The organism is Shinella zoogloeoides (genome assembly GCF_003574625.1).
GTDB classification, from domain to species: domain Bacteria; phylum Pseudomonadota; class Alphaproteobacteria; order Rhizobiales; family Rhizobiaceae; genus Shinella; species Shinella zoogloeoides_A.
In genome coordinates this window covers 166,319-208,007 of sequence record NZ_QNUJ01000011.1, presented here as the reverse complement: position 1 = coordinate 208,007, position 41,689 = coordinate 166,319, and the positions used below count along the sequence as shown (strand labels likewise).

Genomic DNA, 41,689 nt, shown 5'->3' with positions numbered 1-41,689 from the left:
ATCCGTCCGACGACGAAGACGACCTGCACGGGCGTTGAAATGTTCCGCAAGCTGCTCGACCAGGGCCAGGCCGGCGACAACATCGGTGCGCTGCTGCGCGGTGTGAACCGTGACGGCGTGGAGCGTGGCCAGATCCTGTGCAAGCCGGGTTCGGTCAAGCCGCACAAGAAGTTCAAGGCCGAAGCCTACATCCTGACGAAGGAAGAAGGCGGCCGTCATACGCCGTTCTTCACGAACTACCGTCCGCAGTTCTACTTCCGCACGACGGACGTAACGGGCATTGTTACGCTTCCGGAAGGCACGGAAATGGTCATGCCGGGCGACAACGTGACGGTTGACGTCGAGCTGATCGTTCCGATCGCGATGGAAGAAAAGCTGCGCTTCGCTATCCGCGAAGGCGGCCGTACCGTCGGCGCCGGCATCGTCGCCTCGATCGTCGAGTAAGTCTTAAGGCTTCAGGCCGCTGAAATAGGAAGGGCAGGATCGCATCCTGCCCCTCCGGTCTTTGATAATTTAGCGGACTGGCCTTTCGGCATTGTGTTTTCGTGCGCCTTCCTTTATGGGAAGCGCCAGAATCAAAAAAGCGCATTCCCCAAGAGAATCGCGCGGATAACGAACTAAGGAAAAGTCGTATGAACGGCCAGAACATCCGCATCCGCCTCAAGGCGTTTGACCACCGGATCCTTGATGCCTCCACGCGTGAAATCGTGTCGACGGCAAAGCGTACCGGCGCAAGCGTCCGCGGCCCCGTTCCTCTCCCGACCCGTATTGAAAAGTTCACGGTCAACCGTTCGCCCCACGTTGACAAGAAGAGCCGTGAACAGTTCGAGATGCGCACCCACAAGCGCCTGCTCGACATCGTAGATCCGACGCCGCAGACGGTCGATGCTCTTATGAAGCTCGATCTTGCGGCCGGTGTGGACGTAGAGATCAAGCTCTAAGTCCTGGCGCAAGCCGAATAACAAGGAAGGTACGTGGCGAAAGCCGACGTCTTCTAAAAACGGGAAACCCGACGGCCTTCGAGCCCGAGTGGAATCCTTAAACCAAGAGGCATGACGGGACGTCACGATCCCGCCAGGACTTCTAAGAGGATTGAACCATGCGTTCAGGTGTGATTGCACAGAAAGTAGGGATGACTCGCGTCTATAATGACGCAGGTGAGCACATCCCGGTAACAGTATTGCGACTGGACAACGTCCAGGTCGTTGCCCAGCGTACGCAGGACAAGAACGGCTACACGGCTGTTCAGCTCGGCGCCGGCTCTTCCAAGGTGAAGAACACGGCAAAGGCGCTGCGCGGCCAGTTCGCCGCTGCAAGCGTCGAGCCGAAGGCCAAGCTCGTCGAGTTCCGCGTTTCGGAAGACAACCTCATCGAGATCGGCGCGGAACTCACCGCCAGCCATTTCGTCGCCGGCCAGCTCGTCGACGTTACCGGCACCACGATCGGTAAGGGTTTCGCCGGTGCCATGAAGCGCCACAACTTCGGTGGTCTTCGTGCAACGCACGGCGTTTCCGTTTCGCACCGTTCGCACGGTTCGACGGGTAACAACCAGGACCCGGGCAAGGTCTGGAAGGGCAAGCGCATGGCTGGTCACATGGGCCAGACGCGCGTCACCACCCAGAACCTCGAAGTCGTCTCCACCGACGAAGAGCGCGGTCTCATCCTCGTCAAGGGCGCAGTCCCGGGCTCCAAGGGCGCCTGGATCGTCGTTCGTGACGCCGTCAAGTCCGGCACCCCGGCAGACGCTCCGCGTCCGGCCGCCGTGCGCGCCGCAGCCAAGTAAGGGAGCCTGATCATGGATCTCAAAGTCACGACCCTCGACGGGAAGGACGCCGGCAAGGTCTCCCTCTCCGACGCGATCTTCGGCCTCGAGCCGCGCGAAGACATCATTGCCCGCGTCATCCGCTGGCAGCTCGCCAAGAAGCAGCAGGGCACGCACCAGTCGCTGACCCGCGGCGAAGTCGCTCGCACCGGCTCCAAGATGTACAAGCAGAAGGGTACGGGCCGCGCTCGTCACCATTCGGCTCGCGCTCCGCAGTTCCGCGGCGGTGCCAAGGCTCACGGCCCGGTATCCCGCAGCCACGCCCATGACCTGCCCAAGCAGGTTCGCGCGCTCGGCCTGCGTCACGCCCTCTCGGCCAAGATCAAGGCTGACGACGTCATCATCATCGATGATCTCGTTGCTGCAGAAGCAAAGACGAAGGCTCTGGCCGGCGCATTCGCTTCGCTCGGCCTCACCAATGCCCTCTTCATCGGCGGCGCTGAACTTGACGGCAACTTCAAGCTCGCAGCGCGCAACATCCCGAACGTGGATGTCCTGCCGATCCAGGGTATCAATGTTTACGACATTCTGCGCCGCGGCAAGCTCGTGCTCTCCAAGGCTGCTGTAGAAGCCCTCGAGGAGCGGTTCAAATGACGGATCTTCGCCACTACGATGTGATCGTATCTCCTTCGATCACCGAAAAGTCGACGCTGGTATCCGAAAACAACCAGATCGTCTTCAACGTTGCCAAGCGTGCCTCCAAGCCTGAAATCAAGGCTGCGGTCGAAGCACTCTTCGGCGTCAAGGTCACGGCTGTGAACACGCTCGTCCGCAAGGGCAAGGTAAAGCGTTTCCGCGGCTTCGCCGGCCGGCAGGGAGATGTCAAGAAGGCTATCGTCACGCTCGCTGACGGTCAGTCCATCGACGTCTCCACCGGGCTCTAATCGGGCAGTCGGCTAAAAGGGAAACAAGAAAATGGCATTGAAACACTTCAATCCGACCACTCCGAGCCAGCGTCAGCTGGTCATCGTCGACCGGTCGGGCCTTTACAAGGGCAAGCCCGTCAAGGCTCTGACCGAAGGTCTCTCCAAGAGCGGTGGCCGTAACAACCTCGGCCGCATCACCGCCCGCTTCATCGGCGGCGGTCACAAGCGCACCTACCGTCTCATCGACTTCAAGCGTCGCAAGTTCGACGTCGAGGGCACGGTCGAGCGTCTGGAGTACGACCCGAACCGTACGGCGTTCATCGCTCTGGTGAGCTATCCCGACGGCGAGCAGGCCTACATCCTGGCCCCGCAGCGCCTGGCAGCCGGCGACAAGGTCATCGCGTCCGACAAGGCCGTTGACGTCAAGCCCGGCAACACCATGCCGCTGCAGTACATCCCGGTTGGTTCGATCGTTCACAACGTCGAAATGAAGCCGGGCAAGGGCGGCCAGATCGCCCGCTCCGCCGGCACGTTCGTCCAGCTCGTCGGCCGCGACCAGGGCATGGCGATCCTTCGCCTGAACTCGGGCGAACAGCGCCTGGTTCATGCGTCCTGCCTCGCAACGATCGGCGCCGTATCCAACCCGGACCACGGCAACATCAACGACGGCAAGGCCGGTCGCACCCGCTGGCGCGGCAAGACCCCGCATAACCGCGGTGTCGTCATGAACCCGGTCGACCACCCGCACGGCGGTGGTGAAGGCCGCACCTCCGGTGGCCGTCATCCGGTATCCCCGTGGGGCAAGCCGACCAAGGGCAAGCGTACCCGTTCGAACAAGTCCACGGACAAGTTCATCATGCGCTCGCGCCACTTGAAGAAGAAGTAAGAGAGGTAGTCAGGAATGGCTCGTTCAGTATGGAAAGGCCCGTTTGTTGACGGCTATCTTCTCAAGAAGGCTGAGAAGGTTCGTGAAGGCGGTCGCAGCGAAGTAATCAAGATCTGGAGCCGTCGCTCCACGATCCTGCCGCAGTTCGTAGGTCTCACCTTCGGTGTCTACAACGGCAGCAAGCACATCCCGGTGGCCGTCAACGAAGACATGGTCGGCCACAAGTTTGGTGAATTCGCTCCGACGCGGACCTACTACGGTCACGGCGCGGACAAGAAGGCGAAGAGGAAGTAACGATGGGTAAGGCTAAAGCCGAACGTCGGCTGAAGGATAACGAGGCGCAGGCTATCGCGCGCACGATCCGCGTCAGCCCCCAGAAGCTCAACCTGCTTGCTGCGCTCATCCGCGGCAAGAAGGTGGACCGCGCTCTCGCCGAGCTCGAGTTCTCGCGCAAGCGTAGCGCCGAGACGGTCAAGAAGACTCTCGAGTCCGCGATCGCCAACGCAGAAAACAACCACGACCTCGACGTCGACTCGCTGATCGTCGCTGAGGCCTATGTCGGCAAGTCGATTGTCATGAAGCGCTTTGCCGCTCGTGGCCGCGGCCGTGCATCGCGGATCGAGAAGCCTTTCTCGCATCTGACGATCGTCGTCCGTGAAGTCGAAGCCAAAGGGGAGGCCGCATAATGGGCCAGAAGATTAATCCGATCGGTTTCCGCCTCGGCATCAACCGTACCTGGGACAGCCGTTGGTTCGCCGACAACGCCGAATACGGCCAGCTGCTCCACGAAGACCTGAAGATCCGCAAGTTCGTACAGGACGAGCTGAAGCAGGCCGGTATCGCCAAGGTCGTCATCGAGCGCCCGCACAAGAAGTGCCGCGTCACGATCCACTCGGCTCGTCCGGGTCTGATCATTGGCAAGAAGGGCGCGGACATCGAGAAGCTCCGCAAGAAGCTTTCCGAGATGACGAATTCCGAAACGCACCTCAACATCGTTGAAGTGCGCAAGCCGGAAGTCGACGCAACGCTGGTCGCTCAGTCGATCGCCCAGCAGCTCGAGCGCCGCGTGGCCTTCCGCCGTGCGATGAAGCGCGCCGTTCAGTCGGCCATGCGTCTTGGCGCCGAAGGCATCAAGATCACCTGCGCCGGCCGTCTCGGCGGTGCGGAAATCGCCCGTACGGAATGGTACCGCGAAGGTCGCGTTCCGCTTCACACGCTGCGTGCAGACATCGACTACGGTACGGCTGAAGCCGAAACCGCATTCGGCATCTGCGGCATCAAGGTCTGGATCTTCAAGGGCGAAATCCTTGAGCACGATCCGATGGCCTCTGAGCGTCGCGCCAGCGAAAGTGACAGCCAGGGTCCCGCAAGCCGTGAACGCGGCGACCGCGGCGACCGTCGTCGTGAAAACGCGTAACAGTCGCGTTTGGCAGCCAATATCGGAGAAGTAAAAAAATGTTGCAGCCAAAGCGTACCAAGTACCGCAAGCAGTTCAAGGGCCGCATCAAGGGTGTCGCCAAGGGCGGCTCCGAGCTCGCTTTCGGCGAGTTCGGCTTGAAGGCTCAGGAACCGAACCGCGTGAACGCTCGCGAGATCGAAGCGGCCCGCCGCGCGATCACCCGTTACATGAAGCGTGCCGGCCGTGTGTGGATCCGCGTGTTCCCCGACACCCCGGTTACCGCAAAGCCCACGGAAGTCCGCATGGGTAAGGGTAAGGGTTCGGTCGAATACTGGGCAGCCAAGGTCAAGCCCGGCCGTATGATGTTCGAGATCGACGGCGTTTCCGAGGAAATCGCGCGTGAAGCGCTTCGCCTCGGCTCGGCCAAGCTCTCGGTCAAGACGCGCTTCGTACAGCGCATTGCAGAGTAAGGAGCGAGAGCGATGAAAGCCGCAGACGTCCGGGCGCTCAGCGCCGACCAGCTCAACGACGAGCTTGCCAAGCTGAAGAAAGAGCAGTTCAACCTGCGCTTCCAGAAGGCCACCGGCCAGCTTGAAAAGACCTCGCGTATCAACGAAGTCCGTAAGGACATCGCGCGCGTCAAGACCATTGCCCGCCAGAAGGCGGCAGAAGCCAAGGCCTAAGGACCAGAAAAATATGCCGAAACGCATTCTGCAGGGCACCGTAGTCAGCGACAAGAACGACAAGACCGTTGTCGTCCGCGTCGAGCGCCGTTTTGCCCACCCGCTGCTTCAGAAGACCGTTCGCCGGTCGAAGAAGTACAAGGCGCATGACGAGACCAACCAGTACAAGGTCGGCGATGTCGTTTCCATCCAGGAATGTGCACCGATCTCCAAGGACAAGCGCTGGACCGTCGTATCGGCCCAGGCTTAAATCATCGGATTTTGCGCCAGGCCCTTGCGTCTGGCGCGGAAATCTGTATGAAGCAGCGCAAGGACGCTCGGAATCGCGAGCGTTCTTTTGCTTTGAGCGCACGGAAGGTCCGTCGGTTCGCCGAAGGGAAACCACCCTGGCAACACACCATCCCGCGCGAAAACATGAATTTCCATAAGCTGGAACAGGGGGCTAACACCCAACCGGTCCGGTAAAACAAGAAGGCGACCTGACATGATTCAGATGCAGACTAACCTCGACGTCGCGGATAATTCCGGCGCACGTCGTGTCATGTGCATCAAGGTGCTGGGCGGCTCCAAGCGCAAGTACGCTTCGGTCGGCGACATTATCGTCGTCTCGATCAAGGAAGCCATCCCGCGCGGCCGCGTGAAGAAGGGTGACGTGATGAAGGCGGTCGTCGTACGCACCGCCAAGGACATCCGTCGCGCCGACGGCAGCGTCATCCGTTTCGACAGCAACGCCGCTGTCCTGATCGACAACAAGAAAGAGCCGATCGGCACCCGTATCTTCGGACCGGTTCCGCGCGAACTTCGCGCCAAGAACCACATGAAGATCATCTCGCTGGCTCCCGAAGTACTCTAAGGAGCGATGGCTATGCAAAAGATTCGTAAAGGCGACAAGGTCGTCGTACTCACCGGCAAGGACAAGGGCCGTACCGGTGAAGTCGTTCAGGTCATGCCGAAGGAAGACCGTGCGGTCGTCAAGGGTATCAACCTGGTGAAGCGTCACCAGCGCCAGACCCAGACCCAGGAAGCCGGCATCATCACCAAGGAAGCTTCGATCCATCTGTCGAACATCGCGATCGCCGACCCCAAGGACGGCAAGCCGACCCGCGTCGGTTTCAAGGTCGAGGGCGACAAGAAGGTTCGTGTAGCAAAGCGTTCGGGAGTGTCGATCGATGGCTGACACCAAGTATGAGCCGCGCCTCAAGAAGGAATACGTCGAGCGTATCCGCAAGGCGCTTCAGGAGCAGTTCTCCTTCGCCAACGAGATGCAGATTCCGCGTCTCGACAAGATCGTCATCAACATGGGCGTAGGCGAAGCCACGGCGGACTCCAAGAAGCCCACCGTTGCAGCTGCCGACCTCGCAGCGATCTCCGGCCAGAAGCCGGTCATCACGCGCGCCCGCAACTCCATCGCGGGCTTCAAGGTCCGTGAAGGCATGCCGATCGGCGCGAAGGTCACCCTGCGCGGCGCCCGCATGTACGAATTTCTGGATCGCCTCGTGAACATCGCGCTGCCCCGCGTACGCGACTTCCGTGGTCTGAACCCGAAGTCCTTCGATGGCCGTGGCAACTTCGCCATGGGCGTCAAGGAGCACATTGTGTTCCCTGAGATCAACTACGACAAGGTTGATCAGATGTGGGGCATGGACATCATCGTTTGCACGACGGCAAAGACGGACGACGAAGCACGGGCTCTTCTGAAAGAGTTCAACTTCCCGTTCCGCGCCTGACCCGTAACGACAAGCGTAAAGAAGGATAACTGTTATGGCTAAAACCAGCGCAGTAGAAAAGAATAACCGTCGCCGCAAGCTTGTCGCCAGCCAGGCTTCCAAGCGCGCCGCTCTCAAGGCGGTCATCATGAACCAGTCTCTTCCGATCGAAGAGCGCTTCAAGGCAACCCTGAAGCTTGCCGAAATGCCGCGCAATGGCTCCAAGACCCGCATTCGCAACCGTTGCGAAGTCACGGGCCGTCCGCGCGCTTTCTATCGCAAACTCAAGATGTCGCGTATTGCGCTTCGCGAACTGGGCAATCTCGGCAAGGTGCCGGGCATCGTCAAGTCGAGCTGGTAAGGAGACGGGTACATGGCAATGACTGATCCCCTGGGTGATATGCTCACCCGTATCCGCAACGGCGCCGCACGCCGCAAGTCGAGCGTTTCCACGCCGGCTTCCAAGCTGCGCGCTCGCGTTCTGGATGTTCTTCAGGCTGAAGGCTACATCCGCGGATACTCCGAAGTCGAATTCGGCAACGGCAAGGCCGAGCTGAACATCGAACTCAAGTACTACGAAGGCGCATCGGTGATCCGCAAGATCGACCGCGTCTCCAAGCCGGGCCGCCGGGTCTATGTCTCGGTAAAGTCCATTCCGCAGGTCGCGAACGGCCTCGGCATCACCATCCTTTCGACCCCGAAGGGCGTGATGGCCGATCACCAGGCACGCGAACAGAACGTTGGTGGCGAGATTCTTTGCTCTGTCTTCTAAGACAGGGCAGGGATCTCCATAACGAACAGACAGGATAAAACAATGTCTCGTATCGGTAAGAAGCCCGTTCCGGTTCCCGCTGGTGTCACCGCGACCGTCGACGGTCAGAAGGTTACCGCCAAGGGCCCGAAGGGCGAACTGTTCTTCGTCGCCAATGACGAAGTTTCGGTCAAGCTCGAAGACAACGCCGTTGTCGTTCAGCCGGTCAACCAGTCCAAGGATGCGCGTTCGAAGTGGGGCATGTCCCGCACGATGATCGAAGGCATCTTCAAGGGCGTGAAGGACGGTTACGAGCGCAAGCTCGAAATCAACGGCGTCGGCTACCGCGCGTCCATGCAGGGCAAGAACCTGCAGCTGGCCCTCGGTTTCAGCCACGACGTCGTCTACCAGACGCCGGAAGGCATCACGATCGCTGTTCCGAAGCCGACCGAAATCATCGTCACCGGCATCAGCAAGCAGCAGGTCGGCCAGGTCGCTGCGGAAATCCGCGAATACCGTGGCCCCGAGCCCTACAAGGGCAAGGGCGTCAAGTATGCGGAAGAACGCATCGTCCGCAAGGAAGGCAAGAAGAAGTAAGGATCACGCGAAATGGCTAGCACTAAAGAAGCTCTCGTGCGCCGCGCCAACCGCGTGCGCCGTTCCATCAAGGCGGTCGCCAACGGCCGTCCGCGCCTGTCGGTTCATCGCTCGTCGAAGAACATCTACGTACAGGTCATCGACGACGTGGCCGGCAAGACCCTTGCCGCTGCTTCGACGCTCGACACCGATCTGCGCTCGTCGCTGAAGACGGGCGCCGACACGGCAGCAGCCGCTGCCGTCGGCAAGCTCATTGCCGAGCGCGCAGTCAAGGCCGGCGTCAAGGACGTCGTCTTCGACCGTGGCGCCTTCCTCTATCACGGCCGCGTCAAGGCTCTTGCCGACGCAGCCCGTGAAGGTGGTCTGAACTTCTGATCCTCGGTCGGGCGCTCCGGCGCCCGCCGACCAGCTCAGGGTATTGGTCGCTTCCATTCCTGAAATGGAGGCGACTTTCGTCAATCTGCCGATTGCACCCGGAAAAGAAAAAGGAAAAGGACAATGGCACAGGAAAAGCGCGGTCGCGATGACCGCCAGAACCGCGAAGAGCGCGACAGCGAGTTTGTCGATAAGCTCGTCGCGATCAACCGCGTCGCGAAGGTCGTCAAGGGCGGCCGTCGTTTCGGTTTTGCAGCTCTCGTCGTCGTCGGCGACCAGAAGGGCCGCGTCGGCTTCGGCCATGGCAAGGCTCGTGAAGTTCCGGAAGCGATCCGGAAGGCCACCGAAGCCGCCAAGCGCGACCTCATCTTCGTCCCGCTGCGCTCGGGCCGCACGCTGCACCACGACGTGCACGGCCGCCACGGCGCCGGCAAGGTTCTGCTTCGTTCGGCCAAGGCCGGTACCGGTATCATCGCCGGTGGTCCGATGCGCGCCGTCTTCGAAACGCTCGGCGTTCATGACGTCGTCGCCAAGTCGACCGGTTCCTCGAACCCGTACAACATGATCCGTGCGACGTTCGACGCTCTCAAGAGCCAGATGCACCCGAAGGACATCGCAGCTCAGCGCGGCATGAAGTACGCCACGCTGCAGGCTCGTCGTCAGTCGGCTGGCGTTGCTGCTGAAGAATAAGGAGCACTGATCCATGGCTAAGAAAGAAACCGCCAAGAAGACGGTGACTGTCGAGCAGATCGGCAGCCCCATCCGCCGTCCGGCCGTACAGCGCGCAACGCTCGTCGGCCTGGGCCTCAACAAGATGCACCGGGTTCGCACGCTGGAAGACACCCCGTCTGTCCGCGGCATGATCCGTGCCGTCCAGCACCTCGTTCGCGTCGTCGACGAGAAGTGAGGGAGTAGAGATCATGAAGCTTAACGAAATCAAGGACAACGAAGGTTCTTCGAAGGGCCGCAAGCGCCTCGGTCGCGGTATCGGCTCCGGCAAGGGCAAGACCGGTGGTCGCGGTGTCAAGGGTCAGAAGGCTCGTTCGGGCGTCGCCATCAACGGCTTCGAAGGCGGTCAGATGCCCATCTACCGTCGCCTGCCGAAGCGCGGCTTCAACAACATCTTCGCATCCGACTTCGTCATCGTTTCCCTGGACCGCGTCCAGAAGGCAATCGATGCCGGCAAGCTCGATGCCAAGGCGACCGTTGACGCAGCCGCTCTCAAGGCTGCCGGCGTCATCCGCCGCGAAAAGGACGGCGTGCGCATCCTCGCCGACGGCGAACTGAAGGCCAAGGTCGCCTTCGAGGTCGCCGGCGCCTCCAAGCCTGCGGTCGAGAAGATCGAAAAGGCCGGCGGCTCGGTGAAGCTGCTGGCCGCAGCAGCGGAAGCCGCGGAATAATTCGACAAAATAGTCGCCCGGTGTGCTTCACACCGGGCGATTTTGCTCCCATATGTGAGCCTCACAACGACCGTCGGGATTCTCGTCCCCATCGTTATCCGGAATAAAAGCCAGGGTGAGGCCGGGATTGCTTGACAATCCGCGTTTCAACCGGTTTAGGCTCCATCCGCCCGCTTCGCCGCAACGGCGCAGGCAGGCACGACGAATTTCAGCATTGGCGATCGGTCCGGGGAGGGCCGGGCGCGAATGCCAACGGATCAGCCAATCCGGACCTGGCCGGGCGTTACCGCCGCCGGATCGGCTTCGCGGAGAAATGCATGGCTTCGGCAGCGGAACAACTTGCCTCTAACCTCAACTTCTCGACTTTCGCCAAGGCGGAAGACCTGAAGAAGCGCCTCTGGTTCACGCTGGGCGCGCTGATCGTCTATCGGCTCGGCACCCATATTCCCCTGCCGGGCCTCAACGCCGAAGCCTTCGCACAGGCCTTCCGCGGCCAGTCGGGCGGCATTCTCGGCCTCTTCAACATGTTCTCCGGCGGCGCCGTCGAGCGCATGGCGATCTTCGCGCTCGGCATCATGCCGTACATTTCCGCGTCGATCATCGTGCAGCTGATGACTTCGGTCGTTCCCTCGCTGGAGCAGCTGAAGAAGGAAGGCGAGCAGGGCCGCAAAATCATCAACCAGTACACCCGCTACGGCACGGTGCTGCTCGGCACGCTGCAGGCCTACGGCATCGCGGTGGGCCTTGAGAGCGGGGCAGGGCTGGTCAACGATCCGGGCTGGTTCTTCCGCATATCCACCGTCATCTCGCTGCTCGGCGGCACCATGTTCCTGATGTGGCTCGGTGAGCAGATCACCTCGCGCGGCATCGGCAACGGCATCTCGCTGATCATCTTCGCCGGCATCGTGGCGGCCCTGCCGCGCGCCCTCGGCAACACGCTGGAACTCGGCCGTACCGGCCAGCTTTCCATCGGCGTCGTGCTTGCGGTCGTCGTCATGGCGGTCTGCGTCATCGCGCTCATCGTCTTCGTCGAGCGCGCCCAGCGTCGCCTGCTGATCCAGTATCCGAAGCGCCAGGTCGGCAACCGCATGTTCCAGGGCGATACCTCGCACCTGCCGCTGAAGCTGAACACCTCGGGCGTCATCCCGGCGATCTTCGCCTCCTCGCTGCTGCTGCTGCCGGCAACGGTCGCGGGCTTCTCGAATACGGCTGCGATGCCGAACTGGGCGACGACGATCATCGCCTCGCTCGGCCACGGCAAGCCGCTCTACATGGTGCTCTACGCCGCCATGATCGCCTTCTTCGCCTTCTTCTACACGGCCATCGTCTTCAATCCGAAGGACACGGCCGACAATCTGAAGAAGCACGGCGGCTTCATTCCGGGCATCCGTCCGGGCGAGCGCACCGCCGAATATATCGACTACGTGCTGACCCGCATCACGGTCGTCGGCGCCATTTACCTGATGTTCGTCTGTATCCTTCCCGAAATCCTGATCGCGCAGACCGGGGTGCCATTCTACCTTGGTGGTACGTCGCTTTTGATTGTTGTCAGCGTGACCCTGGATACTGTAGCACAGATACAGGGCCACCTGATCGCCCAGCAGTATGAGGGGCTGATCAAGAAGTCGAAGCTGCGTGGAGGAAAGAGGGGACGATGAGACTGATTTTTCTGGGACCGCCCGGCGCTGGCAAGGGGACTCAAGCCAAGCTCCTGACGGAAAGGCACGGCATTCCGCAGCTTTCCACGGGTGACATGCTGCGCGCGGCCGTCGCCGCCGGAACGGATGTCGGCAAGCGTGCCAAGGCCGTCATGGATGCCGGCCAGCTCGTCTCCGACGCGATCGTCAACGAGATCGTTTCCGACCGCATCGATTCGCCGGACTGTGCCAAGGGCTTCATCCTCGACGGTTACCCGCGCACGGTTCCCCAGGCGGAAGCCCTCGACGGGATCCTCGCCGGCAAGGGCATCGCGCTCGACGCGGTCATCGAGCTGAAGGTGGACGAGGATGCGCTGGTCAAGCGCATGGAGAATCGCGTAGCCGAAACCATTGCCGCCGGCGGCACGGTTCGCTCCGACGACAATCCGGAAGCCTTCAAGCGTCGCCTCACGGAATACCGTGAGAAGACCGCGCCGCTGTCGAACTACTATGCTTCGACGGGCAAGCTTCAGACGGTCGACGGCATGGCCGATGTCGACAAGGTGACCGCGCAGATCGCGGGAATCCTCGAGAACGCCTGATATCAGGTTAAAAAGGACGGCCGGGGAGTTGACTTTTTCGGCCGATTCCCCTTAAGACAGCGCCAACTCGCGACATACCATTGCGATCGGCGCGGATTTCGAAGAACGAAGTCCGGGTACGGTCGTTTTCGACATGTCCCGAACATCAGATTGAGCAGCGGCTTTCGTGGCCGTATCGAATGAAGAAGACCACTTGCCGGATGGCAACTGGAAGCAAGGAGAACAGGCGTGGCACGTATCGCTGGCGTCAACATCCCGACCGCGAAGCGCGTCGTAATCGCGCTCCGTTACATTCACGGGATCGGCCCGAAGTTTGCACAGGAAATCATCGAGAAGGTCGGCATCCCGGCTGATCGTCGCGTGCATCAGCTCACGGACGCAGAAATCCTGCAGATCCGTGAAGCCATCGACCGCGACTACCAGGTCGAAGGCGACCTGCGTCGCGAAACCTCGATGAACATCAAGCGTCTCATGGACCTCGGTTGCTACCGTGGCCTGCGTCACCGTCGTAGCCTCCCGGTTCGCGGCCAGCGCACGCACACCAACGCCCGTACCCGCAAGGGTCCGGCCAAGGCCATCGCAGGCAAGAAGAAGTAATTTCCCGGAAACGGGGAACGGGAGGCTGGCGCTTCGCGCCGGCCTCTTTTGAGTTTCGAGCGGGGTCTTGTCCTTTGTGAGGATCCCGGTCGGTGGAGCTGCTGGTGCTACGGCAGTGACGATATCGCCGCAGACCTGAGCCTTCGGGCATGTCTGCAAATACTGTTCAGGGCAGGGTTTCGACCCCGTCCGGTGGAGCCGCTGGAATTACGGCGGTGTCGAGATCAACGAAAGGACTATCCATGGCCAAGGAAGCCGCACGCGTCCGCCGTCGCGAACGCAAGAACATCACCTCGGGTGTTGCTCACGTCAATTCTTCGTTCAACAACACGATGATCACCATCACCGACGCACAGGGCAACGCGATTGCCTGGTCGTCCGCCGGTGCAAAGGGCTTCAAGGGTTCGCGCAAGTCGACCCCGTTCGCAGCCCAGATCGCTGCCGAAGACTGCGCCAAGAAGGCCCAGGAACACGGCATGAAGTCGCTGGAAGTCGAAGTCTGCGGTCCGGGTTCCGGCCGTGAATCGGCTCTGCGCGCCCTCCAGGCTGCCGGCTTCATGATCACGTCCATCCGCGACGTGACCCCGATCCCGCACAACGGTTGCCGTCCGCGCAAGAAGCGCCGCGTCTGATCATCGACTTCAAACAACCGCGGAGGCCATCCGGCTTCCGCGGTACTTCAGGGCTCGGCCGTCACGATTGGATGGTGGCGGCGAACGGAAGGCAAAACACATGATCCAGAAAAACTGGCAGGAACTGATCAAGCCGAACAAGGTGGAATTCACCTCCTCCGGCCGCACCAAGGCAAGCCTTGTTGCCGAGCCGCTGGAGCGTGGCTTCGGCCTGACGCTCGGCAACGCGCTGCGTCGCGTGCTCCTGTCGTCGCTGCGCGGTGCGGCTGTTACCGCCGTGCAGATCGACGGCGTCCTGCACGAGTTCTCCTCCATCCCGGGCGTTCGGGAAGATGTGACGGACATCGTGCTCAACATCAAGGAAATCGCCATCAAGATGGATGGCGACGATTCCAAGCGCATGGTCGTGCGCAAGCAGGGCCCGGGCGTCGTAACGGCTGGTGACATCCAGACGGTCGGCGACATCGAGATCCTGAACCCCGACCACGTCATCTGCACCCTCGACGAGGGCGCGGAAATCCGCATGGAGTTCACGGTCAACAACGGCAAGGGCTACGTCCCGGCCGACCGCAACCGCTCCGAAGACGCACCGATCGGCCTCATCCCGGTCGACAGCCTCTACTCGCCGGTCAAGAAAGTGTCCTACAAGGTGGAAAACACCCGTGAAGGCCAGGTTCTCGACTACGACAAGCTGACGATGACCATCGAGACCGACGGTTCCGTCACGGGCGAAGATGCGATCGCGTTCGCGGCCCGCATTCTTCAGGACCAGCTCTCGGTCTTCGTCAACTTCGACGAACCGCAGAAGGAAGCCGAGGAAGAATCGGTCACGGAACTGGCGTTCAACCCGGCGCTCCTCAAGAAGGTCGACGAACTGGAACTTTCCGTCCGTTCGGCGAACTGCCTGAAGAACGACAACATCGTCTATATCGGCGATCTCATTCAGAAGACCGAAGCCGAAATGCTTCGCACTCCGAATTTTGGTCGCAAGTCGCTCAACGAGATCAAGGAAGTTCTCGCTTCCATGGGCCTGCACCTCGGCATGGAAGTGCCCGCATGGCCGCCGGAAAACATCGAAGATCTCGCCAAGCGCTACGAAGACCAGTACTAAGGCCGCACGCGCCCCTCGGGGCGCGCAAAGCTGGCCTTAGCATCTATGAACTGCGCATGTCCCTTTGTCCCGCAAGGCGGGACGGACATGCGCCACCATCAAACGGCAGGCGACTGCCTGCATGTGAAGGAGAATCGAGATGCGCCACCAGAATTCGGGTCGCAAACTCAACCGTACCGCAAGCCACCGCAAGGCGATGTTCGCCAACATGGCTGCCTCGCTCATCCAGCATGAGCAGATCGTAACGACGCTGCCGAAGGCGAAGGAAATCCGCCCGATCGTCGAGAAGCTCGTCACCCTCGGCAAGCGCGGCGACCTGCACGCTCGCCGTCAGGCGATCTCGCAGATCCGCGACGTTGCCGTCGTTTCGAAGCTCTTCGACGCGATCGCAAGCCGCTATGCCAACCGTAACGGTGGCTACCTGCGCATCATGAAGGCCGGCTTCCGCCACGGCGACAACGCCCCGCTCGCCGTCATCGAGTTCGTCGACCGCGACGTCGATGCCAAGGGCGCTGCCGACAAGGCCCGCGTAGCCGCTGAAGAAGCTGCTGCCGAAGCTGCCTGATCCCTTCGGGATACGAAAACAGGAAAGGCCGGAAGAGCGATCTTCCGGCCTTTTGCTGTTATGCCCTGTTGAATTGCGGCCGTCCGCCCGTCCCGCGCTTCCAGCGATTGAAGGGCGTTCGCACGAGGCGCCAGGCAAGCAGCAGCGCGACGAGGCCGATATAGGTCCACGGCTCCAGACCCACGACCTTGACGGACATGGCGAAGTGCAGCGCGCCTGCGGCGGCGATGACATAGACGAGCCGGTGCAGCTTCACCCAGCGCGGACCCAGCCGGCGGATCGACCAGTTGTTGGAGGTCAGCGCCAGCGGGATCAGGAACACGAAGGCCGCCATGCCGATGGTGATGAAGGGCCGCTTGGCGATATCGATCAGGATCGCCTGGAAATTCAGGTACTGGTCGAGCACCATATAGGTCAGGAAGTGCATCAGCACATACCAGAAGGCGAGCAGCCCGAGGGCGCGCCGATAGCGGATCCAGTTGATGCCGGCAAGGTCGCGCAGCGGCGTGATCGCGAGCGTGGCGACGAGGAAGCGCAGCGCCCAGAGCCCCAGCAGGTGTTCGAATTCCTTCACCGGATTGCCCGGAAGCCCGCCCGTCGCGCCGAGCCAGAAGCCGTAGGCCGCAGGCGCAAGCCCGGCGGCATAGAGCAGCCAGATCGATGCGGCATGGTACTTGCGGGGCAGGGCGGGCAGCAGAGCCATCAGTAATTGGCCCTGAGGTCCATGCCGGCATAGAGGCTCGCCACCTCGTCCGCATAGCCGTTGAAGGGCAGGGTCGGGCGCCTGTTGGCGCCGAAGAAGCCGCCTTCGCCGATGCGGTTCTCGCTCGCCTGGCTCCAGCGCGGGTGATCGACCTCCGGATTGACGTTGGCGTAGAAGCCGTATTCCTCGGGTGCGGAAATATTCCAGGTCGAGGGCGGCTGCTTGTCGGTGAGGGTGATCTTCACGATCGACTTGATGCCCTTGAAGCCGTATTTCCACGGCACGACGAGGCGGACCGGCGCGCCGTTCTGGTTCGGCAGCGTCTTGCCGTAGACACCGACGGAGAGGATCGCCAGCGGATGGCGCGCCTCGTCGAGCCTCAGGCCCTCGACATAGGGCCAGGGCAGGGACTGGAAGAAACCGGACTGACCGGGCATCTCCTTCGGCCGGACGACCGTTTCGAAGGCGACGTATTTCGCATCGCCGAGCGGCTCGACCTTGTCGAGGAGTGCTGCGAGCGGAAAACCGACCCAGGGGATCACCATCGACCAGGCTTCCACGCAGCGCATGCGATAGACCCGGTCCTCGAGCGGCATGGCCAGCAGCTCCTCCAGCCCGAATTCCTTCGGCTTGCCGACGAGGCCACCGACCTTGATGGTCCAGGGCGTCGGCTTGAATTTCTCCGAATTCGCCTGCGGGTCGCCCTTGCCCATGCCGAATTCATAGAAATTGTTGTAGCTGGTCACGTCCTTTTCCGGCGTCAGCTTCTCATCGACGGTATAGGCGCTCTTCGACGCCTTCAGCGCTTCGGCGAAGGCGGGCGTTCCGGCGGCTGCCAGCATGCCGCCGGCGGCAGCGGCGAGAAAAGAGCGCCGGTTGAAGAAACAGCTTTCCGGCGTGATCTCGGAGGCATTGATGCGGGGCGGGCGATAGAGGGTCATGGCGGCTCGATCCATTCGGTTGCTTGCCTGATACCTACGTAAAGAACTCCCATGTTGTTTCAACGGCGGGGAAGATTTGCGGCAACCACTTTTTCGTGCACGCCGCGTGAGCGCCGGCGCATGAAAAGACCTGCGCGGTTTGCCTTTTTTCCTGCGAAATCCTATCTGATCGTGACGTGGAAACGAAGGAGACTCGTCCATGCTGAAAGCCCGCATCCTGCTTGCCGCCCCCGTTGTCATGGCGCTGGCGCTGGTGACACCCGCAACGGCCCAGGAGCGAACCGTGCCCCAGTCGCGCACGGAGATGCAGCTCTCCTTCGCGCCGCTCGTCAAGCAGGTCGAGAATGCCGTCGTCAACGTCTATGCCGAGCGCGTCGTCGAGCGCCGCTCGATCTTCGAGGGCGACCCCTTCTTCGAGGAATTCTTCGGCCAGCGCATGCCGAACCGCAGCGAGAAACAGTCCTCGCTCGGCTCGGGCGTCATCGTCGGCGCCAAGGGCTTCGTGGTGACCAACAACCACGTCATCGAGGGCGCGAGCGACATCAAGGTCGCGCTTGCCGACGGTCGCGAATTCGAGAGCACCGTCGTGCTCAAGGACGAGCGCGTCGACCTCGCCGTGCTGAAGATCAAGTCGGATGCCGATTTCGCCACCCTGCCGCTCGGCGACAGCGATGCTGTCCAGGTCGGCGATCTGGTGCTGGCCATCGGCAACCCCTTCGGCGTCGGCCAGACGGTGACGAGCGGCATCGTCTCGGCGCTTGCCCGCAACCAGGTGCGCTCGGGCGATTTCGGCTTCTTCATCCAGACGGACGCCGCGATCAATCCCGGCAATTCCGGCGGCGGCCTCATCAACATGAACGGCGAGCTGATTGGCATTAACACCGCCATCTTCTCGCGCGGCGGCGGTTCGAACGGCGTCGGCTTCGCCATTCCCGCCAATCTCGTGAAGACCTTCGTCGCCAGCGCGGAGAACGGCAACGCCACCTTCGATCGCCCCTTCATCGGCGCGACTTTCGATCCGGTGACCTCGGAAGTTGCCGACGCCCTCGGTCTCGACCGCGCCCGCGGCGCGCTCATTTCGCAGGTCCAGACCGGCAGCCCGGCGGAAAAGGCCGGCATGAAGGCCGGACAGGTCGTCACCGCCGTCAACGGCATCCCGGTCGAGCATCCCGATGCGCTGGGCTATCGTCTCACCACCGTCGGCATCGGCGGCACGGCGCGCATCACCGTCATCGCCGACGGCAAGGAGCAGGAGCTGACGCTTTCCCTCGACCGCGCGCCCGAGACGACGCCGCGTGACGAGCGGCTGATCGAGGGCCGCAATCCCTTCTCCGGCGCGGTCGTCGCGAACCTCTCGCCGCGCGTCGCCGAGGAGCTGCGCATGCCGACCAACAAGACGACCACCGGCGTGGTGATCACCGAGATCAACCGCGGCTCGCCCGCCGCCCGCATCGGCCTCCAGCCGCGCGACATCGTCATCGAGCTGAACGGCACGCCCGTCACCACCACCGAGAAGCTCGCCGCGCTCGTCGGCGAGGATCCGTCCATCTGGCGCGTCGAGATCGAGCGCGACGGCCAGCGCATCCGCCAGTTCTTCCGATGAGCGACCTCTTCGCCCCGCGTGAACCGGAGGAAATGGCGGCAAAACGGCCTCTGGCCGATCGCCTGCGCCCCCGCACGCTGGGCGAGGTCTCCGGTCAGGAGCACCTGACCGGTCCGGACGGCGTCCTCTCGCGCATGATCGAGGCGGGTTCGCTCGGCTCGATGATCTTCTGGGGCCCGCCGGGCACCGGCAAGACCACGGTGGCGCGGCTGCTCTCCGGCGAGACGGGCCTTGCCTTCGAGCAGATCTCGGCGATCTTCTCCGGCGTCGCCGATCTCAAGAAGGTCTTCGAGGCCGCGCGCCTGCGCCGCATGGGCGGCCGCCAGACCCTGCTTTTCGTCGACGAGATCCATCGCTTCAACCGCGCCCAGCAGGACAGCTTCCTGCCGGTCATGGAGGACGGCACCATCGTGCTCGTCGGCGCGACGACGGAAAACCCGTCCTTCGAGCTCAACGCCGCTCTTCTCTCGCGCGCCCGCGTTCTGACCTTCAAGCCGCATGACGAGCAAAGCCTTGAGGAGCTGCTGAAGCGCGCCGAGGTCATCGAGGAAAAGCCGCTGCCGCTCGACGAGGAGGCGCGCGCCTCGCTGCTGCGCATGGCGGACGGCGACGGGCGGGCGGTGCTGACGCTGGCGGAGGAAGTGTGGCGGGCGGCGCGCTCCGGCGAGACCTTCGGCCAGGACGATCTCTTCCGCATCGTCCAGCGCCGCGCGCCGGTCTACGACAAGTCGCAGGACGGCCACTACAATCTCATCTCCGCCCTGCACAAGGCCGTGCGCGGCTCGGACCCCGATGCGGCGCTCTACTATCTCACCCGCATGCTGGATGCCGGCGAGGACCCGCTGTTCCTCTGCCGCCGCATGGTGCGCATGGCGGTGGAGGATATCGGTCTTGCCGATCCGCAGGCGCTCGTCGTCTGCAATGCGGCGAAGGACGCCTACGATTTCCTCGGCTCGCCGGAAGGTGAGCTGGCGCTGGCGCAGGCCTGCGTCTATCTCGCCGCCGCCCCGAAATCCAACGCCGTCTATACCGCCTACAAGTCCGCCATGCGCGCGGCGAAGGAAAACGGTTCACTGCTGCCGCCCAAGCACATCCTCAACGCCCCGACCAAGCTGATGAAGGGCGAGGGCTATGGCGAGGGCTACCGCTACGATCATGACGAGCCGGAGGCCTTTTCCGGCCAGGATTATTTCCCGGAGAAGATGGGCCGCCGCACCTTCTACGATCCACCGGAGCGCGGCTTCGAGCGGGAGCTGCGCAAGCGGCTGGAATGGTGGGCGAAGCTGCGCCGGGAGAAGGCCGGGAACGGCTAGGCGGCGCCGAAGCGGGGCGCCGGCTTCTGCGGCGCCTGCGGCACCAGCTTGATCGAGGATTCCGCCTTGCCGGGAAGGCCCTCCATGTCCACCACCACATGCCAGTGGCCGCTTTGCGGAATCTTCAGCCGGATCGGCGATTGCTTTGCAACGCCGCCGAGGAACTTGTGCTGGCGGGCATTCCTGAAGAGATCGAAATTGGCATGGCTCATCAGGCGCACATTGGCGACGGCCGAAAGCGTGATCTCGATCACCGTGCCGCTGCGCTGCATGTCGAGGTCGTAATGCGTATAGGAAAAGCTGTGCGCCATGGGTCGCCCGGATATCTGGGATAGCGCTGATATGATGGCATGCGCCGGTTAACGTTCCCTTCTCGCAGGCGATGCGGCTCCCTAGGCAATAGTGACGCATATTCAAACGGTTGTCCTGGAAAGCGGATTCAAGTCCGCAGCGACTTGATTCAAAGTCGCAGGCGCGTTGGATGAGCATGCCGATGTCAAAGAGCCGTCATTGCGAAAGCGACTCTACCGCGGTGGCCGAGGCCGGAGAGATTGGCGGGCGAAATCTCCGCAAAGGGCGAAGCCCGGATGCGGAGAGGTGCATCCGGGCTTCGCCGCGCCCGTGAGGCCGTCTGCCGGCGGGGCCCGGCCGATCGACCCATATCGGCGGCTCGCTCGGTGGCAGACGCGGACGCGTTTTGCGCGGAGGGCAGGAGCCATCCGGTAGGAGAAATGTCGCATGGGCTGGATTGGCGCGCTGTTTCCCGCGGAACAGCTCAGAGCCTTTCCGTCCAGGCCTTCACCGTCTTCGCCATCGTGGCAAGGTGGTCGGCGGCGGAGAAGCCGGAAATGCTCTTGCGGGGCTTGAGGTCATGGTCGCCGTCCTCGAGCCACAGGAAGCGGATGCGCTCCGGCAGGCCATAGGCCGGAACCTCCTCGCTCGTGCCGAAGGGATCGCGCGTTCCCTGGCAGATCAGCGCCGGCACGCGAAGCGTCGTCAGATGCGCGGTGCGAAGCTGCGTCGGCTTTTCCGGCGGGTGGAAGGGATAGCCGAGGCAGAGGAGGCCGGCGATGCGCCCTTCGGCGTAAAGCCCGTCCGCCACCATGCTGGCGACGCGCCCGCCCATCGACTTGCCGCCGATGACGAGCTTGCCCGTAGCGCCGAGCTCGGCGACGGCGGCGCAAAATTCCGGGTTCAGGGTCTCGGCCTTCGGCGGCGGCCTGCGGCTGCCCTCCGTGCGCCGCGCCACCATGTAGGAGAATTCGAAGCGGGCGACGCGCAGGCCTTCGGCCGCCAGCGCCGTCGCCGCAGCATTCATCGCCGGCGAATCCATCGGCGCGCCGCTGCCATGGGCAAGCAGCAGGGTGGCGAGCGCATCCTGCGGGCCGGTGAAGAGGAAGGGCAGGCTCATGCGGCCATCTTACTTCGCGTGGTCCCTGACGTCGCCGGGCGCGATCGGGTCGCTGGCCGGAAAGGTCTCCTCCAGCGCTTCTTCCAGATAGTCGTCCTGCTCGGCCTTGAGGCTCTTTTCCTTCTGGCGGGCCTGTTCCTTTTTCAGCGAGGCCTTGGGGCTGTCCTTTTCCGTCGCCATGGTCGTCTCCTTCGGTCGTGTTTCTCAGGATAGCGTGTTTTGCGGCGGGGGCGAAGGGTTAGAGCAATCCAGCAAAAGTGCGCAGCGGTTTTGCGTCCGGAATTGCGTAGAAACAAACGGATAGAGCGTTTTCGCGATTCGAAGAAAAGCGAAAGTGCTCTAGCTCTCCGGCAGCGAAAGCTCGGCGATGACCGGCAGGTGGTTCGAGCCGAAGGCCGGGCCGATGCGATGCGCCCGCACGGAAATATCCGGCGACACGACGATATGGTCGATCGAGGCGCCGATATAGGCGAGGGCGACGAGCTTCATGCTGAAGCGCGTCACCGGCTGCAGCCAGCCGCCCGCGGTGGAGGCAAGGCCGGCCTGCCGCAGGAAGCCGCGGAAGAACGGCGACCAGGTGGGCGTGTTCCAGTCGCCGGCGACGATGACCGGGCCCTTTTCGAGATCGCCCTTTACCGCATCGGCGGCGGCGGAAAGATAGGCGTTGCGGTCGCGCCACTGCCAGGGCCGGCGCGGCGTTTCGGGATGGAAGGCGTAGAGGAAGAGCGGCTTTCCGCCGAGGTCGAGCTCGAGGCGCAGCGGCTGCTTGTAGGCGCGCTCCTCGGTGAAGGCGCGCTTCAGCTCGGTCTCGGCGCGGATCGGCAGGCGGGAAAAGACCTTCAGGCTGTCGCGTGCGCGGCTTTCCGTGCTGCTTTGGTAAGGGTAGAGTCCGGCGGCCGAAAGCGCCTCGTCCCAGACGCGGGTCGTTTCCTCCAGAACCACGATGTCGGGCTTTTCCCGGCGCAGGATCTCGATGAAGCCGGCGGGTCCCTCGACATTTCCGACGAACAGATTGGCCGTGAGGACCTTGAGCCCTCCATCGCGGGCGGGGCGGGCGGTCGGCACGTCGAAGGCGGGAATGAGCGCGACGCCGATGCCGAGCAGCGCCATCGCGATCGCCTTCAGCCGCCGCGTCACCAGGGCGCCGACGAGGAAGAGGGCGCCGATGGTCACCACATAGGGCCAGGCGAAGGTGAGGAGATCGACGAGCCAGAATCGGTCGGCGGCAAGCACCACGACGCTGACGGCGAAGAGATAGGCGATGACGCCCGGCAGGATGAGGACGCGATAGGCAAGGGCGACCAGCCCCCGGCGCGGCGTTGTCTGCATCGACTGTTCCTTCTGCATCACGGGATTCGGTTCAGGTCGATTCCCGTAACGGGAGGTTTGCATGTACCGTGTGCATGCCGAGGCTGCAATGCATTGCGGTGTGGCGGGAAAGGTGCCTGCCGCAGTTCGTCGGTTTCGGCCGGGTTTGCCGCTGCCATCGGCCGGGGGCGGGAAAATGGGCGCGTATTTGCCAGAAAGGTAAGGGCGTTCCGTGCCGCGTGAATCCTCGGCTGTGAGCCGTGAGTGGCATTGAAACGGAAAACCCGGGGATCGCTCCCCGGGTTTTCGTTTATCAGGTCGGTCCTGGCCGCTTAGCTGCAGCCGCTGGTCGCGCCGCAGGTGTCGCACTTCTCGCAGGTGCCGTTGCGCACCATGGTGAAGTTCTGGCACTCGGAGCACATGTTGCCCGTATAGCCCTGTGCGATGGAGCGCATGCGGCGTTCGGCTTCCAGCTTCTTGGCTTCGGCCTTGGCGCTGGCGGCTTCGGCGGCGGCCTTGTCGGAGAAGAGCGCGGTCACGCTTTCGGGCGCTTCGTCCGCTACCTCTTCCGCGATCTCCTCGGCCAGTTCGGCGGCGCGTTCCTCGTAGTCGCGCTTGAAGGCGACGATTTCGGAGGTGGCGATGGCGGTTGCCGGCTCCAGCTTGCGGGCGGCGCTGCCGGCAAAGGAGGTGACGTTGCCGGTCGAGGCTGCCTTGGCGGGCGCGGCGGTGGCTGCACCCTTCGGCTCGGAAAGCGAGCGCTCGCTCTGTCCGCCCTGGACGAGGGTCGGCTTGTGGCCGCGCGTCCAGCCGGTCGAGATCAGGTTCGTCTTGCCTTCCTGGATGCCCTTGCCGAGCGCCGTGTTGCCGAAGTCGGACGTGTCGACATGGGCAAGGTCGTGGCGGCCGAGATAGGAGACGGCAAGCTCGCGGAAGACGTAGTCGAGGATCGACGTGGCGTTCTTGATCGCATCGTTGCCGATGACCATGCCGGCCGGCTCGAACTTGGTGAAGGTGAAGGCCTCCACATATTCTTCGAGCGGTACGCCGTACTGCAGGCCCAGCGAGATGGCGATGGCGAAGTTGTTCATCATCGCACGGAAGGCGGCGCCTTCCTTGTGCATGTCGATGAAGATCTCGCCGAGGCGGCCGTCGCCGAATTCGCCGGTGCGCAGATACACCTTGTGCCCGCCGATGACGGCCTTCTGGGTGTAGCCCTGGCGGCGGTTCGGCAGCTTCTCGCGGTCGCGCACCAGGCGCTCGACGATCCGCTCGACGATCTTCTCCGTGACCTGCACGGCCTGGGCGGCGGCGGGCGCGGCGACCAGCGCCTCGACGGCATCGTCCTCGTCCTCCTCATCCTCGATCAGTGAGGCGTTGAGCGGCTGCGAGAGCTTGGAGCCGTCGCGGTAGAGGGCGTTGGCCTTCAGCGCGAGCTTCCAGGAGAGCATGTAGGCGTTCTTGCAGTCCTCGACGGTCGCCTCGTTCGGCATGTTGATCGTCTTGGAGATGGCGCCCGAGATGAACGGCTGGGCCGCCGCCATCATGCGGATATGGCTTTCGACCGAAAGGTAGCGCTTGCCGATCTTGCCGCACGGATTGGCGCAATCGAAGACCGGCAGGTGCTCGGCCTTGAGGAAGGGGGCGCCTTCCAGCGTCATCGCGCCGCAAACGTGGATGTTCGCCGCCTCGATGTCCTTCCTCGTGAAGCCGACATGCTCCAGCAGGTTGAAGGACATGTCCGAAAGCTGCTCGTCCGTGACCTTCAGCGTCTCCTTCAGGAAGTCGGCGCCGAGCGTCCACTGGTTGAAGGCGAACTTGATGTCGAAGGCGGACTTCAGGCCCGCATTGACGGCTTCGATCTTCTCGTCGGTGAAGCCCTTGGCCTTCAGCGTCGACGGGTTGATGGCCGGCGCCTGGTTCATATTGCCATGGCCGACGGCATAGGCCTCGATCTCGGCGATCTGGCTTTCCGAATAGCCGAGCGTGCGCAGCGCTTCCGGCACGGCGCGGTTGATGATCTTGAAGTAGCCGCCGCCGGCGAGCTTCTTGAACTTCACCAGGGCGAAGTCGGGCTCGATGCCGGTCGTGTCGCAGTCCATGACGAGGCCGATCGTGCCAGTCGGCGCGATGACGGTCGTCTGGGCGTTGCGGTAGCCGTGCTTCTCGCCGAGCGCCACGGCCTTGTCCCAGGCCGCGGTGGCATGGGCGACCAGGGCCGGATCGGAGCATTCGTCATGGATGAGGGCGACCGGGTTGACCGACAGCGCCTCATAGCCCGCCGTCTCGCCATAGGCGGCGCGGCGGTGGTTGCGCATGACGCGCAGCATGTTGTCGCGGTTCGGCGCAAAGCCCGGGAATGGGCCGAGCTCGCCTGCCATCTCGGCCGAGGTCGCATAGGCGACGCCCGTCATGATGGCGGTCAGCGCACCGGCGATGGCGCGGCCTTCGGCCGAGTCATATGGGATGCCCGAGGACATCAGCAGGCCGCCGATGTTCGCATAGCCGAGGCCGAGTGTGCGGTACTCGTAGGAAAGTTCGGCGATCTGGCGCGAGGGGAACTGTGCCATCATGACCGAAACTTCGAGCACGATGGTCCACAGGCGCACGGCATGTTCGTAATCGGCGATGTCGATCTTCTTCGTCGCCGCGTCCTTGAACTGCAGGAGGTTCAACGAGGCGAGGTTGCAGGCCGTGTCGTCGAGGAACATGTATTCCGAGCACGGGTTCGACGCGCGGATGGGGCCGGCAGCCGGGCAGGTGTGCCAGTCGTTCATCGTCGTGTTGAAGTGCAGGCCCGGATCGGCCGACGCCCAGGCGGCGTAGGAGATGGATTCCCACAGGTCGCGCGCCTTCAGCGTCTTCATGACCTTGCCGTCCTTGCGGGCGGTCAGGTGCCATTCCCCGTCATTCTCGACGGCGCGCAGGAAGTCGTCCTTCAGCGAGACGGAGTTGTTGGAGTTCTGGCCGGAAACGGTGAGATAGGCTTCCGAATCCCAGTCCGTGTCGTAGGTCTTGAACTCGATGTCCTTGTAGCCCTGCCGGGCGAACTGGACGACGCGCTTGATGTAGTTTTCCGGAACCTGGCTCTTCTTGGCGGCGCGGATCTCGCGCTTGAGGGCCGGGTTCTCGGCGGGGTCGTAGCAGCGCTCGCCCTCGGCCGAGCAATTGACGCAGGCCTTCATGATGGCCTTGAGGTGGCCGGCGACGATCTTCGAGCCGGTGACGAGCGCCGCCACCTTCTGCTCTTCCTTGACCTTCCAGTTGATGTAGTCCTCGATATCCGGATGGTCGATGTCGACCACGACCATCTTGGCGGCGCGGCGCGTCGTGCCGCCCGACTTGATGGCGCCGGCTGCGCGGTCGCCGATCTTCAGGAAGCTCATCAGGCCCGAGGAGCGGCCGCCGCCGGAAAGCTTCTCGCCTTCGCCGCGCAGGTGCGAGAAGTTGGAGCCGGTGCCGGAGCCGTATTTGAAGAGGCGCGCTTCACGCACCCACAGGTCCATGATGCCGTTCTCGTTGACGAGATCGTCCTCGACGGACTGGATGAAGCAGGCATGCGGCTGGGGATGCTCGTAGGCCGACCTGGACTTGGTCAGCTTGCCGGTGAAGGGGTCGACATAGAAATGGCCCTGGCCGGGGCCATCGATGCCATAGGCCCAGTGCAGGCCCGTGTTGAACCACTGCGGCGAGTTCGGGGCGACGCGCTGCGTGGCGAGCATGTAGGCGAGTTCGTCCTTGAAGGCGGCAGCGTCTTCCTCGGAAGCGAAATACTTGCCCTTCCAGCCCCAGTAGGTCCAGGTGCCGGCAAGACGGTCGAAGACCTGGCGGGCATCGGTTTCAGAACCGAAGCGCTCGTTTTCCGGCAGCGCCTTCAGGGCTTCGGTATCGGGCACGGAGCGCCACAGGAAGGAGGGAACGTCGTTCTCCTCGACCTTCTTCAGGCGCGCCGGCACGCCGGCCTTGCGGAAGTATTTCTGCGCGAGGATGTCGGCGGCGACCTGGGAGAACTGCGCCGGCACGTCGATATCGGCCAGGCGGAAGACGATGGAGCCGTCCGGGTTCTTGATCTCGCTGGTGGCCTTGCGGAACTCGATCTCCGCATAGGCCGACTGGCCAGGTTTTGTGAAGCGACGTTCTATGCGCATTTCCGTTGTCCTCTGCTGCCGCATCCTGTCCTTGAAAACAGGGCGCAATTAACCCCGTCCAGCCGCAATGCCCTTGCAGCCAGCCCCGATCTTCCAATCCTTGCGGGAAACCCGATCGATCTCGGATGTCCTGTATCTTGTGCTGAGTTTGGCTGCAAACACTAAATATAGTATTAACAGATAGTTTATTCCAGACCCTGCGGGCGCGAAGGCGCATCAAAAAACCGGGCGCGGAAGCACCCTTGCGGTGAGCGGATCATCCGCCCCGCCGCATGCGCAGGAAACGCGATTTCGTGATGGGAACCGACCTCGTAACTTTACGGTCCAGTCGCCGCCGCAACTTGGAATTCATTAACCTCATCAGCCCGATTCTCGTCAAGGGCTGGTTTGTGAATGAAGTTTGAACTCTATATCTTGTGCCTGTGGGCTGTGGAAAATGGGGACATCGCGCAAGGCCTGAAAAATCAGCAGGTTCCGGCCGAAAGGTGAGGCGGCGTGACATGCCTCTGTGGAAAAGCAAAAAAAATCATGGGTGAAAAGAAGGGATTTTTCGACATCCCGACATCAGGGAATAGTCATCCCCGAAGAGTTGTGATCCGTGGATAAAGTGATTCTCCCTGCCGTCAACCCGACTCGCCGGAGGCCCCTTTTAGCGGCCGCAAGGCTGCGGCTTCCCGGGCGGAAACGCCCGGAAAACGGCTGGAAAAGGCGAGGACTCTGGCGTGAAAGAAACGCCGGCACATAGGGCAGGCGAGACGCCGCCGCTATCAGCCGCGGCTGCCCTTGGCGATCGGCTCCTGGTAGGTGAAGCCCATGTCCCAGGGGAAATAGATCCAGGTGTCCTGGCTGACTTCGGTGACGAAGGTGTCGACCAGCGGACGGCCCTTGGGCTTGGCGTAGACGGCGGCGAAATGCGCTTTCGGCAGCATGGCGCGGACCTGCGCGGCGGTCTTGCCGGTATCCGTCAGGTCGTCGACGATAAGGATGCCTTCGCCGCCCTGCTCGGTGAGCTCCGACGAGATTCCCTTGAGGACGTGCATGTCGCCCTGCGAGACATAATCGTGGTAGGAGGCGACGCAGACCGTCTCGATCAGGCGGATGTTCAGTTCGCGCGAGATGACCGCCGCCGGCACGAGACCGCCGCGGGTGATGCAGACGATCGCCTTCCATTCGCGGTCGCCGTCCGCCAGCCGCCAGGCGAGCGCGCGCGCGTCGCGGTGAAACTGATCCCAGGAAACGGGGAAGGCTTTGTCGGGCAGCGACATGACGGGCTCCTGATAGGCGGAAAAAAGAAGATTCCTTCTCTCTAATGCAAGTCGCCGCTCAAGGAAATCGCCGCCCGGCCATGCAGGCCGGGCGATCCACAGCGAAGTCCGCTTCAGCGGGACATCAGCACCGGCACGCGGGCGTGGCGCATCATGGCGCTGGTGACGCCGCCGAAGAGGCGCTGGCGCAGCCGCGAATGGCTGTAGGCGCCCATGACGATGAGGCCTGCGCCGATCTCCGTCGCACGGTGGTTGACGGTCTCGGCGACGGAATGCCGCTCCGATCCGCGTGAGGCGACGGTGGTCTTGATGCCGTGCCGGGCGAGCGTCGCCGCAAGTTCGGCGCCGCAGAATTCGCGCGACTGCATGGAGTTCTCCGGCGGATCGACGGTGAAGATCTCGACCTCCTTCGCTGCCGTCAGGAAGGGCAGGGCATCGAAGGCGGCGCGCGCCGATTCCTTCGAGCCGTTCCAGGCGAGCAGCACCCGGTCGATCGGTTCGGGACCGGCCGGCGCATTGGAGACGAGGTAGACCGGGCGGCCGCTCTCGTAGAGCAGGTCTTCGATATCCTCCTGCGCCGGGCCGTCAGCGTCCGGGTCGAACTGCCCGGCGATGACGATGTCGGCGCCGCGCGCGCTGTCGATGACGCCGGCCGAGGCATAGCCGGCGGTGCCGGTGAAGAGGCGCCATTCATAGGAGATGTCGTCGCGCTCGCAGCGTGAGCGGAAGGCCTGCTCGACCTCGCGCGATTGCCGGCGGGCGCGTTCCTGCAGGTCGAGGACGGCGCTTGGGTCGGGATATTCCATGGGCGCGATCAACGTGACCACGACCGGCGATTCCGCGTGAATGCCGACGACATGCCCGCCGGTGCGGCGCGCGAGCGCAAGCGCGTGGTCCGTCACCTTGCCGGCATCCTCCGCGGCGCTCAGCACCGCCACGATGGTCTTGTAGCTCATTTCGGCCTCCTGTCTGGTCCACACGAACCTTGCGCCTGCCGAAACGCCATAACCTTGATCGGGATCAAACGCCCGCCTTGGCCGCGGCGATTTCTGCAATCATCGCAAGTATATCACGTTCGGCCGCAAGCGCCGGAGATTCCTCGCGGCTGCGGATGACGATTTCCGTCGAGAAGCGGTTTTCCGAAAAGCGCGGATAGGAGCCGATGCTGGTCTCCGGATGGTTCTTCTGGATCTCGGCGAGCGCGCTGCCGATATCGCCCTCGCCGAAGGGCGAGGCGACGGAACGCTGGAGCATGGGCCGCCCGCCCTCGAGCTTCGGCACGACGGTGCCGAGCATCGCGGTGAAGACCTGCGGCACGCCGGCCATCACATAGACATTGCCGATATGGAAGCCCGGCGCCGTGGAAACGGCATTCTCGATATGGACGGAGCCCTCGGGCATGCGCGCCATGCGCTTGCGGGCCTCGTTGAACTCGACGCCGCGCCGCGCATACATCGCGCCGAGCAGTTCCATCGCCAGCGGATCGTGCAGGCACGGCACGCCGAACGCCTTGGAGACGGCATCCGCGGTGATGTCGTCATGGGTCGGGCCGATGCCGCCGGAGGTGAAGACGTAGGTATGGCGCGCGCGCAGCGCGTTCAGCGCATCGACGATCGCGTCTTCGTCGTCGCCGACGATGCGCACTTCCTTGAGGTCGATGCCGGCGAGGAAGAGCATGTCGGCGAGCTGGCCGATATTCTTGTCCTTGGTGCGCCCGGAAAGGAGTTCGTCGCCGATGGCGAGCATGGCGGCGGTGGCGGCGGGGCTGGAACTCATGGGCGCTCTCTGGACTTCGGACAATATTGCCGACCGATGCGGCGGCATTGTCAATGGAGGGTGAACAGTCTGTCGACCGGGCAGCTTCTGGGTGGCCGCCACCTTGAAGTGCTACATCCAAGCCGACGCCGCGATCAAGCGGAAAGGCATCGCAAGACAGGAGACGACGATGGCGAAAGTTCTGGTTCTTTACTATTCGGCCTACGGGCACATCGAAGCCATGGCCTATGCTGCGGCAGAAGGCGCGAAGTCGGCCGGTGCCGACGTGACCGTCAAGCGCGTTCCGGAACTGGTTCCGGAAGAGGTTGCCAAGGCTTCCTACTACAAGATGGACCAGAAGGCCGAGATCGCCACCGTGGCCGAGCTCGAAAACTACGACGCCATCATCGTCGGCGCCGGCACGCGCTTCGGTACGGTCGCCTCGCAGATGCGCAATTTCTGGGACCAGACGGGCGGCCTGTGGGCGCAGGGCAAGCTGGTCGGCAAGGTCGGCTCGGTCTTCACCTCCTCGGCGACCCAGCACGGCGGCCAGGAATCCACCATCCTCGGCTTCATCCCCACGCTGCTGCACCACGGCCTTGCCGTCGTCGGCCTGCCCTATGCCTTCCAGGGCCAGATGGGCGTCGATGCCGTCAAGGGCGGCTCGCCCTACGGCGCCTCGACGATCACCGACGGCGACGGCTCGCGCCAGCCTTCGGAAGTCGAACTCGAAGCCGCCCGCTTCCAGGGCGCGCATGTCGCCAAGATCGCGGCAAAGCTTTCGGCCTGACGTTCTCCTGAAACGTCGCTGAAAAAGAGGGTGCGGCCAGCGTCAGGGGCCGCGCCCTTTTTGTTTGCCGTGATTCCGGAAGAATGCTGGTGCGGGCGGCGGGGATCGAACCCGCACAGCCAAGGCCGAGGGATTTTAAGTCCCTTGCGTCTACCAGTTTCGCCACGCCCGCTTCCCGCGCGTTTTCGATTGCTCGGGCGAAGCAGTCAAGAGCGCGAGGCATAAAACATTTCCTACAGGCATATCCGAGTTGGCTTCCCTTGCGGATGTCAGCCTTCAAAGGGCGGTTGCAGGGAAAATTCACGAATATGCATTCTAAAGTTGCTTTATTATTGAATTGCAACTGAAATAAGTATAACTTTAAGATGTTGAAATGGAGGGGGTTATGAAATCAAAAATTGCATTCTGCCTCGCCATGTTTGTTGGAGGCACCGCTCATGCAGGGTCAATTTGCATTGATGGGAGTTTCATTTTCAGCGGGGATACGCGGGTCATAAACATCTACGACGAGGTGTGCAGGACGGATAAAGGAAACTTCACCGTCATTGGGGGCCAATACACGCGCGGCATAGATGTCTGCTTCAGCGATTCAGGCTATGCCACCGTAATATACAGGAATGTTACGAATAACGGACCTTCGGTGCGGGCTGCATGGCTCAAGAATGACGATTGTATCAAACCATAGGAGAGAAAAATGCATCGAAAAATGCCTGCAATTCTTCTGGTGTCTGCAATATCTCTGGTCTTTCCAGCCGTCTCGTCCGCACAGGTGCTCGGTGGAGTAGCGGGAACTGCCGCGAAGGACGTTGAAGTGACGTGCGGAAGTTGCTGCTCGGTACGCAATATCGGCTCGAGGCTGGTGGAGGCACGGTTGGCATTGGCGCTCGGCGCCAGCGCGACGCTTCGCGTGGGGCCGGGCCAGAGCTCGACATGGATGAGCGGCGGCAGCTGCTTTTCCAGTGGTTTCGGCGTATTCGCCAACTATGTCGACTGAGCAGCGGCTCAGGGGATAGATCGAAACAGGGCTGCCGCGATAGCGACAGCCCTCATTTCTTCGCCGTCAGCCCGAAACCGCGTTCACCGCGAAGTAGAACAGCGCCGAGATCGCTGCTGCCGAGGGCAGGGTGACGATCCAGGCGATGACGATGTTGCCGGCGATGCCCCAGCGGACGGCCGAGACGCGGCGGGCGGCGCCGACGCCGATGATGGCGCCGGTGATCGTGTGGGTCGTGGAGACCGGGATGCCGAGCCATGTCGCGGCGAAGAGGGTGATCGCGCCGCCGGTTTCGGCGCAGAAGCCCTGCATCGGGTTGAGGCGGGTGATCTTCGAGCCCATCGTGTGCACGATGCGCCAGCCGCCCATCAGCGTGCCGAGCGCCATGGCGGACTGGCAGGTGATCACCACCCAGAAGGGCACGTAGAAGTCGCCGCCGAGATAGCCCTGCGAATAGAGCAGTACGGCGATGATGCCCATGGTCTTCTGCGCGTCGTTGCCGCCGTGGCCGAGCGAATAGAGCGAGGCGGACAGGAACTGCATGACGCGGAAGGTGCGGTCGACGGCAAAGGGCGTCTGGCGCACGAAGATCCACGAGACGATCAGGATGAGGATCAGCGCCAGGAAGAAGCCGATGGCCGGCGACAGGAAGATGGCGCTCGCCGTCTTGATGAGGCCGCTCCACACGACGGCGTCGAAGCCGGTCTTGGCGAGGCCCGCGCCGACGAGGCCGCCGATCAGCGCATGCGAGGAGCTCGACGGGATGCCGAAGACCCAGGTGACGACGTTCCAGATGATCGCTCCCATCAGCGCCGAGAAGATGACCAGCGGGCTGACGATGGAGGGATCGATGATGCCCTTGCCCAGCGTCTCGGCGACATGCAGGCCGAAGAACAGGAAGGCGATGAAGTTGAAGAAGGCCGCCCACAGGACGGCGTATTGCGGGCGCAGCACGCGGGTGGAGACGATCGTGGCGATGGAATTCGCCGCGTCGTGCAGGCCGTTCAGGAAGTCGAAGACGAGCGCGATGCCGACGAGGCCGACCAGCAGCGGAAGGGCGAGCGTGGCGTCCATCAGACGTTCTCGATCACGATACCGCTGATTTCATTGGCGACGTCCTCGAAGCGGTCGACGACCTTCTCGAGTTCCCCGTAGATCTCGCTGCCGATGATATAGGCCATCGGATCGGTCTTGCCGAATTCCCTGAAGAGGTCCTTCAGGCCGCGGTCGTGCAATTCGTCGGAGCGGCCCTCGACGCGGGTGATCTCTTCCGCGATGGTGCCGAGGCGGCCGGCATGCACGCCGATCTTGTCGAGCAGCGGGATCGCCTCGGCGATGAGATGGGCGGCCTTGACGACGGTCTCGCCCATTTCCTGCATGCCGGGCTGGAAGCTCGTCTGCTCGTAGAGGCGGATGGTCTTGACCGTCTTGTGCATCATGTCGATGGCGTCGTCCATCGACTGGATCAGGTCCTTGATGTCGCCGCGGTCGAAGGGCGTGATGAAGCTGCGGCGCACGGCCTGCAGGACCTCATGGGTGATCTCGTCGGCCTGGTTTTCCAGTTCGACGATCCGGTCGCAGTGCTTTTCCATGTCCGGGCCGCCGGCAAGCAGCGTGCGGAGCGATTCGGCGGCGCCGACGACAGTGCGGGAATGCTGCTCGAAGAGATCGAAGAAACGGTCTTCGCGCGGCATGAGTTTGCGAAACAGCGAAAGCATGGATGCCCCTTACATGGCTGGGGTTGTCATGCGGCTGTCATAATTGACCGTCAACGCGCTGGAAAGCGTTGATTCGGCCTTGTCACAATTTCTCTTGCACTGCGGTAAACGGGACGCGCACCCGCTCAGGGCACGATCTTGAAGGGTTGCTCGCTGATGGCGACCGCGCCGCTGGCGCTGTCGCGGAAGCGGTAGCGCAGCACGTAGTCGCCGGCCGGCGGGCTCGTGAGATTGAGCGTCAGCTTGGCGAAGACCTCCTGGTTGCGCACGCTGCCCTTGAAGTCGAAGGAGCCGAAGGCCTTCTGCTCGGCAAGTTTCGTCCCTTTGGGATCGAGCAGTTCGAGGTCGACGGTGAAATGCGATTCCAGGAGGCCGCCATCGGCGGCGCGCCAGGTGAGGCCGACCGGCTCGACATAGGAGATCAGCGCCTCGCCCGCCTTGAAGCTGGAATCGGGCCGGGTGGTATACATGCCATAGCCCTGCGGCGGCGCGGCGACGAAGATCGCCTTGCCGATGGAGAAGGGGAGCGTCGCGGCGAAGGCGCCATAGGCGTCGCGGATCGTGTTGTGCGCGCCGACCGTGTCGCCGGCGGCGGCCTGTTCCTCCGCCTTGTTCGCGGCGTCCGCGAGGGGGCCGGCAAGCGCGAGCGTCGGCGCGAGCGCGGCGACAAAGGTCAAACGCATCAGGGACTTCCACACGGACATTCAGTCTTCCTCCAGCCGGATTGCGGGCAGGATGCGAAGAAGCGCGGCAACAGTCAAGGATGGCCGGCGCTTTGTCCGGGGCTCTCGTCAGCTCTTCCAGAAGAGCGGCGTCAGGATGACCAGCACGGTGAGGATTTCGAGACGCCCGAGCAGCATGAGGAAGGAGAGCACGTAGAGCGCCGCGTCGTGGAACACCGTGAAGGAGCCGGCGGGGCCGATCTCCGGGGTGACGCCCGGCCCCACGTTGGAAAGCGAGGTCGCCGCCGCCGAGACGGCGGTCAGAACGTCGTAGCCCATCAGGCCGAGCAGGATCGCCCCGATGGCGGAGATCGCGACATAGGTGATGAAGAACAGGAAGACGTTGCGCTGTAGGTCGGCATCGACCGTCATCGAGCCGTAGCGCACGGCATGGATGCCGTCGGGATAGATGAGGCGGTAGAGACCGGTGCGGATGGAGTTGAAGAGGATGATGAGGCGGTAGGCCTTGAGGCCGCCCGCCGTCGAGCCCGAACAGCCGCCGAGGAAGGTGGCGACGAAGGCGAGCGCCACGATGAAGTGGCCCCATCTCGTATAGTCGTCGCTGGCAAAGCCCGTCGTCGAGATGATCGAGGAGACGGTGAAGAAGGAATGGGCCAGCGCCTCGTGGAAATTGACTCCGTTCTGCAGGCGCAGATAGATGCTGGCCGCGACGGAGAAGAGCACGAGATAGCCGAGGAAGACGCGGATCTGCGGGTCACGCCAGGCATCGAGCCGCTGGCGCACGACGAAGAGGATCAGCACCGAGAAGGGCAGGCTGCTCAGCGTCATGAAGAAGGTGCCGGCCCACAGCAGCGGCAGGCTCTTGTAGTAGCCGAAGGAGGCGTCGTGAGTCGAAAGCCCGCCTGTCGCGACCGTCGACATGGCGTGGTTCACCGCGTCGAAGCGGCTCATGCCGAGCGCCGCATAGGTGACGGCGCAGATGATGGTGATTGCCACATAGATGGCGAGGAAGGCGCGGGTGTAGCTGGCGATGCGGGCGAAGGGCTTGTCGGCGGTGTCGGACGATTCGAGCTTGAAGAAGGACATGCCGCCGACGCGCAGATACGGCATGATGAAGAGGCCGAGCGCCAGGATCCCGACGCCGCCGAGCCAGTGCAGCAGCGAGCGCCACATGAGGATGCCGGGCGGGGCGTTGTCGAGGCCGACGATGACGGTGGAGCCGGTCGTGCTGATCGCCGAGACCGATTCGAAGAGGGCCTGCGCGAAGGTCAGCTTCATCGAGGAAAGCCACAGCGGGATCGCGCCGATGAAGCAGCCCGAGATCCACAGCATGTTGACGACGAGGAAGCCCATGCGCTTGTTGAAGGGCGGCGGGCCGGCGCGGGTCGCCGCCGCCGTCGCCAGCGACAGGCCGCCCGTCATGAAGGCCGAAAGCAGGAAGATCTCCCAGTCCCGATGGCCGTAATAGATGTCGATGAAGGCCGGAATCAGCATCGCCACGGAAAGGTATATGCCGCTGATGGCTGCGATATGGATGGCGGACCGGAAAATCGTGGCGTTCAACGGTGGTCGTCCTGCATGCCGGCTGGGCTCAAGGTCTGGTCTCGAAAGGCCGCGCGGCCGGGGCGGGCCGTGCCCGTCGCTGCGATAGGCAACTTTTTGTTTTCCGCGTCGTTTTTTGCTGAAAACCGCTGTCCACTCTTCTGCACGATGCTATAGCCTTTGCATTGTCCAAACTCAAGGATGGCATCGAACGGCATGAAACCGGACGTCGACGCAGCCTGCGAAGCTTTGCGCGGGCTCTTTCCCGAAACACCGCTCCAGCTCAACGAGCATCTTTCCGCCCGCTACGGCGCGGAGATCTACCTGAAACGCGAGGACCTCTCGCCGGTGCGCTCCTACAAGATTCGGGGCGCGTTCAACTTCTTCCGCAAGGTCCTGGCGAAGCCGGACGGCGCGCGCAGCTTCGTCTGCGCCTCGGCCGGCAACCACGCGCAGGGCTTCGCCTTCGTCTGCAAGCATTTCGGCGTGCCGGGCGTGGTCTTCATGCCGGTGACGACGCCGCAGCAGAAGATCGACAAGACGCGCATCTTCGGCGGCGAGTTCGTGACGATCAGGCTGGTCGGCGACTTCTTCGACCAGTGCTACAAGGCCGCCCGTGACCATGCGGAGGCGACCGGCGCGCAGATGGTGCCGCCCTTCGACCATGCGGACATCATCGAGGGGCAGGCGACCGTGGCGGCGGAAATCCTCGCCCAGCTCGGCGAGGGCAAGCTGCCGGATATTGTCGCCCTGCCGGTCGGCGGCGGCGGCCTCGCCTCGGGCGTCACCGGCTATCTCGAAGGCACGATCGGCCCGTCGAGCTTCGTCTTCTGCGAGCCGGCCGGCGCGCCGAGCCTCAAGCGGAGCCTCGAAAGCGGCACGGTGGTGACGCTCGACCAGGTGGACAATTTCGTCGATGGCGCCGCGGTCGGGCAGATCGGCGCGCTCAATTTCGCCGCGCTCAGCCGCTTCTCCGCCGACCAGGTCATGCTGCTTTCGGAAAACGCGATCTGCGTGACGATGATCGACATGCTGAATGTCGAGGGCGTGGTGCTGGAGCCGGCCGGCGCGCTTTCGCTGACGGCTCTGGAGGCGCTCGGCCGCGAGGCGCTGGCGGGCAAGACGGTCGTCGCCGTCGTCTCCGGCGGCAATTTCGACTTCGAGCGCCTGCCGGACGTCAAGGAGCGCGCCATGCGCCATGCGGGGCTGAAGAAATACTTCATCCTGCGCCTTGCCCAGCGTCCGGGCGCGCTGCGCGACTTCCTCAACCTGCTCGGCCCGCACGACGACATCGCCCGCTTCGAGTACCTCAAGAAGTCCGCCCGCAACTTCGGCTCGATCCTTATCGGCATCGAGACAAAGGCGCCGGAGAACTTCGTCGCGCTGCGCAAGGCGTTCGATACTGCGGGCATGCGCTACCAGGACATCACCGAGAACGAGATTCTCGCAAACCTCATCATCTAAGGGACACGGGAGCCGGCGGCGCGTTCCTCTTGGAGCGCGCTTCCGCCTGTGCTAGCAATCGGCCATGGCATCGTTCTTTTCAAAACTCTTCGGTCGCGGCGGCGACTCGGCTACTCCGGCGAAGGTCGCCGAGGAAACCGAGGCCTATAACGACCTTCTCCTCGTCGCGGCCCCCATCGCGGAGGGCGGCCAGTTCCGTCTTGCCGGCCGCATAGAAAAGCAGGATGGCGAGCGCGTGCTGGTGCGCACCTTCATCCGCGCCGACCTGTTTTCCTCGCGGGACGATACGGTCGCCTCGACCTTCCGCAAGGCAAGGCAGATCGCCGACCAGCATGGTTCCTCGCTTTTCAGCGATGGCGAGGAGAGCCGGCCGGTCTGATCCGGGCGGACAGTCGCAAATAAATCATACAAAATGACGCGAACGCGCTGGAGAACCGGCGCGATTGCCTGTATCCGCAGGAAACGACTTGTTGTGACTCTCCCGCTATACTGGCGGGGAAAGTCGAAAATCTGCGGATTGCCCATGGGAACTGAAAACCTGATCCTGCTTCTCATCGAGGCCGGGTTTTATTTCGTCTTCATGGTGGGCCTTCTGCACCTGCGCCACCAGATCGGCATCGGCGTCTTCGTCGCGGCACTCGGGGTGATGCACTTCCTCGAGACCTATCTTGCGGCGGTCTTCTATATCGAACTGCCCTTCGGCGTCATCTCGCCCGGATCCTCGGTTCTCTTCTCCGGCAAGCTGATGATGATCCTCCTTCTTTACGTGAAGGAGGACGCGGCGGTCGTGCGCGCGCCGATCTACGGCCTGCTCGCCGGCAACTTCCTGACTGTCGGTCTCGGCTTCTTCCTGCGCCATCACCAGACGGTGGGGGCGGTGCCCGGCCGCGTCGCCGACCTTGCCTTCATCGACGAGATGGGCTGGCTGATGCTACTTGGCACGACGCTGCTCTATCTCGATTCGCTCGGCATCATCCTGCTCTACGAGCGGCTGGGGCGAGTGTTCAAGAAGAGCACGGCCACGCGCTTCTTCGTGTCCGGCGTCATCGTGCTGACATTCGACCAGGTGGGCTTCTACGGGGCGCTGCATTTCCTCAATAACGCGCCGATCGAGGTGTTCTGGGGCGGCTGGATCGCCAAGATGATGGCGGCCTGCGCCTATGCGGTCATGATGACGGTCTATCTGCATTATTCGCGCATCTCGGCCATTCCGGTCTCGCCGCGGCCGATTTCCGACATCTTTGCCGACCTGACCTTCCGCGAGCGCTACGAGGACCTGCTCGACCGCTCGGGCCGCGATGCGCTGACCGGCGTCTACGACCGCAGCCGGCTGGAATTCGAGGCGCCCCGCCTGCTTTCCGCCATGCTGGCGGCCGGCAAGCCGATGGCGCTGATGATCATCGACGCCGACCACTTCAAGGACGTCAACGACCGGTTCGGCCATCTTGCCGGCGACGAGGTGCTGAAGACCGTCGCCACCTGCCTGCAGCGGGCGATGCGCGGCAATGACAAGGTCTTCCGCTTCGGCGGCGAGGAATTCGTCATCCTGTCGGAGGACATCACGCCGGATGTCGGGACGGACCGTGCCGAGGCCCTGCGCCGCATGGTGGAGGACGAGGTCCGCCGGCCGGACGGCATATCCGTGACGGTCAGCATCGGCGTCGCCAACAGCTACAGCGACGGCACCACGCTGAACGCCCTTCTCTCGGCGGCCGATGCGCGGCTCTATGCCGCCAAGAATGCCGGCCGGAACCGGGTGATCTCCACCGCCGCGCCCGCAGCCTCGTCCGGCCTGGAAGTCTGAGGTTTCCGACCCGCTTTCCGTCACAAAAGGTTCATGAAGGCTTCCTATAGGAGCAGGCGGCGCCATGGCTTGATCGCGCATGGCGCCTCCCGACGGCAACGGCCTTTCACCTTCCTCATCGACGGATATTGCTCATGTTCGACGACCATCACCTGAACCGCATCAAGGCGGAGATCGCCGACAGCTTCGACGAGGAGCTGGAAATGCAGATCGAGGAGGAGCGGCTGGACGACCTCATCGCCGAGGGCATGTCCGAGGCGCCCGTCCAGACGCTGGAGCGCCGCATCTATTTCCGCGAGCTGTTCCGCCTCCAGCACGAGCTGGTGAAACTGCAGGACTGGGTGCACCACAAGAAGCTGAAGGTCGTGGTCCTGTTCGAGGGCCGCGATTCGGCCGGCAAGGGCGGCGCCATCAAGCGCGTCACCCAGCGCCTCAATCCGCGCGTCTGCCGCGTCGTCGCCCTGCCGGCGCCGACCGAGCGCGAGCGCCATCAATGGTATTTCCAGCGCTATGTGCCGCACCTGCCTTCGGCCGGTGAAATGGTGCTCTTCGACCGCTCCTGGTACAACCGCGCCGGTGTCGAGCGCGTCATGGGCTTCTGCACGCCGGACGAGCTGGAGGAATTCTTCCGCTCGGTGCCGGAATTCGAGCGCATGCTGGTGCGCTCCGGCATCGTGCTCGTCAAATACTGGTTCTCGATCACCGACGAGGAGCAGGAATTCCGCTTCCGCATGCGCATCCACGACCCGCTGAAGCAGTGGAAGCTCTCCCCGATGGACCTCGAAAGCCGCGTCCACTGGGAGGACTATACCAAGGCGAAGGAAGAGATGCTGGAACGCACCCATATTCCCGAAGCGCCCTGGTGGATCGTCGAGGCCGTCGACAAGAAGAAGGCGCGCCTCAACTGCATCGCCCATCTCCTGACGCAGATCCCCTACGAGGACGTGCCGAAGGCGGTCATCGAACTGCCGGAGCGCGTGCGCCACGACGACTATATCCGGCATGAGCCGCCGGACGAGATGTACGTGCCGGACGTCTACTGACGCCGGATCTTCCCTTGAACCTGCTGGACCAGAGGGAAAGAGGACTGACGCCGGGGCTCGTCGGCGCCTACCGGGCCGGCCCCGGCGGCCCGGTCGTGCCGATCGCGCCGTCGGAGCTCGATGCGGCGCTTGCCGCCGAGGACGGCTGGGTGTGGCTGCATGTCGATCTCGTCGACCAGCGCATGCAGGGCTGGCTTGCGGCGAGGTGCCGGCTGCCCGCGGCGGCGCGCGCCATCCTCGAAGGCAATGACGAAAGCCTCGTCCTCGGCTGCGAGGCGGGCACGACCCACGGCGTCGTCGCCGATCTCCAGCAGGACATGGAGCGCACCTCCACCACCATCGGGCGGCTGCATTTCGCCCTGACCGAGCGCCTGCTCGTCACCGGCCGCCGCCATCCCGTCGAGGCGGTGAACCGCGTGCGCCGCGCTTTCGCCGACGGGTTCTGCCCAACGACGGCCTACGAGGTCTTCGAAGCCATCGTCACCGCCTTCTGCAAGAACACGGCCATCCGCCTCAAGGAGGCGGCGGCGCTTCTCGACGCCGTGGAAGACCGGCTGGTGACGGAACGCCTCAGCGACGAGCGCCGCAGCCTCAAGGAAGTGCGCCGCCTCGCGGTATCGCTGCACCGGCCCGTCGCCGGCATGGTGGCGCTGTTCGAGGAGGAGGACCGGGAGGATTGGACGCTTTCCGAGCATGCCCATGCGGTGCTTGGGCGCCTCTCCATGCGGCTGGAACGGCTCGACCGAGAAATCGTGATGGTCAACGACCGCGCGCGGCTGCTTCAGGAGGAAATGGCGGCGGAGCTCGCGGACGAATCCAACCGGAGCCTGAGGGCCATGGCCATCATGAGCGCGCTGCTTCTGCCCGGCACGCTGGTCGTCGGCGTCTTCGGCATGAATACCGGCGGCCTTCCGCTGAGCGAAGGCAGCTCCGGCTTCTTCTGGGCGATGATGCTCGGCATCGCCGCGACTGCGCTGTTCTACTGGCTCTTGCGCCGCGCGGGCATCAGCCTGCGGTTTTGACCGCGCAATCCCGGACGCAAAACCGCTTCACGCTGCTCAAACCCCGACATTCGGCCGGTCGATGATCTCGCGTAGCGCGAAGCTCGAATTGATCTTCACCACATGGGGCAGGGCCGAGAGCCAGTCGCGGTGGATGCGCTCGTAATCCTCGAGGTCCTTGGCGGCGACGCGCAGTATATAGTCGTATTCGCCCGACATCAGGTAGCAGACCAGCACGTTCGGACAGAGTTTCACCGCCGCCTCGAATTCCGCCAGCGTCTTGGCGAACTGGCCGGAGAGCGAGATATGCACGATGGCGATCATCTTGTAGTCGAGCGCCTTGGGCGAGACGCGGGCATGGTATCCGTTGATGATGCCGGACTTTTCCAGGATATCCAGGCGACGCGAACAGGCCGATGGCGAGAGCCCGACGCGCTCGGCAAGCTCGGCATTGGAGATTCGCCCGTTCTGCTGAACCGCCTTCAGGATCGCAGCATCGATAGCATCCCGTTGCACCATTCGAATTTTCTCCGAAAATTCCGCTGATATTCGAAGAATATTCGAAAGGAGACCG

Annotated in this window: 52 protein-coding genes and 1 tRNA gene; 37 read left to right on the top strand and 16 right to left on the bottom strand. The window is 63.2% G+C overall.

Going from position 1 to position 41,689, the window contains the following annotated elements; genetic code table 11:
- The 28 genes from DSD28_RS21305 to rplQ all read left to right on the top strand — a co-directional run.
- On the top strand, window positions 1–444 hold a 444-nt coding region (locus DSD28_RS21305), incomplete at its 5' end, for an EF-Tu/IF-2/RF-3 family GTPase (protein ID WP_348627939.1).
- Window positions 445–632: 188 nt separating this feature from the next.
- Window positions 633–941 carry a 30S ribosomal protein S10 gene (rpsJ, locus tag DSD28_RS21300; RefSeq protein ID WP_003507767.1) on the top strand — a complete coding sequence of 103 codons (309 nt, stop codon included), beginning with the start codon at window positions 633–635 and terminating at the stop codon, window positions 939–941.
- A 158-nt stretch (window positions 942–1,099) separates the two neighbouring features.
- Entirely contained in the window at window positions 1,100–1,783 is a 684-nt protein-coding gene (gene rplC / locus DSD28_RS21295; protein ID WP_119258431.1) for a 50S ribosomal protein L3, read from the top strand.
- Window positions 1,784–1,795: 12 nt separating this feature from the next.
- On the top strand, window positions 1,796–2,416 hold the full coding sequence (gene rplD, locus DSD28_RS21290; RefSeq protein ID WP_119258430.1) for a 50S ribosomal protein L4: 621 nt from the start codon (window positions 1,796–1,798) through the stop codon (window positions 2,414–2,416).
- Window positions 2,413–2,706 (top strand): 50S ribosomal protein L23, encoded by a 294-nt coding sequence (locus tag DSD28_RS21285; RefSeq protein WP_117372286.1) that lies wholly within the window; start codon window positions 2,413–2,415, stop codon window positions 2,704–2,706. The genes rplD and DSD28_RS21285 overlap by 4 nt, the downstream gene beginning before the upstream one ends.
- A gap of 31 nt (window positions 2,707–2,737) precedes the next feature.
- Entirely contained in the window at window positions 2,738–3,574 is an 837-nt protein-coding gene (rplB, locus tag DSD28_RS21280) for a 50S ribosomal protein L2 (protein ID WP_119258429.1), read from the top strand.
- A gap of 15 nt (window positions 3,575–3,589) precedes the next feature.
- Window positions 3,590–3,868, top strand: a complete 279-nt coding sequence (gene rpsS, locus DSD28_RS21275) for a 30S ribosomal protein S19 (RefSeq protein WP_023517272.1) — start codon at window positions 3,590–3,592, stop codon at window positions 3,866–3,868.
- Window positions 3,869–3,870: 2 nt separating this feature from the next.
- Window positions 3,871–4,260 carry a 50S ribosomal protein L22 gene (gene rplV, locus DSD28_RS21270; RefSeq protein WP_023514179.1) on the top strand — a complete coding sequence of 130 codons (390 nt, stop codon included), beginning with the start codon at window positions 3,871–3,873 and terminating at the stop codon, window positions 4,258–4,260.
- On the top strand, window positions 4,260–4,991 hold the full coding sequence (gene rpsC, locus DSD28_RS21265; RefSeq protein ID WP_064329856.1) for a 30S ribosomal protein S3: 732 nt from the start codon (window positions 4,260–4,262) through the stop codon (window positions 4,989–4,991). The genes rplV and rpsC overlap by 1 nt, the downstream gene beginning before the upstream one ends.
- A 38-nt stretch (window positions 4,992–5,029) precedes the next feature.
- Window positions 5,030–5,443, top strand: coding sequence for a 50S ribosomal protein L16 (gene rplP / locus DSD28_RS21260; RefSeq protein WP_119258428.1), 414 nt, complete (start codon window positions 5,030–5,032; stop codon window positions 5,441–5,443).
- Window positions 5,444–5,455: 12 nt separating this feature from the next.
- Window positions 5,456–5,656, top strand: coding sequence for a 50S ribosomal protein L29 (gene rpmC / locus DSD28_RS21255; protein WP_119258427.1), 201 nt, complete (start codon window positions 5,456–5,458; stop codon window positions 5,654–5,656).
- Between the two features lie 13 nt (window positions 5,657–5,669).
- Complete coding sequence (gene rpsQ / locus DSD28_RS21250) at window positions 5,670–5,906, top strand: 30S ribosomal protein S17 (RefSeq protein WP_119258426.1); 237 nt, start codon at window positions 5,670–5,672, stop codon at window positions 5,904–5,906.
- A 234-nt stretch (window positions 5,907–6,140) separates the two neighbouring features.
- The gene (rplN, locus tag DSD28_RS21245; protein ID WP_119258425.1) at window positions 6,141–6,509 is read left to right on the top strand and encodes a 50S ribosomal protein L14; all 369 of its coding nucleotides are present in this window, start codon (window positions 6,141–6,143) and stop codon (window positions 6,507–6,509) included.
- A 12-nt stretch (window positions 6,510–6,521) separates the two neighbouring features.
- Entirely contained in the window at window positions 6,522–6,833 is a 312-nt protein-coding gene (gene rplX / locus DSD28_RS21240) for a 50S ribosomal protein L24 (protein ID WP_024270443.1), read from the top strand.
- Window positions 6,826–7,383 carry a 50S ribosomal protein L5 gene (gene rplE, locus DSD28_RS21235; RefSeq protein WP_119258424.1) on the top strand — a complete coding sequence of 186 codons (558 nt, stop codon included), beginning with the start codon at window positions 6,826–6,828 and terminating at the stop codon, window positions 7,381–7,383. The genes rplX and rplE overlap by 8 nt, the downstream gene beginning before the upstream one ends.
- Window positions 7,384–7,417: 34 nt before the next feature.
- Complete coding sequence (gene rpsN / locus DSD28_RS21230; protein WP_119258423.1) at window positions 7,418–7,723, top strand: 30S ribosomal protein S14; 306 nt, start codon at window positions 7,418–7,420, stop codon at window positions 7,721–7,723.
- 12 nt (window positions 7,724–7,735) lie between these two features.
- Complete coding sequence (gene rpsH / locus DSD28_RS21225) at window positions 7,736–8,134, top strand: 30S ribosomal protein S8 (RefSeq protein WP_064329860.1); 399 nt, start codon at window positions 7,736–7,738, stop codon at window positions 8,132–8,134.
- 42 nt (window positions 8,135–8,176) lie between these two features.
- Window positions 8,177–8,710 (top strand): 50S ribosomal protein L6, encoded by a 534-nt coding sequence (gene rplF, locus DSD28_RS21220; protein WP_119258422.1) that lies wholly within the window; start codon window positions 8,177–8,179, stop codon window positions 8,708–8,710.
- 12 nt (window positions 8,711–8,722) lie between these two features.
- Window positions 8,723–9,085 (top strand): 50S ribosomal protein L18, encoded by a 363-nt coding sequence (gene rplR / locus DSD28_RS21215; RefSeq protein WP_119258421.1) that lies wholly within the window; start codon window positions 8,723–8,725, stop codon window positions 9,083–9,085.
- Between the two features lie 123 nt (window positions 9,086–9,208).
- Window positions 9,209–9,775 (top strand): 30S ribosomal protein S5, encoded by a 567-nt coding sequence (rpsE, locus tag DSD28_RS21210; protein WP_119258420.1) that lies wholly within the window; start codon window positions 9,209–9,211, stop codon window positions 9,773–9,775.
- A 13-nt stretch (window positions 9,776–9,788) separates the two neighbouring features.
- Window positions 9,789–9,992 (top strand): 50S ribosomal protein L30, encoded by a 204-nt coding sequence (rpmD, locus tag DSD28_RS21205; protein WP_119258419.1) that lies wholly within the window; start codon window positions 9,789–9,791, stop codon window positions 9,990–9,992.
- A gap of 13 nt (window positions 9,993–10,005) precedes the next feature.
- Window positions 10,006–10,485, top strand: a complete 480-nt coding sequence (gene rplO, locus DSD28_RS21200; RefSeq protein ID WP_119258418.1) for a 50S ribosomal protein L15 — start codon at window positions 10,006–10,008, stop codon at window positions 10,483–10,485.
- A 317-nt stretch (window positions 10,486–10,802) separates the two neighbouring features.
- A complete protein-coding gene (gene secY / locus DSD28_RS21195) occupies window positions 10,803–12,143 on the top strand; it encodes a preprotein translocase subunit SecY (protein ID WP_119258417.1) in 1,341 nt (446 codons plus the stop codon).
- The gene (locus tag DSD28_RS21190) at window positions 12,140–12,724 is read left to right on the top strand and encodes an adenylate kinase (protein WP_119258416.1); all 585 of its coding nucleotides are present in this window, start codon (window positions 12,140–12,142) and stop codon (window positions 12,722–12,724) included. Before secY ends, DSD28_RS21190 begins: the two co-directional genes overlap by 4 nt.
- 228 nt (window positions 12,725–12,952) lie before the next feature.
- On the top strand, window positions 12,953–13,321 hold the full coding sequence (gene rpsM / locus DSD28_RS21185; protein ID WP_119258415.1) for a 30S ribosomal protein S13: 369 nt from the start codon (window positions 12,953–12,955) through the stop codon (window positions 13,319–13,321).
- A gap of 242 nt (window positions 13,322–13,563) precedes the next feature.
- The gene (gene rpsK, locus DSD28_RS21180; RefSeq protein WP_023513823.1) at window positions 13,564–13,953 is read left to right on the top strand and encodes a 30S ribosomal protein S11; all 390 of its coding nucleotides are present in this window, start codon (window positions 13,564–13,566) and stop codon (window positions 13,951–13,953) included.
- A gap of 100 nt (window positions 13,954–14,053) precedes the next feature.
- The gene (locus DSD28_RS21175) at window positions 14,054–15,064 is read left to right on the top strand and encodes a DNA-directed RNA polymerase subunit alpha (protein ID WP_119258414.1); all 1,011 of its coding nucleotides are present in this window, start codon (window positions 14,054–14,056) and stop codon (window positions 15,062–15,064) included.
- Between the two features lie 139 nt (window positions 15,065–15,203).
- A complete protein-coding gene (rplQ, locus tag DSD28_RS21170; RefSeq protein WP_119258413.1) occupies window positions 15,204–15,629 on the top strand; it encodes a 50S ribosomal protein L17 in 426 nt (141 codons plus the stop codon).
- A 58-nt stretch (window positions 15,630–15,687) separates the two neighbouring features.
- Here rplQ and msrQ read toward each other — a convergent pair whose 3' ends face one another.
- Both msrQ and msrP read right to left on the bottom strand, forming a co-directional pair.
- A complete protein-coding gene (gene msrQ / locus DSD28_RS21165) occupies window positions 15,688–16,332 on the bottom strand; it encodes a protein-methionine-sulfoxide reductase heme-binding subunit MsrQ (RefSeq protein ID WP_119258412.1) in 645 nt (214 codons plus the stop codon).
- Window positions 16,332–17,273 carry a protein-methionine-sulfoxide reductase catalytic subunit MsrP gene (gene msrP / locus DSD28_RS21160; protein ID WP_119258449.1) on the bottom strand — a complete coding sequence of 314 codons (942 nt, stop codon included), beginning with the start codon at window positions 17,271–17,273 and terminating at the stop codon, window positions 16,332–16,334. The genes msrQ and msrP overlap by 1 nt, the downstream gene beginning before the upstream one ends.
- Window positions 17,274–17,472: 199 nt before the next feature.
- Between msrP and DSD28_RS21155 the strand changes: the two genes are divergently transcribed.
- On the top strand, window positions 17,473–18,876 hold the full coding sequence (locus DSD28_RS21155; protein ID WP_119258411.1) for a DegQ family serine endoprotease: 1,404 nt from the start codon (window positions 17,473–17,475) through the stop codon (window positions 18,874–18,876).
- Complete coding sequence (locus DSD28_RS21150; RefSeq protein WP_119258410.1) at window positions 18,873–20,189, top strand: replication-associated recombination protein A; 1,317 nt, start codon at window positions 18,873–18,875, stop codon at window positions 20,187–20,189. The genes DSD28_RS21155 and DSD28_RS21150 overlap by 4 nt, the downstream gene beginning before the upstream one ends.
- Here the strand turns inward: DSD28_RS21150 and DSD28_RS21145 are convergent.
- The 8 genes from DSD28_RS21145 to DSD28_RS21115 all read right to left on the bottom strand — a co-directional run bounded on the left by DSD28_RS21145 (window position 20,186) and on the right by DSD28_RS21115 (window position 30,097).
- On the bottom strand, window positions 20,186–20,500 hold the full coding sequence (locus DSD28_RS21145; RefSeq protein ID WP_119258409.1) for a DUF1883 domain-containing protein: 315 nt from the start codon (window positions 20,498–20,500) through the stop codon (window positions 20,186–20,188). The genes DSD28_RS21150 and DSD28_RS21145 overlap by 4 nt on opposite strands.
- Window positions 20,501–20,964: 464 nt before the next feature.
- Window positions 20,965–21,600: an alpha/beta hydrolase family protein gene (locus DSD28_RS21140; RefSeq protein ID WP_119258408.1), complete on the bottom strand. Its 636-nt coding sequence runs from the start codon at window positions 21,598–21,600 to the stop codon at window positions 20,965–20,967.
- A gap of 9 nt (window positions 21,601–21,609) precedes the next feature.
- On the bottom strand, window positions 21,610–21,780 hold the full coding sequence (locus DSD28_RS26040; protein WP_162911498.1) for a hypothetical protein: 171 nt from the start codon (window positions 21,778–21,780) through the stop codon (window positions 21,610–21,612).
- A gap of 159 nt (window positions 21,781–21,939) precedes the next feature.
- Window positions 21,940–22,929, bottom strand: a complete 990-nt coding sequence (locus DSD28_RS21135; RefSeq protein WP_162911497.1) for an endonuclease/exonuclease/phosphatase family protein — start codon at window positions 22,927–22,929, stop codon at window positions 21,940–21,942.
- A 311-nt stretch (window positions 22,930–23,240) separates the two neighbouring features.
- Window positions 23,241–27,056 (bottom strand): vitamin B12-dependent ribonucleotide reductase, encoded by a 3,816-nt coding sequence (locus DSD28_RS21130; RefSeq protein WP_119258406.1) that lies wholly within the window; start codon window positions 27,054–27,056, stop codon window positions 23,241–23,243.
- A 767-nt stretch (window positions 27,057–27,823) separates the two neighbouring features.
- Complete coding sequence (gene gpt, locus DSD28_RS21125) at window positions 27,824–28,321, bottom strand: xanthine phosphoribosyltransferase (protein ID WP_119258405.1); 498 nt, start codon at window positions 28,319–28,321, stop codon at window positions 27,824–27,826.
- A gap of 113 nt (window positions 28,322–28,434) precedes the next feature.
- Window positions 28,435–29,277: a universal stress protein gene (locus tag DSD28_RS21120; RefSeq protein WP_119258404.1), complete on the bottom strand. Its 843-nt coding sequence runs from the start codon at window positions 29,275–29,277 to the stop codon at window positions 28,435–28,437.
- Between the two features lie 64 nt (window positions 29,278–29,341).
- Complete coding sequence (locus tag DSD28_RS21115) at window positions 29,342–30,097, bottom strand: competence/damage-inducible protein A (protein WP_119258403.1); 756 nt, start codon at window positions 30,095–30,097, stop codon at window positions 29,342–29,344.
- Window positions 30,098–30,266: 169 nt separating this feature from the next.
- Between DSD28_RS21115 and wrbA the strand changes: the two genes are divergently transcribed.
- Window positions 30,267–30,866, top strand: coding sequence for an NAD(P)H:quinone oxidoreductase type IV (wrbA, locus tag DSD28_RS21110; protein ID WP_119258448.1), 600 nt, complete (start codon window positions 30,267–30,269; stop codon window positions 30,864–30,866).
- 87 nt (window positions 30,867–30,953) lie between these two features.
- Here wrbA and DSD28_RS21105 read toward each other — a convergent pair.
- Window positions 30,954–31,038: transfer RNA gene (locus DSD28_RS21105), tRNA-Leu, on the bottom strand.
- 522 nt (window positions 31,039–31,560) lie between these two features.
- Here DSD28_RS21105 and DSD28_RS26035 point away from each other — a divergent pair.
- On the top strand, window positions 31,561–31,860 hold the full coding sequence (locus DSD28_RS26035) for a hypothetical protein (RefSeq protein ID WP_162911496.1): 300 nt from the start codon (window positions 31,561–31,563) through the stop codon (window positions 31,858–31,860).
- A gap of 66 nt (window positions 31,861–31,926) precedes the next feature.
- Here the strand turns inward: DSD28_RS26035 and DSD28_RS21100 are convergent, their stop codons facing one another.
- From DSD28_RS21100 to DSD28_RS21085, 4 genes are all read right to left on the bottom strand, one after another.
- A complete protein-coding gene (locus DSD28_RS21100; RefSeq protein WP_119258402.1) occupies window positions 31,927–32,934 on the bottom strand; it encodes an inorganic phosphate transporter in 1,008 nt (335 codons plus the stop codon).
- Window positions 32,934–33,578 (bottom strand): DUF47 domain-containing protein, encoded by a 645-nt coding sequence (locus tag DSD28_RS21095; protein WP_119258401.1) that lies wholly within the window; start codon window positions 33,576–33,578, stop codon window positions 32,934–32,936. Before DSD28_RS21095 ends, DSD28_RS21100 begins: the two co-directional genes overlap by 1 nt.
- Before the next feature lie 125 nt (window positions 33,579–33,703).
- Window positions 33,704–34,261 carry a hypothetical protein gene (locus DSD28_RS21090; protein ID WP_245424896.1) on the bottom strand — a complete coding sequence of 186 codons (558 nt, stop codon included), beginning with the start codon at window positions 34,259–34,261 and terminating at the stop codon, window positions 33,704–33,706.
- A 108-nt stretch (window positions 34,262–34,369) separates the two neighbouring features.
- Window positions 34,370–35,824 carry a TrkH family potassium uptake protein gene (locus DSD28_RS21085; RefSeq protein WP_119258399.1) on the bottom strand — a complete coding sequence of 485 codons (1,455 nt, stop codon included), beginning with the start codon at window positions 35,822–35,824 and terminating at the stop codon, window positions 34,370–34,372.
- 195 nt (window positions 35,825–36,019) lie between these two features.
- Between DSD28_RS21085 and ilvA the strand changes: the two genes are divergently transcribed.
- The 5 genes from ilvA to DSD28_RS21055 all read left to right on the top strand — a co-directional run bounded on the left by ilvA (window position 36,020) and on the right by DSD28_RS21055 (window position 41,136).
- Window positions 36,020–37,267 carry a threonine ammonia-lyase gene (ilvA, locus tag DSD28_RS21075; protein ID WP_119258397.1) on the top strand — a complete coding sequence of 416 codons (1,248 nt, stop codon included), beginning with the start codon at window positions 36,020–36,022 and terminating at the stop codon, window positions 37,265–37,267.
- Window positions 37,268–37,331: 64 nt separating this feature from the next.
- Window positions 37,332–37,646, top strand: coding sequence for an HlyU family transcriptional regulator (locus tag DSD28_RS21070; protein WP_119258396.1), 315 nt, complete (start codon window positions 37,332–37,334; stop codon window positions 37,644–37,646).
- 144 nt (window positions 37,647–37,790) lie between these two features.
- Window positions 37,791–39,071, top strand: coding sequence for a GGDEF domain-containing protein (locus tag DSD28_RS21065; RefSeq protein WP_119258395.1), 1,281 nt, complete (start codon window positions 37,791–37,793; stop codon window positions 39,069–39,071).
- A 134-nt stretch (window positions 39,072–39,205) separates the two neighbouring features.
- The gene (gene ppk2, locus DSD28_RS21060; protein ID WP_119258394.1) at window positions 39,206–40,114 is read left to right on the top strand and encodes a polyphosphate kinase 2; all 909 of its coding nucleotides are present in this window, start codon (window positions 39,206–39,208) and stop codon (window positions 40,112–40,114) included.
- A 14-nt stretch (window positions 40,115–40,128) separates the two neighbouring features.
- Window positions 40,129–41,136 (top strand): CorA family divalent cation transporter, encoded by a 1,008-nt coding sequence (locus DSD28_RS21055; RefSeq protein ID WP_119258393.1) that lies wholly within the window; start codon window positions 40,129–40,131, stop codon window positions 41,134–41,136.
- Window positions 41,137–41,172: 36 nt separating this feature from the next.
- On the opposite strand, the gene DSD28_RS21050 is transcribed toward DSD28_RS21055, so the two are convergent.
- Window positions 41,173–41,634: an Lrp/AsnC family transcriptional regulator gene (locus DSD28_RS21050; protein WP_119258392.1), complete on the bottom strand. Its 462-nt coding sequence runs from the start codon at window positions 41,632–41,634 to the stop codon at window positions 41,173–41,175.
- Window positions 41,635–41,689: the final 55 nt, after the last annotated feature.

Bases quoted from the DNA above. Each gene is read 5' to 3' on its own strand.
- rpsJ (WP_003507767.1), top strand. From the start codon at position 633: ATGAACGGCCAGAACATCCGCATCCGCCTCAAGGCGTTTGACCACCGG.
- rplC (WP_119258431.1), top strand. From the start codon at position 1,100: ATGCGTTCAGGTGTGATTGCACAGAAAGTAGGGATGACTCGCGTCTAT.
- rplD (WP_119258430.1), top strand. From the start codon at position 1,796: ATGGATCTCAAAGTCACGACCCTCGACGGGAAGGACGCCGGCAAGGTC.
- DSD28_RS21285 (WP_117372286.1), top strand. From the start codon at position 2,413: ATGACGGATCTTCGCCACTACGATGTGATCGTATCTCCTTCGATCACC.
- rplB (WP_119258429.1), top strand. From the start codon at position 2,738: ATGGCATTGAAACACTTCAATCCGACCACTCCGAGCCAGCGTCAGCTG.
- rpsS (WP_023517272.1), top strand. From the start codon at position 3,590: ATGGCTCGTTCAGTATGGAAAGGCCCGTTTGTTGACGGCTATCTTCTC.
- rplV (WP_023514179.1), top strand. From the start codon at position 3,871: ATGGGTAAGGCTAAAGCCGAACGTCGGCTGAAGGATAACGAGGCGCAG.
- rpsC (WP_064329856.1), top strand. From the start codon at position 4,260: ATGGGCCAGAAGATTAATCCGATCGGTTTCCGCCTCGGCATCAACCGT.
- rplP (WP_119258428.1), top strand. From the start codon at position 5,030: ATGTTGCAGCCAAAGCGTACCAAGTACCGCAAGCAGTTCAAGGGCCGC.
- rpmC (WP_119258427.1), top strand. From the start codon at position 5,456: ATGAAAGCCGCAGACGTCCGGGCGCTCAGCGCCGACCAGCTCAACGAC.
- rpsQ (WP_119258426.1), top strand. From the start codon at position 5,670: ATGCCGAAACGCATTCTGCAGGGCACCGTAGTCAGCGACAAGAACGAC.
- rplN (WP_119258425.1), top strand. From the start codon at position 6,141: ATGATTCAGATGCAGACTAACCTCGACGTCGCGGATAATTCCGGCGCA.
- rplX (WP_024270443.1), top strand. From the start codon at position 6,522: ATGCAAAAGATTCGTAAAGGCGACAAGGTCGTCGTACTCACCGGCAAG.
- rplE (WP_119258424.1), top strand. From the start codon at position 6,826: ATGGCTGACACCAAGTATGAGCCGCGCCTCAAGAAGGAATACGTCGAG.
- rpsN (WP_119258423.1), top strand. From the start codon at position 7,418: ATGGCTAAAACCAGCGCAGTAGAAAAGAATAACCGTCGCCGCAAGCTT.
- rpsH (WP_064329860.1), top strand. From the start codon at position 7,736: ATGGCAATGACTGATCCCCTGGGTGATATGCTCACCCGTATCCGCAAC.
- rplF (WP_119258422.1), top strand. From the start codon at position 8,177: ATGTCTCGTATCGGTAAGAAGCCCGTTCCGGTTCCCGCTGGTGTCACC.
- rplR (WP_119258421.1), top strand. From the start codon at position 8,723: ATGGCTAGCACTAAAGAAGCTCTCGTGCGCCGCGCCAACCGCGTGCGC.
- rpsE (WP_119258420.1), top strand. From the start codon at position 9,209: ATGGCACAGGAAAAGCGCGGTCGCGATGACCGCCAGAACCGCGAAGAG.
- rpmD (WP_119258419.1), top strand. From the start codon at position 9,789: ATGGCTAAGAAAGAAACCGCCAAGAAGACGGTGACTGTCGAGCAGATC.
- rplO (WP_119258418.1), top strand. From the start codon at position 10,006: ATGAAGCTTAACGAAATCAAGGACAACGAAGGTTCTTCGAAGGGCCGC.
- secY (WP_119258417.1), top strand. From the start codon at position 10,803: ATGGCTTCGGCAGCGGAACAACTTGCCTCTAACCTCAACTTCTCGACT.
- DSD28_RS21190 (WP_119258416.1), top strand. From the start codon at position 12,140: ATGAGACTGATTTTTCTGGGACCGCCCGGCGCTGGCAAGGGGACTCAA.
- rpsK (WP_023513823.1), top strand. From the start codon at position 13,564: ATGGCCAAGGAAGCCGCACGCGTCCGCCGTCGCGAACGCAAGAACATC.
- DSD28_RS21175 (WP_119258414.1), top strand. From the start codon at position 14,054: ATGATCCAGAAAAACTGGCAGGAACTGATCAAGCCGAACAAGGTGGAA.
- rplQ (WP_119258413.1), top strand. From the start codon at position 15,204: ATGCGCCACCAGAATTCGGGTCGCAAACTCAACCGTACCGCAAGCCAC.
- msrQ (WP_119258412.1), bottom strand. From the start codon at position 16,332: ATGGCTCTGCTGCCCGCCCTGCCCCGCAAGTACCATGCCGCATCGATC.
- msrP (WP_119258449.1), bottom strand. From the start codon at position 17,273: ATGACCCTCTATCGCCCGCCCCGCATCAATGCCTCCGAGATCACGCCG.
- DSD28_RS21155 (WP_119258411.1), top strand. From the start codon at position 17,473: ATGCTGAAAGCCCGCATCCTGCTTGCCGCCCCCGTTGTCATGGCGCTG.
- DSD28_RS21150 (WP_119258410.1), top strand. From the start codon at position 18,873: ATGAGCGACCTCTTCGCCCCGCGTGAACCGGAGGAAATGGCGGCAAAA.
- DSD28_RS21145 (WP_119258409.1), bottom strand. From the start codon at position 20,500: ATGGCGCACAGCTTTTCCTATACGCATTACGACCTCGACATGCAGCGC.
- DSD28_RS21140 (WP_119258408.1), bottom strand. From the start codon at position 21,600: ATGAGCCTGCCCTTCCTCTTCACCGGCCCGCAGGATGCGCTCGCCACC.
- DSD28_RS26040 (WP_162911498.1), bottom strand. From the start codon at position 21,780: ATGGCGACGGAAAAGGACAGCCCCAAGGCCTCGCTGAAAAAGGAACAG.
- DSD28_RS21135 (WP_162911497.1), bottom strand. From the start codon at position 22,929: ATGCAGACAACGCCGCGCCGGGGGCTGGTCGCCCTTGCCTATCGCGTC.
- DSD28_RS21130 (WP_119258406.1), bottom strand. From the start codon at position 27,056: ATGCGCATAGAACGTCGCTTCACAAAACCTGGCCAGTCGGCCTATGCG.
- gpt (WP_119258405.1), bottom strand. From the start codon at position 28,321: ATGTCGCTGCCCGACAAAGCCTTCCCCGTTTCCTGGGATCAGTTTCAC.
- DSD28_RS21120 (WP_119258404.1), bottom strand. From the start codon at position 29,277: ATGAGCTACAAGACCATCGTGGCGGTGCTGAGCGCCGCGGAGGATGCC.
- DSD28_RS21115 (WP_119258403.1), bottom strand. From the start codon at position 30,097: ATGAGTTCCAGCCCCGCCGCCACCGCCGCCATGCTCGCCATCGGCGAC.
- wrbA (WP_119258448.1), top strand. From the start codon at position 30,267: ATGGCGAAAGTTCTGGTTCTTTACTATTCGGCCTACGGGCACATCGAA.
- DSD28_RS26035 (WP_162911496.1), top strand. From the start codon at position 31,561: ATGCATCGAAAAATGCCTGCAATTCTTCTGGTGTCTGCAATATCTCTG.
- DSD28_RS21100 (WP_119258402.1), bottom strand. From the start codon at position 32,934: ATGGACGCCACGCTCGCCCTTCCGCTGCTGGTCGGCCTCGTCGGCATC.
- DSD28_RS21095 (WP_119258401.1), bottom strand. From the start codon at position 33,578: ATGCTTTCGCTGTTTCGCAAACTCATGCCGCGCGAAGACCGTTTCTTC.
- DSD28_RS21090 (WP_245424896.1), bottom strand. From the start codon at position 34,261: ATGCGTTTGACCTTTGTCGCCGCGCTCGCGCCGACGCTCGCGCTTGCC.
- ilvA (WP_119258397.1), top strand. From the start codon at position 36,020: ATGAAACCGGACGTCGACGCAGCCTGCGAAGCTTTGCGCGGGCTCTTT.
- DSD28_RS21070 (WP_119258396.1), top strand. From the start codon at position 37,332: ATGGCATCGTTCTTTTCAAAACTCTTCGGTCGCGGCGGCGACTCGGCT.
- DSD28_RS21065 (WP_119258395.1), top strand. From the start codon at position 37,791: ATGGGAACTGAAAACCTGATCCTGCTTCTCATCGAGGCCGGGTTTTAT.
- ppk2 (WP_119258394.1), top strand. From the start codon at position 39,206: ATGTTCGACGACCATCACCTGAACCGCATCAAGGCGGAGATCGCCGAC.
- DSD28_RS21050 (WP_119258392.1), bottom strand. From the start codon at position 41,634: ATGGTGCAACGGGATGCTATCGATGCTGCGATCCTGAAGGCGGTTCAG.